56 protein-coding genes and 1 tRNA gene are annotated in these 41,622 nt (G+C 42.7%); 35 read left to right on the top strand and 22 right to left on the bottom strand.

The window, feature by feature from the left end:
• The first annotated feature begins 177 nt into the window (after positions 1 to 177).
• From EV681_RS21915 to EV681_RS21925, 3 genes are read left to right on the top strand one after another with little or no spacing between them, the layout of a single operon-like run.
• On the top strand, positions 178 to 1,101 hold the full coding sequence (locus EV681_RS21915; protein WP_242612362.1) for a DUF3560 domain-containing protein: 924 nt from the start codon (positions 178 to 180) through the stop codon (positions 1,099 to 1,101).
• Positions 1,102 to 1,145: 44 nt separating this feature from the next.
• Positions 1,146 to 1,412, top strand: a complete 267-nt coding sequence (locus EV681_RS21920) for a hypothetical protein (protein ID WP_130305257.1) — start codon at positions 1,146 to 1,148, stop codon at positions 1,410 to 1,412.
• Between the two features lie 49 nt (positions 1,413 to 1,461).
• Positions 1,462 to 1,941 carry a hypothetical protein gene (locus EV681_RS21925; RefSeq protein WP_130305258.1) on the top strand — a complete coding sequence of 160 codons (480 nt, stop codon included), beginning with the start codon at positions 1,462 to 1,464 and terminating at the stop codon, positions 1,939 to 1,941.
• A gap of 13 nt (positions 1,942 to 1,954) precedes the next feature.
• Here the strand turns inward: EV681_RS21925 and EV681_RS21930 are convergent, their stop codons facing one another.
• The 3 genes from EV681_RS21930 to EV681_RS21940 all read right to left on the bottom strand — a co-directional run bounded on the left by EV681_RS21930 (position 1,955) and on the right by EV681_RS21940 (position 4,399).
• Entirely contained in the window at positions 1,955 to 3,232 is a 1,278-nt protein-coding gene (locus tag EV681_RS21930; RefSeq protein WP_130305259.1) for a Y-family DNA polymerase, read from the bottom strand.
• The gene (locus EV681_RS21935) at positions 3,229 to 3,651 is read right to left on the bottom strand and encodes a LexA family protein (RefSeq protein ID WP_130305260.1); all 423 of its coding nucleotides are present in this window, start codon (positions 3,649 to 3,651) and stop codon (positions 3,229 to 3,231) included. Before EV681_RS21935 ends, EV681_RS21930 begins: the two co-directional genes overlap by 4 nt.
• A 265-nt stretch (positions 3,652 to 3,916) precedes the next feature.
• The gene (locus EV681_RS21940) at positions 3,917 to 4,399 is read right to left on the bottom strand and encodes a hypothetical protein (protein ID WP_165393179.1); all 483 of its coding nucleotides are present in this window, start codon (positions 4,397 to 4,399) and stop codon (positions 3,917 to 3,919) included.
• Between the two features lie 303 nt (positions 4,400 to 4,702).
• Here EV681_RS21940 and EV681_RS21945 point away from each other — a divergent pair, with 303 nt between their 5' ends.
• The 12 genes from EV681_RS21945 to EV681_RS22620 all read left to right on the top strand — a co-directional run bounded on the left by EV681_RS21945 (position 4,703) and on the right by EV681_RS22620 (position 11,187).
• A complete protein-coding gene (locus EV681_RS21945; protein ID WP_130305262.1) occupies positions 4,703 to 5,011 on the top strand; it encodes a CppA family protein in 309 nt (102 codons plus the stop codon).
• Entirely contained in the window at positions 5,008 to 5,565 is a 558-nt protein-coding gene (locus EV681_RS21950; RefSeq protein WP_130305263.1) for a recombinase family protein, read from the top strand. Before EV681_RS21945 ends, EV681_RS21950 begins: the two co-directional genes overlap by 4 nt.
• A complete protein-coding gene (locus EV681_RS21955; protein WP_130305264.1) occupies positions 5,562 to 5,999 on the top strand; it encodes a DUF192 domain-containing protein in 438 nt (145 codons plus the stop codon). The genes EV681_RS21950 and EV681_RS21955 overlap by 4 nt, the downstream gene beginning before the upstream one ends.
• A gap of 67 nt (positions 6,000 to 6,066) precedes the next feature.
• Positions 6,067 to 6,345 carry a type II toxin-antitoxin system RelE/ParE family toxin gene (locus tag EV681_RS21960; RefSeq protein ID WP_130305265.1) on the top strand — a complete coding sequence of 93 codons (279 nt, stop codon included), beginning with the start codon at positions 6,067 to 6,069 and terminating at the stop codon, positions 6,343 to 6,345.
• 13 nt (positions 6,346 to 6,358) lie between these two features.
• Positions 6,359 to 6,637, top strand: coding sequence for a HigA family addiction module antitoxin (locus EV681_RS21965; RefSeq protein ID WP_130305266.1), 279 nt, complete (start codon positions 6,359 to 6,361; stop codon positions 6,635 to 6,637).
• Positions 6,638 to 6,670: 33 nt separating this feature from the next.
• Positions 6,671 to 7,558, top strand: a complete 888-nt coding sequence (gene trfA, locus EV681_RS21970) for a plasmid replication initiator TrfA (protein ID WP_130305267.1) — start codon at positions 6,671 to 6,673, stop codon at positions 7,556 to 7,558.
• A 1,070-nt stretch (positions 7,559 to 8,628) separates the two neighbouring features.
• On the top strand, positions 8,629 to 9,162 hold the full coding sequence (locus tag EV681_RS21975) for a hypothetical protein (protein ID WP_130305268.1): 534 nt from the start codon (positions 8,629 to 8,631) through the stop codon (positions 9,160 to 9,162).
• A 10-nt stretch (positions 9,163 to 9,172) separates the two neighbouring features.
• A complete protein-coding gene (locus EV681_RS21980; RefSeq protein WP_130305269.1) occupies positions 9,173 to 9,724 on the top strand; it encodes a hypothetical protein in 552 nt (183 codons plus the stop codon).
• A 56-nt stretch (positions 9,725 to 9,780) separates the two neighbouring features.
• A complete protein-coding gene (locus tag EV681_RS21985; RefSeq protein WP_130305270.1) occupies positions 9,781 to 10,104 on the top strand; it encodes a hypothetical protein in 324 nt (107 codons plus the stop codon).
• Between the two features lie 27 nt (positions 10,105 to 10,131).
• Entirely contained in the window at positions 10,132 to 10,413 is a 282-nt protein-coding gene (locus EV681_RS21990) for a hypothetical protein (protein ID WP_130305271.1), read from the top strand.
• On the top strand, positions 10,397 to 10,738 hold the full coding sequence (locus EV681_RS21995) for a helix-turn-helix domain-containing protein (RefSeq protein WP_130305272.1): 342 nt from the start codon (positions 10,397 to 10,399) through the stop codon (positions 10,736 to 10,738). The genes EV681_RS21990 and EV681_RS21995 overlap by 17 nt, the downstream gene beginning before the upstream one ends.
• A gap of 191 nt (positions 10,739 to 10,929) precedes the next feature.
• Entirely contained in the window at positions 10,930 to 11,187 is a 258-nt protein-coding gene (locus tag EV681_RS22620) for a hypothetical protein (protein WP_165393180.1), read from the top strand.
• Position 11,188: 1 nt separating this feature from the next.
• On the opposite strand, the gene EV681_RS22000 is transcribed toward EV681_RS22620, so the two are convergent.
• From EV681_RS22000 to EV681_RS22085, 18 genes are all read right to left on the bottom strand, one after another.
• The gene (locus tag EV681_RS22000) at positions 11,189 to 11,431 is read right to left on the bottom strand and encodes a hypothetical protein (protein ID WP_130305273.1); all 243 of its coding nucleotides are present in this window, start codon (positions 11,429 to 11,431) and stop codon (positions 11,189 to 11,191) included.
• A 66-nt stretch (positions 11,432 to 11,497) separates the two neighbouring features.
• Positions 11,498 to 12,013, bottom strand: coding sequence for a KfrB domain-containing protein (locus tag EV681_RS22005; protein WP_130305274.1), 516 nt, complete (start codon positions 12,011 to 12,013; stop codon positions 11,498 to 11,500).
• A 69-nt stretch (positions 12,014 to 12,082) separates the two neighbouring features.
• Positions 12,083 to 14,047, bottom strand: a complete 1,965-nt coding sequence (locus EV681_RS22010; RefSeq protein WP_130305275.1) for a type IV secretory system conjugative DNA transfer family protein — start codon at positions 14,045 to 14,047, stop codon at positions 12,083 to 12,085.
• The gene (gene virB11 / locus EV681_RS22015; RefSeq protein ID WP_130305276.1) at positions 14,044 to 15,054 is read right to left on the bottom strand and encodes a P-type DNA transfer ATPase VirB11; all 1,011 of its coding nucleotides are present in this window, start codon (positions 15,052 to 15,054) and stop codon (positions 14,044 to 14,046) included. The genes EV681_RS22010 and virB11 overlap by 4 nt, the downstream gene beginning before the upstream one ends.
• The gene (virB10, locus tag EV681_RS22020; protein ID WP_165393181.1) at positions 15,051 to 16,166 is read right to left on the bottom strand and encodes a type IV secretion system protein VirB10; all 1,116 of its coding nucleotides are present in this window, start codon (positions 16,164 to 16,166) and stop codon (positions 15,051 to 15,053) included. Before virB10 ends, virB11 begins: the two co-directional genes overlap by 4 nt.
• Complete coding sequence (locus EV681_RS22025) at positions 16,156 to 16,938, bottom strand: TrbG/VirB9 family P-type conjugative transfer protein (RefSeq protein WP_165393182.1); 783 nt, start codon at positions 16,936 to 16,938, stop codon at positions 16,156 to 16,158. Before EV681_RS22025 ends, virB10 begins: the two co-directional genes overlap by 11 nt.
• Positions 16,939 to 16,940: 2 nt before the next feature.
• On the bottom strand, positions 16,941 to 17,636 hold the full coding sequence (locus EV681_RS22030; protein WP_130305279.1) for a VirB8 family type IV secretion system protein: 696 nt from the start codon (positions 17,634 to 17,636) through the stop codon (positions 16,941 to 16,943).
• 220 nt (positions 17,637 to 17,856) lie between these two features.
• Entirely contained in the window at positions 17,857 to 18,978 is a 1,122-nt protein-coding gene (locus tag EV681_RS22035) for a TrbL/VirB6 family protein (RefSeq protein ID WP_165393183.1), read from the bottom strand.
• A 95-nt stretch (positions 18,979 to 19,073) separates the two neighbouring features.
• Positions 19,074 to 19,334 (bottom strand): EexN family lipoprotein, encoded by a 261-nt coding sequence (locus EV681_RS22040; protein WP_130305281.1) that lies wholly within the window; start codon positions 19,332 to 19,334, stop codon positions 19,074 to 19,076.
• Positions 19,335 to 19,343: 9 nt separating this feature from the next.
• Positions 19,344 to 20,066: a P-type DNA transfer protein VirB5 gene (virB5, locus tag EV681_RS22045; RefSeq protein WP_165393184.1), complete on the bottom strand. Its 723-nt coding sequence runs from the start codon at positions 20,064 to 20,066 to the stop codon at positions 19,344 to 19,346.
• Positions 20,067 to 20,095: 29 nt separating this feature from the next.
• Entirely contained in the window at positions 20,096 to 22,489 is a 2,394-nt protein-coding gene (locus EV681_RS22050; protein ID WP_130305283.1) for a VirB4 family type IV secretion/conjugal transfer ATPase, read from the bottom strand.
• Positions 22,470 to 22,802: a VirB3 family type IV secretion system protein gene (locus EV681_RS22055; RefSeq protein ID WP_130305284.1), complete on the bottom strand. Its 333-nt coding sequence runs from the start codon at positions 22,800 to 22,802 to the stop codon at positions 22,470 to 22,472. Before EV681_RS22055 ends, EV681_RS22050 begins: the two co-directional genes overlap by 20 nt.
• 4 nt (positions 22,803 to 22,806) lie before the next feature.
• On the bottom strand, positions 22,807 to 23,094 hold the full coding sequence (locus EV681_RS22060; RefSeq protein WP_130305285.1) for a TrbC/VirB2 family protein: 288 nt from the start codon (positions 23,092 to 23,094) through the stop codon (positions 22,807 to 22,809).
• A gap of 12 nt (positions 23,095 to 23,106) precedes the next feature.
• Complete coding sequence (locus tag EV681_RS22065) at positions 23,107 to 23,751, bottom strand: lytic transglycosylase domain-containing protein (protein ID WP_130305286.1); 645 nt, start codon at positions 23,749 to 23,751, stop codon at positions 23,107 to 23,109.
• 146 nt (positions 23,752 to 23,897) lie between these two features.
• Entirely contained in the window at positions 23,898 to 24,251 is a 354-nt protein-coding gene (locus EV681_RS22070; RefSeq protein WP_130305287.1) for a hypothetical protein, read from the bottom strand.
• Complete coding sequence (gene stbB / locus EV681_RS22075; RefSeq protein WP_130305288.1) at positions 24,244 to 24,927, bottom strand: StbB family protein; 684 nt, start codon at positions 24,925 to 24,927, stop codon at positions 24,244 to 24,246. The genes EV681_RS22070 and stbB overlap by 8 nt, the downstream gene beginning before the upstream one ends.
• 133 nt (positions 24,928 to 25,060) lie before the next feature.
• Positions 25,061 to 25,675, bottom strand: coding sequence for an SOS response-associated peptidase (locus EV681_RS22080; protein WP_130305289.1), 615 nt, complete (start codon positions 25,673 to 25,675; stop codon positions 25,061 to 25,063).
• A 31-nt stretch (positions 25,676 to 25,706) separates the two neighbouring features.
• Positions 25,707 to 26,234, bottom strand: coding sequence for a hypothetical protein (locus EV681_RS22085; protein WP_130305290.1), 528 nt, complete (start codon positions 26,232 to 26,234; stop codon positions 25,707 to 25,709).
• A gap of 383 nt (positions 26,235 to 26,617) precedes the next feature.
• On the opposite strand from EV681_RS22085, the gene EV681_RS22090 reads away from it, so the two are divergent.
• From EV681_RS22090 to EV681_RS22105, 4 genes are all read left to right on the top strand, one after another.
• On the top strand, positions 26,618 to 26,989 hold the full coding sequence (locus EV681_RS22090; protein WP_130305291.1) for a plasmid mobilization protein: 372 nt from the start codon (positions 26,618 to 26,620) through the stop codon (positions 26,987 to 26,989).
• Positions 26,973 to 29,708, top strand: a complete 2,736-nt coding sequence (locus tag EV681_RS22095; RefSeq protein ID WP_130305292.1) for an LPD7 domain-containing protein — start codon at positions 26,973 to 26,975, stop codon at positions 29,706 to 29,708. The genes EV681_RS22090 and EV681_RS22095 overlap by 17 nt, the downstream gene beginning before the upstream one ends.
• 9 nt (positions 29,709 to 29,717) lie before the next feature.
• Positions 29,718 to 31,553, top strand: a complete 1,836-nt coding sequence (locus EV681_RS22100) for a DNA topoisomerase 3 (protein ID WP_130305293.1) — start codon at positions 29,718 to 29,720, stop codon at positions 31,551 to 31,553.
• Positions 31,554 to 31,677: 124 nt separating this feature from the next.
• On the top strand, positions 31,678 to 31,914 hold the full coding sequence (locus EV681_RS22105; protein ID WP_130305294.1) for a hypothetical protein: 237 nt from the start codon (positions 31,678 to 31,680) through the stop codon (positions 31,912 to 31,914).
• 84 nt (positions 31,915 to 31,998) lie between these two features.
• On the opposite strand, the gene EV681_RS22110 is transcribed toward EV681_RS22105, so the two are convergent.
• Positions 31,999 to 32,712, bottom strand: a complete 714-nt coding sequence (locus tag EV681_RS22110) for a TrbM/KikA/MpfK family conjugal transfer protein (protein ID WP_207227131.1) — start codon at positions 32,710 to 32,712, stop codon at positions 31,999 to 32,001.
• 214 nt (positions 32,713 to 32,926) lie between these two features.
• Between EV681_RS22110 and EV681_RS22115 the strand changes: the two genes are divergently transcribed.
• From EV681_RS22115 to EV681_RS22175, 16 genes are all read left to right on the top strand, one after another.
• On the top strand, positions 32,927 to 33,730 hold the full coding sequence (locus tag EV681_RS22115) for a ParA family protein (protein WP_130305295.1): 804 nt from the start codon (positions 32,927 to 32,929) through the stop codon (positions 33,728 to 33,730).
• A 20-nt stretch (positions 33,731 to 33,750) separates the two neighbouring features.
• Positions 33,751 to 34,878 carry a ParB/RepB/Spo0J family partition protein gene (locus tag EV681_RS22120; RefSeq protein ID WP_130305296.1) on the top strand — a complete coding sequence of 376 codons (1,128 nt, stop codon included), beginning with the start codon at positions 33,751 to 33,753 and terminating at the stop codon, positions 34,876 to 34,878.
• Positions 34,879 to 34,903: 25 nt separating this feature from the next.
• The gene (locus EV681_RS22125) at positions 34,904 to 35,545 is read left to right on the top strand and encodes a hypothetical protein (RefSeq protein WP_130305297.1); all 642 of its coding nucleotides are present in this window, start codon (positions 34,904 to 34,906) and stop codon (positions 35,543 to 35,545) included.
• Positions 35,546 to 35,716: 171 nt separating this feature from the next.
• Positions 35,717 to 35,801, top strand: a tRNA-Leu gene (locus tag EV681_RS22130).
• A 474-nt stretch (positions 35,802 to 36,275) separates the two neighbouring features.
• Positions 36,276 to 36,407, top strand: a complete 132-nt coding sequence (locus tag EV681_RS22790) for a hypothetical protein (RefSeq protein WP_278044102.1) — start codon at positions 36,276 to 36,278, stop codon at positions 36,405 to 36,407.
• Positions 36,408 to 36,442: 35 nt separating this feature from the next.
• Entirely contained in the window at positions 36,443 to 36,850 is a 408-nt protein-coding gene (locus EV681_RS22135; RefSeq protein ID WP_130305298.1) for a single-stranded DNA-binding protein, read from the top strand.
• Positions 36,850 to 37,041: a hypothetical protein gene (locus EV681_RS22625; RefSeq protein WP_165393185.1), complete on the top strand. Its 192-nt coding sequence runs from the start codon at positions 36,850 to 36,852 to the stop codon at positions 37,039 to 37,041. Before EV681_RS22135 ends, EV681_RS22625 begins: the two co-directional genes overlap by 1 nt.
• Before the next feature lie 25 nt (positions 37,042 to 37,066).
• Entirely contained in the window at positions 37,067 to 37,480 is a 414-nt protein-coding gene (locus tag EV681_RS22140) for a hypothetical protein (protein WP_130305299.1), read from the top strand.
• Complete coding sequence (locus tag EV681_RS22145) at positions 37,480 to 37,827, top strand: hypothetical protein (protein WP_130305300.1); 348 nt, start codon at positions 37,480 to 37,482, stop codon at positions 37,825 to 37,827. The genes EV681_RS22140 and EV681_RS22145 overlap by 1 nt, the downstream gene beginning before the upstream one ends.
• A gap of 12 nt (positions 37,828 to 37,839) precedes the next feature.
• Positions 37,840 to 38,076 (top strand): hypothetical protein, encoded by a 237-nt coding sequence (locus EV681_RS22150; protein ID WP_130305301.1) that lies wholly within the window; start codon positions 37,840 to 37,842, stop codon positions 38,074 to 38,076.
• 10 nt (positions 38,077 to 38,086) lie between these two features.
• Entirely contained in the window at positions 38,087 to 38,512 is a 426-nt protein-coding gene (kleA, locus tag EV681_RS22155; protein WP_130305302.1) for a stable inheritance protein KleA, read from the top strand.
• A 44-nt stretch (positions 38,513 to 38,556) separates the two neighbouring features.
• Positions 38,557 to 39,021, top strand: coding sequence for a hypothetical protein (locus EV681_RS22160; protein WP_130305303.1), 465 nt, complete (start codon positions 38,557 to 38,559; stop codon positions 39,019 to 39,021).
• A 19-nt stretch (positions 39,022 to 39,040) separates the two neighbouring features.
• Positions 39,041 to 39,688 (top strand): DUF6012 family protein, encoded by a 648-nt coding sequence (locus tag EV681_RS22165; protein ID WP_242612363.1) that lies wholly within the window; start codon positions 39,041 to 39,043, stop codon positions 39,686 to 39,688.
• A 2-nt stretch (positions 39,689 to 39,690) separates the two neighbouring features.
• A complete protein-coding gene (locus EV681_RS22795; protein WP_278044103.1) occupies positions 39,691 to 39,825 on the top strand; it encodes a hypothetical protein in 135 nt (44 codons plus the stop codon).
• 3 nt (positions 39,826 to 39,828) lie between these two features.
• Positions 39,829 to 40,785, top strand: coding sequence for a zeta toxin family protein (locus tag EV681_RS22170; protein WP_130305304.1), 957 nt, complete (start codon positions 39,829 to 39,831; stop codon positions 40,783 to 40,785).
• A gap of 39 nt (positions 40,786 to 40,824) precedes the next feature.
• On the top strand, positions 40,825 to 41,373 hold the full coding sequence (locus EV681_RS22175) for a hypothetical protein (RefSeq protein WP_130305305.1): 549 nt from the start codon (positions 40,825 to 40,827) through the stop codon (positions 41,371 to 41,373).
• Positions 41,374 to 41,622: the final 249 nt, after the last annotated feature.

A 41,622-nucleotide genomic window follows, 5' to 3' on the forward strand; every position in this document is an offset into this window, starting at 1 on the left:
TACACAGCACAAGGGTACGCACCGATTAACCCGTGTTCTCGCTTCGCTGCGAGCCGCGCCAGTTAATCGGTGCCGCTGCGCGCCCTTGCCCTGCTTCGCGTTCTGTCTTTTCTATGCGTCAAGGCGGCTCCGAAAAGCATAACGATAGAACAGTAAATCAACGAAAAGGACGAAATCATGAATACAGCAGAAACACACGACCTGATTACCTCAAATGAAAACTTGGGTGTTCCCCCCAAACCCTCCAAGGCCCACCAAACAGCATGTGATTTAAACCCTCTTTCTCAACCACAGGAGATCCACAGCATGAACACTTATGAACAGAAACAAGCCGAGCGTAAAGAACGGTACGAGCAACTTGCCCAAAAAGCAGAATCAGATTCACTAGCCACACTAGACCGCGCGCGCGAAATGTCTAGCTGGATTCCACCGGGACAGCCTATTTTGATCGGACACCACAGTGAAAATCGTGATCGTCGTTTCCGGGAAAAAATTCATAACACCTATGGAAAGGCTTTTAAAGAATCTGAAAAAGCCGAATATTTCGCACGTAAGGCCGCATCGGTCGGAACTGGTGGTATTTCAAGTGATGATCCGCAAGCCATTGAAAAAATCAAAGCAGAGATTGAACATCTGCGTAACGCCCAGGATCAAATGAAAAAAATCAATGCCGTGATTCGTAGTCGTCGCGGTGATGAAGATGCACAACTTGACGGATTACTTGCATTAGGTTTTCTGACAAATGAGCAAGCCAAAGAGATTCTAACCCCTGATTGCATGGGCACCATCGGCTTTGCCCGGTTCTCCCTGAGCAATAACAACGCCAACATAAACCGCCTTGAGAAACGTATTAAACATATCGAAGCGGTACGCCAGCGGGCACCAGTGGAGATTAAGACAGATAACTACGAATATCGGGAGGACGGCGACGAAAATCGAGTGATGTTTATCTTTGGTGGGAAACCTGATGATGCTACACGCACCGTTTTAAAAAAGAACGCTTTTAAATGGTCGCCCCGGCGCAATGCCTGGGTGCGGCATTTAAACAATGCAGGTATTTGGGCTGCTGGACAAGTTCGTAAAGCACTAGACGCCCAGTAAACCATCCTGGCCGGGAAATTCCCGGCCTACTCTGGAGAAACCCAATGAACACCAATGAAACAGATAAAATCGATGTACTTAAAAAGCGGATCGATAATTTTGTAGCTGATGCCGCGAAGATTCAAGCCGAGCTGGTCAAGGCCAGGGATGAAATGAGGGTGAATTTAGAACTGGTGAACTCAGAGAAATGCAATAGCCAGGAAGACGAAAAGCTGCGGACTCATATCTTTGAACTGGACGATATTATTATTGATTTTGATAGTCTCATAGATAATCATTTTGACCAGAAAATTGCCGCTATTAAATATTAATGGCTGCCTATTTTTATATTTTGAATTTGAACATTAACAGGTAATGTATATGCATTCTTTTTTTTCCAGAGTAGATCAAATTAGTATAGGCATTGCGCTTTCCGTTGGTGTAATTATGGGGGTTTACTATAAAGGCTGGACTCTATTTTTGGTTTTGTTAGCTGCGTTGATAGTGGTAAATGTAGTTGGAAAACTTCTAAATTCCAAGGCTGGCAAATTTAATTGGCGCTATTATATTATCCCGGTCGTCATGATGATTGTGGTTGCGATTGGTAGCTTTATCATGTCCATTCAGGAGGCAACGGCCACTGACTATATGACAATAAAGGACAATTTGCAGTGGTCTGATGCTGAAGTAAAGAATTCAGTAAAAGCAGCTCTATCAGACGGGAAACTCACCCACAGCGAGTATTTAGATTTATTTGGACTTATGTTTAAAAACAATAAGATGGTTTTAAAAATGGCGCAGTCAGAAAATCTTAGTGAGGAACGCGAAAAATTGATACAAGCTGTAGACGCACTCAATTAGATGCCTTGATTGACTATGCTCTAACGGTTAAAACTTCATCCCAGGACGTTGTATAACTTTGAGTTTTGCGCTCTTGTCTCATAAACCATTGTTCTTTGTTATGGATACCCGCGCTGGCAGCTTTGACTGTCCCTCGTCCGAATCGCTTGTTAAGTACGTCTACCGTTTCCATTAATGCCCTGCTTTCTTCTACTGATTCAGCCTCGCTAAAAAGATCGCCTTGGATCTTTAGCGCTGGCTCAATGTCAAATAGCATTACCCCCGCTTTTGAATAATTAAAGCCAGGACGAAATATTTTATTCAGGCAGGACAATGCAGTATGAATCATCGCCGCAGTGTCTGAAGTTGCACCCGAAGGGAAATAAGCAATCAGACTATTGGAATATTGTTTGTCTTTTCTAAATGGGCTTGTCCTGATAAATACTTGTATACCGCCAGCAATTGATTCTTGCGCTCGTAATTTTTTCGCTGCAATGGCGGTAAATTCTGATATTGCCTCGGCTAATTGGGATTGTGTAGTGACAAGTGAGCCAAAGGAACGGGAAGTAATTATTTGCTTTTTGGGCGTCGTGTCCGGCTCTAGCTCGATGCGCGAAATACCGCGTAGCTCCTGAATGGTTTTCCCCAGGACAATAGAAAATTCATGCCGTGCTACTTCCGGATCTAGTTTAGCGAGATCCAGCACAGTATGAATACCCATTTGGTACAGTCGTTTTGATATCTGGCGCCCTACCCCCCAAACCTCCTTTACATCAATATGGCGCATCTCATGGGCTAGTTCTTGGCGTGTTAACGAGGTTAAGTCACAGACGCCGTTCCACCGATTTTGTTTTTTGGCTAAGTGGTTAGCGAATTTCGCCAAAGTACGAGTTGGCCCACTTCCCACGCATGTGGGAATCCCAACGTTTCGCATGACATCAGCGCGAATCTGTTGACCATATTTTGTTAAATCATCACCAAAATTTGAGAGCGTCAAAAAACATTCATCCACGGAATACACCAGTTGATCAGCCGAAAATCGACCTATGATTTCCATCATTCTGTCTGAGAGGTCTTGATATAACGGGAAATTTGCGGAAAGCCCTATAAGCCCTGCTGAGTCAACTAAATGTTTTATTTTGAACCATGGATCACCCATTGCAATGCCTAACGCTTTTGCTTCATCGCTGCGAGCGATGGCGCAGCCGTCGTTGGATGACAAAACAATAACGGGCTTGCCTTTAAGGGATGGTCGAAATACACGTTCACAGCTCACGTAAAACGCATTGCCGTCAATCAGCAGAAATATCATAGTGTGGACTTGATAATATAGGTGACGACTCCCCATATCGCCCACTCCTGGCCCTGGACAGGAACGATATCTGGATAGGTGACATTTTCTGCTCGTAGTTTGATAATGCCATTTTTTTTAAAGAGCCGCTTCACCGTAACATCGCCATTAATTTCAGCGATCACAATATGGTTATGCCTGGGCTCGATCGAGCGATCGACAATGACATGATCCCCATCGTCAATGCCTGCATCTTTCATGCTGAATCCTTTGATGCACATGAAATAGGTGCTGACCGGATTCTTAACAAGAATATCCCCTATGTTTATTCTGTTTACGGCCAAATCCGCAGCTGGCGAGGGGAAGCCTGCCGGCGTCTTACTCAAAACCTGTTGTATGGCCGGGGCTTCAGCCTCAATAAGTTGGCAGTCGATTATCATAATAAATACCACTGTATAAACATACAGTATTTTATACCTCAAAATTTAGTTTGGCACGGTAAAGAATTGCGGCCGTAACAAATGAGGCGATACCCGGGCATGTTGCGTTTTTTGCAACTTTTTGGTATGATGATTACATCAGCGTATGAACGGAAGCCGAAAGGCGCGTTGACCCACCGGAAACGGTCTCAGCCCATGTGCGGAGATATTCAAGAGGTTCCGATTAGTTTCAAAAAAGCCCCATACTTTGTATGGGGCTTTTCCTTTATGGGGCCGGTCTTGTTGCTTTACCCTGTAGAACGTTGTTTAAAATCACAAAAAAATTAATTTTTTTATTCCGCCTTCCTGCTGGCTTATTTGTGTATTCCCTGTCGCGAGGATAGGCAGTAATTACAAATATCTGAAGTTTGCTATCCCTGCCTGCTGGCTTAGAAACCGAAAAATATATCTCATAATCTTCGACAACCCCTTGTTCATTTATATGTTTAATTGAGAAGTAGGTGCTGTGATTTGTATGAAAACACGCTGACATAGGCAATTGTTCAACAATCGTTTTTAGACTCTTGGACAATTCATAGCGTCTAGTATCAAATATTCTTGTTTCTTTAGCGTCACTATAAGCATATGGGGTCTTTGTAGACTCTCCTGATTCCGGTCCCCGAGTGAAGCAATGCAAGCTGAAAGAAATTTCAACGACATATTTTCTTTCAGGGTTATCCCCCTTAGCTGGCTGAACATAGGTATGCACATATTTATCTAAGTGGGTTAGCTCATATGTTTGCTCTGCGAGGCAGAACGGTCGCCAGCTATTCATTCTAGAAATTGATGGTTAAGGGAAAACAGGATTCTACAATTTTTATCACATAAGACATGCAGGAACTGCAGGCTATAGCGTAAACCAGATGTCTAAAAAACCACCGTTTTAAAGACCTGTTGGCCAACCTGCCCTAGCCCGTCAATATTTACGCCTTTTTGTCTTTTTTCTTATCTATAAATCTATGTATATTAATGGTATAGTTTTATATGTTTATAGACGTTGGGTTATTTCTTTATGGATGATGCTAACAAAAACTTTGGGGCTGGCAGCAGCCAGGCGCAAAACAGCGGCACTCAGCAGAGTGACGAACTTCTTTTATTGAATGAACGCGATGAAAAGATTCACGCCTGGTTGACCAGCGCAACTACACCAGGCCAGATACAGGCAGCGATTGCGAAACTCAATGGCAAGAAGCCCTATATTTCTAATATCTGCAAAATTTTAAAAATTGATCCGCCTGCAGATATTTTCGTGACACCCAAAACAGAGGTACATAAGAAAGTGGCAGAGATACGGGCCATTCTGAATAAGGGCAATAAATGAAAATTGGATATGCGCGTGTTTCAACGCAGGAACAAAACCTTGATATGCAGATTAGGGCTTTAGAAGAGGTAGGTTGTTCCAAGATATACACCGAGCAACAAAGTGCCAGGAAAGACAGGCCAGAGCTTGCAAAGGCCATCGAGCATTTGCGCGAAGGCGATATTTTTGTTGTGTGGAAAATTGACCGCCTGGGAAGATCAGTTAAGGAGCTGGTGACGCTTCTACAAGAATTTGAAAGCCGGAAAATTGATATTGTTTTTATCAAAGATGGCATTGATACCAGTACATCGACCGGCAGATTTTTATTCACCATTATTTCTGCATTTGCAGAACTGGAATTAAACATCATCCGCGAACGCACCATGGAGGGCTTAAAAGCGGCCCGAGCGCGGGGGAAAAACGGTGGGCGACCCAAAGCATTAACTAAATCTCAAATCCAGCAGTTACGCGCTATGCACGCTGATAAAAGCATTCCAGTAAAGGACATTCAGAATGCATTAGGCATTAGTCGCGCCACAGTGTATAAATATTTAAAAATGGATTCAACACAATGAAAAGTCTCTTAGCAAGCGCAAGTTTAGCCATTTTGGTTATGTCTTACCTGCCTGCGGCCAGCGCCGATATGTTGGTATGTGATCTACATTTTTCTAATGGTCAATCACTCAAATCTGTGCCTGTTGCTACAACCTTGCCTCAAATGGAAAAAGGACTGTCACAACGTAAAGATATTGGGCCTGGGATGCTGTTTGCATGGCCGCAAGCAGAACTCCGCACATTTTGGATGCGTGATACCTGGGTTCCCCTTTCTATTGGTTTTTTTGACGAAGCCGGGAAATTATTTAAGATCGAGGACATGCAGCCCAATTCTGATACACATCATGAGTCAGGCTTGCCTGCCCGTTATGCGTTGGAACTCGCAGCCGGACAATACCCAATCGTTGGGCTAAGACCGGGCGATTTTTTATCGGTTGGAGAGTGTAAAAAATAACTTGTAGCGCGTAAAGCATCATGCTACAATTAATTTAATCCTGTATTGCTTAGGAATCCGGTTTTCAATGATCATTTCTTTCAAACACAAAGGTTTAGAAGTCCTTTATAAAACCGGTTCAGCAAAGGGAGTTTTACCGACTCATGCGCCCAGGCTCAAGCTACTACTAGCTGCCCTGGACGCGGCAAGAACGCCGGAAAGCCTAAATTTGCCAAGTATGCGTTTGCATATGCTCAAAGGCAATTACAAAGGTTTTTATTCAATCACAGTAAGCGGCAATTGGCGGCTTATTTTTAGATTTGTCGATGCAAATGTTGAATTAGTGAATTATTTGGACTATCACTAAAAAGGTACACATTATGATGAAAGATCACCCACACCCTGGCGAACTGATTAGAGCTGACGTTATTGATCATTCCGGCCTGGACGTCACTGAGGCTGCAGCACGTCTTGGCGTCTCCAGAACTACCCTATCGCGCCTGTTAAACGGTCATATTGGGATCAGCCCTGAAATGGCGCTGCGTCTCGAAAGAGCGGGTCTAAGCAATGCTCGCTTTTGGATGGACTTGCAAACTAATTATGAACTTTCCAGAATCATGAGCAAGGATATCGGGAAAGTATCTTCGCTGGTGAATTGAGTTTAGACGCTTTCAATATTTAGGGTAAATGCAATGAGACGACAGCAAACAAAACGATCCGATTCTGAGCTTCATGAGAAATCACTAGCTATCCAGCGGAAAAATTATTTGCAAGCCAAAGGCATTGACCCGGATGGCAACACGCAGTTAGCCATTCAATTTCCGGAAATTATCGGAAACCGCACCGACCTGCGCCATATTCCGAATGACTATTGCAGAAGTTCTTTATTTACTGCAAGGAACAATAATCAGCCAAGAAAGAACCTGCTGCGCAATCGGCTGTTTCATCTTCATGATGTTGAAATCCTTTATACAGGCTCAGAACTACGGGCTGTAGACGATGAATTAGTATGGATGCAACTGGTTCATTATGCCAAGGATACCGACTTTGGCAGCACCTTTGAATTTGATTTGACGGATCTATTACGCGATTTAAATTGGCCTCGCAGCGGGGACGGTTATTCGCGCTTGCGCGAATGCATTAGCCGTCTTCGCGCTACTGAAATCCTGATTACTAATAAAAAAGCCTATGGTGTCAGTGGATCGTTCAGTTTGATCGAGTACGATAGTTTGAACGATAACAACGGCGATCAAATGACCTATTTCGTTCGCATGAATCAGAAAATAATGCTGCTATTCGCAGGCAATCTTTTTACTTCCCACAATTGGGAAATCTATAAAAAGTTGAGCCCGGCAACCCGCCGCCTGGCCGACTACGTTAACTCGCATAGAACGCCCTTGCCGTTAAGCGTAAGCAATTTTGCTAACCTGTGCGGCATCGAGATTAAATCGCCTACACGCACCCGCCAGTGGGCAAAACAGAAGTGTGAGGAACTTAAAAAAATAGGCATTGTTGAGGATATTTTTGTTGAAAATGACTCTATTCATTTTCGCAGGCGTACCTCAAAAATCGATAGTTGAGGAAGTAAACGATTCTGTAAACGGCCATTCTTACCACATCGAAGATTGCTTTTACTGAGCTGGATATAATTGCGATTTTTGGGGTATATCCGCTGATTCTGCGACTTCTGAGGTACGGTTATCCACAGAGGCGCGACTTTTGAGGTACGTTTTTATATTCTGTGCGACTTTTGAGGTACGGTAAAACGGCAATGTGTACCCCAAAAATCGCATTTTTGGGCTTTTGTGGTTTCTTAGCGTGAATGTTTTCCACAATTTCTATATTTTTGATTGTGATATTGGCCCGAAATTCATGAATTTGCGACTTCTGAGGTACGATTTGCGATCTTTGAGGTACGAGTTATCCACACTGCTGCGACTTTTGAGGTATAAAACCGCGACTTTTGAGGTACGTTTTTGCGACTTTTGAGGTATCAAGTTTGGGGTATTTAATAATTAAATCAACAGATTACGCAGCCCCTAACCTTATATAACCTATATAACCATAGACCGCGAAAATTTGCGACGTTTGAGGTATGGCAGAAACCCTTTCGCCTAACCCTCCGGTCGCCAAGGCTCCCTTCGCCCTTTGCTTCGCAAAGCCTTTTAATTCAAGTCCCGCTAAAGCGGGAAATATGAACCCTCACCCCAACACTGAGCTGCGCTGGTAGCAACAAATAAACATGAAAGGCTATGGCCGCGGGAACCGTGCCGGTTCCCCTGTCCTCCTTTCGCTTCGCTACAGTCGCGGCCTCGACCCCTTATGTGAAAACCTGCGGTTTTCCCCGCAAGCGGCACCCCTTTCCCTTCGGTTCTGCAATAAGAGGGGCATACGACAGGTTTAAAAGTGTCGTCTCGTTTGTGTAGCGGGCTTGTGTGGGCTTTTTTTTGAAGTCTGAAGGGTAAGGTATGTAAAGCAAATTATCTTCAAACGTCATGATTAAGTTTGAAGTACGATTTTATCAAGAGATCACAGCGGTTTAAATATTCAATAAATGAGTATATTAATTTACAAAACAGTTTACTTTTAAGTTTACTTTTGCTATAATTTAAACAAGTTCTAAGGGAAACTTTTTAAGCAGGAGTCAAACATGAGCAAAGACAACTACTCTTTCAGTTCGAATAAATTTGTTGGGCCACCGGCTCCTTTTAGCTATGTCGCTGTTTCATGTGCACAGACTATTGCTAAAGTCGGAATTTTCATTTTCATTGCTACAGTTGTGATCTTATCAATAGTTGAGTTTGGGCCTGGTATAGCTAATTTTTTAGCAAATACATATTCAGAATTTTTAAATTTTGTTGGTTCTGGCGGGTATGTTTGGATTTGCTTCTGTCTGGGCTTATTTGCTGCTTCTGTATTTTTCTGGGGTATATGCGTTGGCAATAAATTAAGTTGGGAGTTACCAATTTTACCGTCTATTTGTATTGGTCTGGTTTGTATATTCTGCTGGCTTTTGTGCGCACTAGCCGTCTCTGAAGTATTGGGAGCATTTAAAGTCTTATCCGAGCCCACACCTTTTACCACTGCTGTTTTTATATTAATTTGGTTGCCTGGAGTCTGCGGTTTTACTATGTTATTGGCCCAGTTTATTGATATTTTCACCCAACCAATATTCAAGGTTTAGGAGCAATACAATGAACTGGAATCAACGATATTTGAAAATTTTTCTAGCACTGGCGATGATCATTGGTGCTTATCAACTAATGATGTTTATAGCTGCAGAACCTGATGAAAATGAAGTATCAGCGGGGGGTACAGAAGTTAACCTAACTTTTGTTTATATTGTCTTAAGCATACTTATTGCGGCATTGTATTTTGCGGCTAATTATTTATCTAAGTGTTATGACGGTGAAGTGCCGAAGGTTGTAGATAACTTAATATTTGGGATTGTGGTCATTTTTGGTTTTCCGGCAATAGCTGTGGCCTTTATTTATAATTCAACGACCGTTACGGAAATTAAAAGCGTGGGTCAGATTCGGAAATTGACATTTCAAGCAGAAACGTTCTTTGAATCGCGTACTACTATGGTTGAAACTACAAAGGGTTTCTATATAGTTGCGGGATATCCACCCGGGCGCCCAGGTCAGGAAGTTGAGATAAGAAGCAATAAAAAGAAGGACGAATTCATGTGTTCAGCGGGAGAAAAGGATTTGTTGAGCTGCTCCAAGGTAATTAAAAGTTATTGATATTGTTTAAAATCAATCAATCAATCAATCGCATTTTTGTAGAAAACTGAATTTCAATGAATCAAAAACCTAATGGTGAGCCTCCTAAGTCGCTCAAACAACAGGAAAAAGAACATCAAGAGAAGCTAGATTCCATGACCCCTGAAGAACGCGAGGGATTTGACAAGGTTTTAGCAACTTTAGATGATATATATAAATCAGAACATCCAATTTTTCATTGGCTGCATAAACATATTAATCAAATTTGTCTAACCTCAATGATTGCTGGGGCGATTGTTGGCATTATCGGAATTCTGAATGACAGTAAGGTATTGACGTTTTCTGGTCTTGGCTTTGCAATATTTGTAATAGCATTTTGGTTTATGGTTAGAGAAGATTAACCTTCTGCAAATACGAGGGATTTGGACATGAGTACACAGAGGGCATTAGAAAAATCGCACTGGCATTCGGCAGTATCCAGTTCTATATGTGTTATTGCTTCAATCGCAACTTTTATAATGTCTTTTTGGGCCGAATCTTTGGAACAAGAAATAGGGTTTGGTAGATCTATTCTTGGATATAACAGGGATTGGCTTGTACATGGACGTTGGTATTTTTTTGCTGCGATTGTAGTATTCACCTTATTTGCAATTCTTTCTTTCATGAAGTATAAAAAATACCAGCCTATAAGCCATGCAAAATTTAAGTGAAAGACTCCGCTATGCAATGCAACACGCCGATATTTCTCAGTCTGATTTAGCTAGAAAAACTGGCGCTAAAAGGTCATCAGTTAGCAATTGGGCCAGCGGCAAAACAAAAAATTTGAAAGGGAAAAATTTAGTTTTAGCGGCTGAGCTGCTTTGCGTGAAAAGTGAATGGCTGGCGACTGGTCAAGGCCCAATGAAAGACAGCTGGCCGTTCGTTGATTTTTCTATTGCAGAACTAAAACAGCTACCTGAAACCGCTATAGAGGAAATTTCTGAATATATCGTAATGAAAATTGAGAAGCAAAAGAAATTGGCAGTTTTATCCTAACGGGGCTCTTTGTAAAATGAATGTATTTAAAACGAAATTAGCTCGAAAACTAGTACCATCGGCACTATTAACCTTCCTTGGCATAGCAATAATGGCATATGGACTTCTTTATTTTGAACCAGCTATTGGTTTTGTTGGGAATATTGTGTTCGTGCTGAGCGTTTTCTCTGGTATTTTCATCTGGGCATTTAATGATAGTGCTAAACAAAATTCTTGATCGACTACATGCCGTCTGTCCTGGCTCGTATCGACTCGATGAAGCCGAGGTAATTCACCTTCATGGGCAATACGTGCTTGACATTGACGAAGATAGCGCGCTGCCAACAGTATCACTTGATGAACGAATGGAAGTTGGTGGCAATGTAACGATTGCCGATTGGATAGTTGACAACGAAGCCGTTCTTGATGAAATCGTAGCGGCTGTAGTGGATTTGAAAAACGATAGTTAATTTAGTGCCTGGTTAACGGAACCACGTTGATGATGATTTCAACTGCAATCAGATCCCTTGTTCCATTGCTTTTGCCAAGCTCAACAAAGGGCACTGGCCCTATTGCCTCCGTCTCGATGTAAACAATACGTATAAATTTTCTTATTTTACGAGCGGCAGGTATTGTTTCTGCAAAAGGGGATAGCCATGTTTTGGTATGAAATTCATACATTGTGCCTGGCACAAGGTCATCCAGTTCTGTCATATACATTTGAATCCAAAATCTAAAGCGAAATAAAGGCCCTAGGGGCCTTTATTTGTATTCCAAGGGTTACCGCTGTTTCTCTGCTTCTCTGGCCGCTGGTGGCCGTTCTTGGGCTTTCTCATGGCCTTTTTCCCTGCTGACATCTTTTTTAAACTTCTCGATGTTTTCTAAGAATAATTTTCGAGATTGTTCATTTGTAATGTTCTTTTCAGCCCATTTTTCAGCGTCTTTGCTATAACGCTCTACTCTGGCCTGCTCAGGGTTCATGAGTCGGGTAGAGCCGCGCTCATTGTCATATTTAATGGAAATAGTCGTTTTAGGCTTAATTTCGTTACGATCAAACCTATCTCCTATTTCTTTGCCTTTATCCAGTTTTGACAGATCATGAGCAATAGCAGTCCGATAGCCGACCTGTTGAATCAAGTGGCTATCGGTCATCAACAGAATCCGTCCAGTGTAGTCGCTATTACGTTTCGGTAAATGTACATAGCCCTGCCCTTCTCGCATAACTGCTTCACGTGCTGTTTCAAAATCAGGCTTAGGAAGTAGATCGCCGATGGTTTTGCGTTCTTCATTAGACATAATTTAAATTCCTATCGAGGTAATTAATCAACACCCGTATCGTGGGCAGAGTCCGGACTGTTTCGGCATTTAAGCATTTGGGTCTAACGTTGTATCAGAAGTTCCCATATAAGGCGTATCCAATTTTTCAAGATATTCCTTTTTATATGCTTCAGCTAGTTTCTCAACTGCTTCGATCCGTGCCTGTTCACTTTCAGGCGAGTCGTTGCCAGTATCTTCTTCGTTGACGATATCCAACAATTTCTGCATATCTGGGCTTTGCTCCGGTTTTTTTAAGTCCATAAATTCACCTTCCTGGTAATAATCACTGCGATAAACTGATGATTTGTAAATACGCCAATTGGGCTTAGGGACAACTTCTTTAATCGGGATTGTGCGTGTTGTTCCGTCTATCTGAACATCTTCACAATCGACGGCTGCCAAACGTTCTTTAAAATAATCCTCCTTAAAATAACGAATTTTTTCGGACAAAATAATGGGTATTCCTGGCCGACTGATAAGCTCTTTTTCGATGCTTAAAGAAAGCAATTCTTGAGGCAGCATTAAGGCTCGTTGCTGCTGTGATTCGGTTTCTGAGCGGCCAGACTGCGAAAATGACCGTTGCACAGATTTTGACTTTATCGTGTTGTAGCCAATCATCTTGCTGTATTCTTCTGCCTCTTTGACCTTTCGAGGCGTGTAGTAAATGACAGCGCCCATATTGCTGATCAAGTTTTCTGCGTCTTTTCCATAGGTAGATTCAAGCTGCGTCTTGTCTTGAATAATGAGAGCCAGGCGCATGTTATATCCGGCCATGAATCCAACGCCTTTTGCGATAATTGAGATTTTTCCAGCTGCTGTGAATTCGTCTAGCATCAACAAACATTGATATTTCAGAGCCGGGTTCTGTTCTGGCAATTCCTTTACGTTTTCATTGATTAATTGAGTAAAAAATAAATTAATCAGAAAATCAGCCTGGACAATATTTGCGGGATCAATATGTATATAAATGCTCATTTTCTTTTTGCGAACTTCACGCAAATCAAAATCGTCGCCACTTGTGGCTTTATCGACAACGGCATTTTCCCAACGGCTAAGTTTGGCATTGAAGGTTTGTAAGATATTGCCAATGGAGTTTTCAGAACCCGTTAGAACACGATTTAAGGCGTTCACACAGCGGTTAGACAGCGGTAGTTCTGATTCTTTACGAAGCGCAATGACAGAGTTTAGATAATCAACGGTTTTTTGCCCTTTTCCTGATGCTTGTCTAACCACTTCCCCGAGTGTGTTTGGCAGTGATGGGGTTTCAAACACCAATAGAACGACACCCAGGAAAAAGTCCCGAGCCATATCATTCCAAAAAGCATCATTGTCATTGCCGGAATTGGATGGAAAAATCATATTCGCCAAATTCATAATATCGTTGACGCGAAACTTTTCATCATCCGATATATAAGAAAGTGGGTTCCACCTATGGCTATTTTCAGAAAAAGGGTTGAAATAATATATTTTGTTTTTCAGATGCCTTTTCCGGAATTGTGATGTTATTTGATAGTTTTCACCTTTGATATCCAGAACGACAGTACTGTCAGGGAAGGTTAATAAATTTGGAATAACGAACCCTACACCCTTACCTGTCCTTGTTGCAGCGGCCAACATGACGAACTCATAGCCTGGGAGTTTTAAAAAATCTTTTTTCAAACGGCCAAGAATGATCCCCTTGTTATTCAAAAAACCCTCTTTATTAAGATCAGAGCGATTGGCAAAGCGAGTTTTACCGTAAAGTTCAGGGCCTTTTTTGCCAGTCAACAACATGGCTACAAATGCGGCTGCTGGAGCGATATATCCAACTGCAAGGGCAATGTATACCTTTTTTATGTGAGGTTCTTGAAAGGTTTGAAACGCATCATATATTGTGAAGAACGATATGTTGACAGGGATTTGTTTGAACACAATAAAGAGGACATACCCAGCTATGAAACTGGCTATCAGGACATAAAGAACCAAAGAAACAAGAGCGAATAAAATGGCGAAGATTATCTTTGGTTTACTCATTTCATCAACTCGTATTTTTTATCCGGATTGTAGTAAATCTCGGTGATTCGCCGCTTTCCGTTAAATTCTTCAAAATGAATGATTATGTCGATGGTCATAAACAGGAGCCGACGAATCATTTCATTATCAAGTCTGCTGCCAGCCTGTGATTCTTTAATCATGATCACAAGTTGTTCCCAAGCAAGCATTGGACTATCAGCATGTAATGACGTGATAGAGCCTGGATGGCCTGAAGCGGCGGTACGGATGAAATACAAACATTCTTCGCTGCGTACTTCTGCTAGCAGGATACGGTCAGGTTTCATACGTAGACAGCTTTTTACTAGGTCTTGTGTATCAATGTCTGCTTTACCGGATTTAGTAGCTGAATACAGCAAATTGACCTGATTTTGATGTGGTAGAAATAATTCTCTAACGTCTTCAATCGTGATTAGACGTTCATGTAAGGGAATTTCTTTGACGATTCCCTTCATGAACGTTGTTTTTCCTGATCCAGTCGCACCACAACAAATGATGTTTTTTCTATAGATAACTGCCTTTCTAATGAACTCTTTAAACTTTTTATCGGATAACAGTTTTTTGAGCTCATTCTCTTTTTCATTCGTTTCAAATCGTGATACTGCTATGTCGTTGAATAAACCCTGTTTGTCAAAGTCATCAAGATCAAGATCAACTTGTGAAGGTCTACGGATAGTTAACGAAATCCTATTTTTCTCAACTGCTGGCGGCATAACTAGCTGGATACGTGAACCATCCGGCATCGAGCTCGATAAAAGTGGGTTTGACTCATCCCACTTTTGATTAGAGAATTTTGCAACGGCAACACCTAACTTTGTCAGATGACTTGTTGTCACCTGCTCTACCCTGCTTGATTGCCATGTTGAATTCTTGAGTGACATAACAATGTTGGGTTCGTTAACTACAATTTCAGTAACTTGTTCATCCTCGAAAAATGGCTGAAATGGTTTAAGAAAGTGCACCACTGAGGTTGGTTGTTCAGTAATCATGATTCAAACCATAGATCTTTGTTAACAAAAATCATTAGACGTGCGCCGCGATTAGCTTCTAGCGTTGGACGTATATTGATTGTCGAATCCAGGACTTTAGAAGCCATTTCTTTAGATTGGCGGCCTGTTCTTTCACCATAGACTTGCTGCCCTGCTGACCCTTGAGTTTCCTTGGCAATGGCATAACTTACGCTGTCGTCAATCAATGAGAGCAGTAATGCGGCGCCTAAACGCTCACCCCAATGATTTTCAACATAGCCACCCACGCCCATTGTGCCTACACCATCTGTTGCAGGGCTATCTACATCTATAACGAAACCATCGGTAGTTTCAATCCGCTGCCACATAACACCGATTCGCTTATCCCCATTTTGTAATGTTTGACCATACTCACCTATAGCTTTGGAGCCTTTGGCAATAAGCAATCTTTTGCCATTGTTGCTATATACGTTTTCAGGAATAACGCAGGAAGTTTGGCCTGGTACATTTGAATTCAATTGCGATAACAAAATGCAAGGAATATTGCTGCCCCGAGTGATGACTTTCGACCGATCCCCAATCTTTGCGGATTTGCGTTGTTCTGTCTTTGTCAATGGTGCTTTTTCGAGCTTTGCATAACCTTCAATCGTTGTCGGTAAGAGTTCCGTTTCTTCTTTTCCAAGCATCATTGGTTTAGGTGCTGGCGGAGGGTTTTGTCCCGTAGCGCCTGTATTTGCTTGCGTAGACCCATTGTTATGCAAGGGTATTGGCTTTGGTTCATCGGTCTGTGGAAGTACAGGCAAGGGCGCCGGTTCTGCAACCTGGGGCACTGGCTCAGGAAATGAAAATTCACGGCCACGTCTTGAATTTTCAACGTTTGCTGCATTTTCGTTCTCACGTTGTCTTGCTTCACGCTCAGCTGCATTTTTGTCAAGCATGTACTTAATTAATAATCCAGCCCCGATAACAACGAGACACAAAATAACCAGAAAAATTATCGCTTTTACCAATACATTATTTTTTCGTTTCTCTTTCTCAGAATCGAAAGTGTATTTTTCATTTTCTACACCTTCAGGCTCGTCGTAGTACACTTTTTCAGACTCTTGGGGATTTTGGTTTTTATCAGTTTCCATAGATATTCTCCTTGCTATCGTTTTGAGTTTCTCCACGCGAAACTTTGGCTTTATATGAGTCATTAAAGACCCCGATCAATGAATCCCCTATTCTTAAATTCCAAAGCGGACTTACACCGTGCAGGACGATATAACCATTTTCTTTATGGGAATTTATCAACCATTCATTTTCAGAGCCGGGAGTGCTCTTATATATGGCTGGAACGTCAACGTTTTTATCAAATTTCATATACGTAAACGTACCGTTATCGAACACCTCCAACGGTCGGAAATTTTCATCTTCTTTGACAATTTCCATTGAATAGTTGAAATTCTGGATTCCGCTATTCATTGGCGGTGAATCTTGTTCAGTTCCGGCGCTGTCTGAATCACCCTTTTTCTCAGGGTATTTCATGATTATTTTGGAGACACGATTTTTTACGTTGCCACCGGAAGGATAAAGATCGATCACATAATCATGTTTGTCAGTTGAGACAATGACAGTGGCTGCCTTAGCGCCATCAAGTGGCCTGAAAAACAAATTTCGACCTTCTTTAAACAATTCCCAATTAACAATAATTCCACCGGCAACATTGTTAATGGTTTCATCTTCTCCAAAGACAATAACGGAGGGATGATTTTTATAACCAGCAACCTTAATAACTAGGTTATCGCTATAGGTGACAGTCTGAATCCGCTTAGAATTGTCGTAAACAACATTAAAGTTGCTATTTGCCATTGCTGGCGCTGACATAGCAATAGCAGCCGCAAGTAGTAATGTTTTGAGTTTCATTGTCATTCCCCTACGAATTCTGAATCAGTTTGATAGGCAGATATAGTGAACCCATGAGGGTTATCTATGGCATCCGATTCCGTCTGGAATAACTTCTTCTCGTAGCTGAAACGCATCGTAGCTACCTTGCGCTGCACCTTTGGAGCATAGTTTGCTTGCCGGCGATCAGTTGTTGCCAGTTCATAACGAACAGTAGCAATGCCGCCATTCTGAATTGTTATTGAAAGGATCTTCGGGGTAATTTCGATGTTGTCGGCATAGACCTTATCCAGGGCTTTTTCACCGTTAAATTTTGACGAATAATCACGCCAAACAGTATCACCGGCTAGAATTTTGATTTTGTCATAATCATATTGAAGCAACTTATAGTTGTATCGCTCGTGACTGATCAAAAACTCTTTTACCCAATGCTTATCATTCAAAACATTGTTAGTTGTGTAATTTTCTGATGTCGGGACAACTGAAGTTTCCCCTGTTATTTTGTCAACTGCTATCACATAAGGCACAACAGTTTTCAAAGGCAACAGAAAAAAAATCGCTATGCCGAGAGTTATCGACAATACGGTTTGTGCATAAAACGCACGCCATGCTGTTCTTTTCGATTTTCTTTCGTTGGACACTAAAGAATGTTCCCAACTTAAATTACGCATTTCTGGTTCTGGCCGTTGGCCGCCACGGTTCTTTGTCTTGTTGAACATAATCAATCCTCAATTATTTGGGCAGGACTTTTCTGAATCTGATTCACTGGAATACGAGCTGAATCGCCGGTTGGAAAGCCTACTTTTGGCGGTGATGAGCAGCCAACTATGAAAAAAAGGCAAAAAAGGGCTACTGACAAAATTTTCATAATGAAAATTCCTTAAAAAAATTAGATTGAATTTATATTTTTTCGGAGTCTTAGAAATTTATATGCATGACCTAGCCCCTCGTTACCGTACCGATGCCAGATCTATTTGAGTCGTTATATCCGGAGCTATATGCTCCTCTGACATTACCAGCGCGCCTATTCATTGCGGCGCGTCTTTCTGGTGTGCTGTAGGCAGCACCCGTTTTGCCTTGCATAACTCGAATTACTGTACCGACCGAGGACGCTGTTTGACGAGCACCAGACGTTGCGTCTGCGAATCTCTGCCCTACTTGAGTATTAGCCAGGGCACCAGATGCACGGCCAACACCATAAGCGCCAGCACGTGCCGCTCCTTGTGTGGTATTGCTAACAGTTGAACTAACTGTGTTTGATATTTTTTTTGCGAGCGGTGTAGCTGATACTAAATTCATTGCTGCACCACCTACCATATCGGCGGCAAGGGATGCTGCTCTCATGGAAAGAAAAATAAGGATACCGGTAGCACCAAATGCTCCTACAGCGAGCGAAATATAATCAGTGGTGTCATTTACACCTTTAAGTTGAGCGGCATAATTACCAAGAATGTCAGTTCCCAGGCCAATGATTGCGACAATAACTATCGCTGTGAATATATATTTAAGAACTGCGACTACCCATGTGTTGAAAAATCCAGATGTTGCTTGGAATGCATAGCAAGCTACAAAAAGAGGCCCAACTGCAAAAATAAAATGAAGTGAAAAATCAATAATCAGAAGATTGACAGCAGCGACAATCGCGTAGCAACCAAAGCAAAACAGTAAAACTATGCCACTAGCAATATAAGAAAGACCGATTAAATTGATGTTAGAAATGGATATATCAATTTTTTCTTCACCAAGTATCCATATTTTTTTAAATGCGGTTATTGCTTCATTAACAGAGCTATCGAGTTTTGCATAAGCAGATTTGCCTGCACCACCTGATGGTGCAAACAAATTCAATAACCCGTCTTTTAAGTCGTTCGCTAAACCCATTATGTTGTCAAAATACGCAGCGCCTGTCAGGCATAAAGTAACAACTAAGAATGCACGTAACGATTTAAAAAACACATCCAACAGATGATCTTGTCCTCCTTGGCCACGCATAATGCCATAACCTTGCATTATGATCTGTATAGTAAGCCCCGCAAGAATTGGAGGAGCAACCCAGGTCATAAGTACGCCAGGTATAAATACCCAACTTAGAAAGGCAGACAGTAGCTTTGTAGAGATTGATTCAAATACATGAAACATAAGATCATCTTTCCAGTTTAATTGTTATGCTGCTTTTGATATTCACTTAGTGGATTAGGATTGCCTAAAAACTGTTGCTTATCAAATTCGATTTTCGCTGCTTTCGCATTAATACAATTTCCGTCTGTAGTGGCTTTAGCTGGATCGTTTTTACACTCAGAAAGTTTTTTACTTAGCTCAGGAATATTTTCTTTCCAGTAAGCAACGTCTTTGGTATCCTCGCCACAACCAGCCAGACCGACGACCAAGAGTAAACAAAGTAATGATGCTTTTTTCATTCAAAAAACCTATTTAATTTGGTTGAAAGGGTTTTCAGTATTAGTTAAAAATGCTTTCCTGTCAGCCTCGGCCTGTCCTTGACTCAATAATTTGGCTTGGTATTCTTGCTGTTTCAATGCCAAGGTCATCATTGTCTGTTCGTTCTGCAATAAAGTCTGTTCTGCTTGGATTCGATTTTGCAAATCACTAGCTGCCTTTAAATCTGGTGCTTGATCCACTTTAGTAATGAGTTTTTTCAACTCATTAACTCGTTTCTGTGAAGATTCCAACGCCTGATTTACAAAATCTGTACTTGACGGTGTTAGCAACGCTTTCGCTTCACAATCTCTGATCGAGGTTGAATCTCTAAATTGCTGATCACAACCAAATTTTTTAATTTCAGAATAGATTGACCTGGCACCGGCAGAAGCACCGCCGCTGCCCAAGTTGGCAAGATTGTTGTATGTATCGGTGAACCCATCTGGAAGCTGTTGACGAACTAAATCGTTGTTTAGCAAATCACCCATCCCACGAATACCGGTGATCGAGTCATATTGTGCTTTTGCTTGCGCAATTTGCTGTTGCATCTGGTTCGCTTGTTCAACCCATTTTGCAATTTGTGCTGCAGCTTCTTGTGCCCGAGAAGCGATACTGGCCGCATCTGTCACCGGGATTTGTGCAACCGCTGTGCCATAGGCCAGAAGGCCGGAAACTGATACCGCTAAAGTTAGAAATGATTTTTTGATATTCATAATTTCACCTGTATAAATGGCCATTACAATTAAGATTCACCGCTAACAAAAGGTTGATGCCAAACTTCCGGATCATCACCAAGACGCTCACGCAATTTATCCAGCCGATTTACATTGGCTGTAGTACCTGAAATAATTTTTAGGTCTTCTGGAAAACCGTTCAGATCCAGCTTTGCAAGACTGCAAGTGTGTTCTTGCTTAATCAGAAAAACACGGTCTTTTTCATTCAAACTTTTGACAATTTCATATTCAGTCTCGGTCAGTTTGAAACCGTTAACATAATCGTCATAATCTGCTCTGGGATTAGGTAGTAAAATCAATGTTGCACTTTGTTCGATCAACGCCCGAGCGATATCACTCTTTAATGTATCTTCAGGGCTTTGAGTCATATAGACACCAAAACCGTTTTGCTTACGGATTGTTTTTTGTTTGTTTTTCGCAAAATCTTTGAAATAAGAAACGCTTAAGGCTTTCCAATATTCATCCATGAAAAATGCGAATTTCCGCCCATCAATAAGTTTCTCCACGCGAAACATGAGGTACATCATGATTGCGCCGCATATTTCTGGATTATCGAGAACTTCGGTATAGTCAAAGCCGTATGGCCGACCAGGCTCAAAATGAACAATATCTTCGTCGCTATTTAAGCACCAACTCAACGACCCTCCAGAAGCCCACTTTCTAAGCCTTTGAGCTATGGAGTTATCGTTGTCGTCTGGAAGATTTTCAAGCAGCGTATCAAAACTTCGCACTTCTACAGGCAATTCAGCAACGGCATTAACCGCATGATGGATTTGCATTAACTCGGCTGGAGTATGTGGCAACGCTACACTTTTTGAGCAGTAAATTACGAGTTCTTCCCAAAATAGAATGTTCTCAGTCGTAGGTTCCAGTTTGAATGGACTAAATCCTGTCTTTTGCCCTCTTACTAATGACAAATACTGCCCGCCGAATCTTCTGATTGCTATTTCGGCACCTCTATCTTTATCAAAGTAAACAATTTGGGTTTTGTACTTCAGTAAATTGGCGAGTAGAAAAATGGCGAGCGCGGTTTTACCTGAACCTGACTTACCAATAACTTGTGTATTGCCCAGGTAATCATCCTTACCAAACGAATTTTCATTTGCCGGTGTATGGTGAAAGTTGAAATATACTGGTTGTTCTGATGGTGAACGTAAAATTGCTACGGCCTCACCAAATGGATTGTTATCGCGTTTACCAGAAGCAAAATTATGGAAAGAACACAGCCCAGTGAAATTTCGACTACTTAGCTTTGCGACCCGGTGACGGTAGCGAAAATTTGAAGGTAATTGCGCGGCATACGCATCTGCTACAACAAGGTCAATAGGAATCCCTAAGAAGCCAGAACCAGAGCTTGATAGCAGTTCAATAGCTTGGCTTCTCGCTGCTGTAACCTGTTCAACCGAATTGCCTTTTAACTGCAATGAGTAATGATAAAGACCAAATGAAATATGATCGGCTACAAGTTGATCTAAAGCCACATTCAAATCTTCGATTTGTGACAGTGAATCATCTTCACTACTAATCAATTGGTTTTTTTGACGCTTAATTGCCGCTTGCGAATCCAATTTTGTCATTGGCGAAAAGGAATGCGTTTCTACGTATTCACAGTTCAGACCCAATAGAGTGTTGAGTATGCCTGGACTTGAAAAATCGCAATAATCTTTAATGTCTACGAAAGTTGAATACGTAGAGCCATATGTATCGCGTGACTCGACAATTTTGTCACCGAACAGGTGCCGCGTAGTTGGTAAATAGTTATATAAGGGCAAATCCTTCGCTGGAATTTGCCACCAGAAACCATTAATCAAGTATGAATAGAATTCTAATTGTTCACTGAAGACTTGCTTACCCTGGGTGTACACGCCAAGTAACCTTGTATTGTATTCATCAAGGGTTGCTGCGATCTTACGATCAATCTCTGATAGTTCTTCAATTGCATTAATATTTTCCGCGCGAATGTCTTCAATCCCACGTTTTACTTTGGAGAAAATGCCACTGCCCTTGCCTTGTGGATATGGCCGATATACAACTGTTAAATAAATCTCAGTTGCCATCATTCCCGATTCGCTCAGGTCATCGTAATATCGGTTCAGAAAATCCTTGGCATAGCCATTTTCCGGCACTGAGAGCCGATCAGATACGTACCGGCGTACACGGTGTACCCAAAAGGCGAATTTGCCGTTAGAAATGCTTCTGACAAACATATTGAGTGATTGCATTTTTGCGTAGGCATCTGCATCACTTAAACCTTCAAATGAAAGGCCGTGGATTTTCCAAGTTGCCAAATAATCGCCCTGGCGGGTAGTGACGATTGAGTCAGTCAGAGAACTCGAGAACGGGATCACCCTTGAAAGGTGATCTTCTAGATTCGCGTTACGCTTAGTATTCGTCATCTTCATCTACCCTCTTTTTATAATTGATTGGAGACATTGAGTGAGTTCCCCAATTTGCTGCGTTTCTACGAAATGTCGAGTTACGCACCCATGCCAGAAAGATATTCAATCGGTAAGCATCATTTTCTGATAGCTTGCGCAAGGCCAGAATTTCAAAGGCTAAAATCAGCAATACAACGAGCGTTGCAAGAATATTGATGAACACCATTAGCCACATTGCGATGATGATATGTAGACCGGAAAGCAGAATGAACGGGACGATTGGAATTCCCACTATCATTGCCGGTCGACTTGCCCCTTTGAAAATTCTGTCTTGCATCGCTTTACCCTACCAACATGGCTGCAATACCGCCAGCACCACCGACTAGTACACCACCCCAGAATACTGGGGCAACATCTTTCCATTGTGCTTCTCGGAAGGCCATACGAAAACCGACAAACATTACCGCGAAAGTGACTATGAGTGCCGAAATGGAAACCAGCCACGTTTGAAGAGTGTTCAACATGGTTGTGCCCTTTTCGAGCTGCGCATATGCTGGTGATGCAAACACCGTGACCAGTGCCGCAGCATAGATATGCTTTAGTGTTTTTGACACAGGCTGTTTCTTCATTGAATATCCTCTTTAGTTAAGAAAAAAATTAAGCATCATTGATACTGATTGCTTGGTTTTGGTAAGTCGTGACGAAGTTTCTCCACGCGAAACTGAAACCTTTTTGACTTTCACAACTGCCGATTTATTTGCATTTGCTAGAGGGATCACTTTGCCCTTCTCGTTTTTGGGTGCTTCTGTGTTGGATGCTGTTTTTACGCTTAATACATCATTTACATACCTTGCGACGTCTGGAACGGAAGTTCCCCAGGCATGCTTGCCACTGTAATAACAAGACAACGCAGCGTGGGTTGCTGTATAGCCAGTGGAATTTTCTTGATAACCAGCGGATAAGGCTGATGCATAGCAGTCTTTGAAAATCTGATGCGCAGCAATTACGTTATTGCAGACATCAAATCCTTTAGTTAGGTCGTCCCACCCTAATCTGGCGAAATGCGTTTTGTTGACCTGGCCTTTTCCAATTGAGAAGTTATAGCCACTTTGTTGTAAGTAATTTGCTGTAGCTACAGCGTCATCGAGGTTTTGCGGCTGACGTACCAACCTATTACGAACAACTCCAATAGCAAATGGATTGTTCGATGATTCAACATGGAATATCTGTTGCATCACTGGTGCATTTAATGCGTTCTGGCAGTCAGGTGGTAGATCAACACTCATTTCTTTAATCCTAATGTTGTTAAATAAATTATCTCTTGTTTTTGGCTAAAAGTAAACGAAAAAGTAAACTGATATGTAAATTGATAAATTCCTACAACAGGCCGTGGTCTTTTGTAAAAAAGGCCACGGTAACAAGCGATAGCGCGTTAGTACTTCAGAAGAAGAACCACAATTGCGCTGAGTGCAATCAGGTTTGTGAATACCGATAAAGCGATCAGCAACCAAAAATATTTTGTAAAAGGAGCCAAGGCACGATTCATTGACGATGCATGTGCCTCTTTTTCTTTTCCTATTTTTTCTTTCAATGCACCAGCTAAACCAGTGAACTTTGCGAACAGATCATCAAAATGTTTTGTTGAACTCTCGATTTGCTTATCCAAATTTATCCGATGTTCATTGACAGCTTCGGTAGTCTTTTCAAGTGACTTTGAAATCTGAAGTATTTCAGTCAGCATTTCGGCATGAACAGCGTCCAACAACTTTGTTGGTTGCTTATTCATGGAACACCTTTTGGAAAACTGAATTCAGATTGTCTTCAACACCAACGGCCAGCCGAGATGCAGCAAGCAGCGACGCTAATCTACGTTTTTCATCGGTGTCAGTTTCTGCTTTTAGTTTAGTTTTGATGGTTTCATTCATTTCTGCCGCTTCGCGGATACTCAAGTCTTTGAGCATTGGGAACAGGTCAGATTGATAGATAACAGACTCAGTTTGCAGGCCGAGTTCTTTGCAGTAGGTAGCCAATTTTGGGAATAGGCTTTCTACGGTTTCGTCCTGGTCAACCATGTTGAAAATGATGCGGATTTTATTAGCAGGGATGCCGATATCGAGCAGTTGCGCGATAGTCTGCATTGTGTCGATTTGCTGCTTTTGACTTGGCACGGTAGGAACAACATAAAAATCAAAATCTTCATGTGAGCCTTTGAGCTTTCGCATTTCACTGATTGTTGTCTCGATATTTGAACTACCAATATCTACGACTACATTGTCATGAATAGCGAGTTCAACCAGAACATCTTTAAAATTTTTACCCTTGAAATGCGGCGATTCAATGTCTGAATCATTGATTGTCTCGATAGGGATAATGATGCTGTCGGTCAATCTTGGCATCAACAAATGCTTCGCAATGGTTGATTTGCCTACATTTCCTGAATTATTTAGGACTGCGATTTTCATTTACTTGCACCTTTGACGTGAATCATTAGTGCTTATTCTAATTTTAGTAAATGAAAAAGTAAACTGTTTTGTAAATTAATAAATGTAATTTGTCGTTTCTCGTCGCGAAACTGCCCTACTCTTTATCTTTGGCTTAAACCGGCTTAAAAATGAATGTGTCCTGATCTTCGATTGGCTGTATGAGGCTTTGTCTATCCCCATCTGAACCAGTTAGCCACATCATATAATCTTCTTTTTCAAGAAGCAGTGGCGCTCTGTCGTGGGCCTGTTTAAGTGGGGTATTCATTCCTGGCGCTACAGTCAGCATTGAAAAAACCTCTATTTTTTCCCCGGTATCTCTATCAGTCTCTGTCTCGTAGATCCCTGCTGCACCAAATAATGGCCGGTCTTTAATTCCGATCCAAGTTTTGATTTTGGCTCCTTCATCATTTACCGGCCATTCGTACCAACCATTCATTGGAATTATGCATCTTGCAGTTTCATATGCTTTTTTAAAACTACGTTTGGAAGTTATTTCTTCGGATTTGGCATTGATCAGATTATGTGCAATTATCCGTCCGCTTTTACCGGGCCAATATTTAATAAAACCCCATTGTTTTGTGTGCATTTGAAATCCGCTGTTCTCGTCAAATAAAAGCACGGGCACTGGATTTGTCGGTCTAATTTCTTTTTGCCCTTCAAAGCCATTCCAATCTACACCTTGGAATTCTTTCTGATTCGGTTTTGAAAAATCATATCGACCACACATTTCTCGCCCCTAAAAGTTTCTCCACGCGAAACTAATTATCTCGCATTTCCTTTAATTGTTCTTCTTGCGATTTTCCGAGAAACGCTGCCAACCTTTCTTTGTGTGTCCTGTTATCGCTGCTTGCTGGCAATTCTGAGCTAGAAGGGTTGTTTTTACTTGAATCAGATGAAATTGATTTCGGTAGGGGAGAATTAGCAGAACCTGGCAGATTTACGCTCTGGAAATCTGCTTTCGCCTCATTTTTAATATCACCAGTAATTAACGGTTCAACTTCAAGTGTGTATGGCGAAGTTTGGGGCGCACCAGTTTTTGGTACATGAGGATCGTTTTCCGTGGCTTTTGATTCTAATGTGTTGGTATTGATATTTTCTTTTAGCCATTGATAGATGACTGTTCTACCAACCTTAATTTCCAGAAAATGCACAAACTCAACAATCTGTTGCTTGGTGTAGCCACTCTTAAGCAGATCGATGATTTGTGTTTGGATGGCGAATAGCGCAGTGCTCGATTTGGGTAAATGGCTTGATTTGAACTCTTGGAGCTTTTGGTCGTAATCCATTTTTTTCCAATAAATCCGTAAATATACATATACGTTCGATTTTATCCATATTTGTGCGAATAAATCCAGATGTTCATTAATTTTAAGAAAAATGGATATTTTTTAATCCTATGTCGTCCGTAAAATTGTTGTTTATTCCGCAGATTGTACAAATTTATCCATAATACATACATATTCGTACAGATTAATCCGGAATAATCCGGTTTCGTACAGTTTCAGTAGAGAAAAGCTGCTTTTTATGTCTTTGCATAAAAAGGCACTATTGGTATGTTTACACTTCGGCTACGCCTTGGTAAAATACCAGTGCCAAAGGGGAGTCCCTTTGAAACCCTAAAGGCTACGCCTTTACCCTTGAAACTATAGTTTCGCGTGGAGAAACTACATTGACGCCCGTTAAACAGAAGCGCAATTCCAGTAAAACTGCAGTCGTATCATTTCGTATTAGCAACGAAACATACGAGCGTTTAACGTCCAATGCAGCCAAAGCGGGCATATCAACAAAGCTATGGCTTGAAAAGGCCATTCTCGAAAACCAAACAAAAATTGTCGAAAGAGCAAAACCCAATCGTGATTTATCCGATTTGGTTGTTCAGGTGAACAGGGCAGGGAACAACATTAATCAAATAGCGCACAACTTGAATACTGCCGCCTTGACAAGCAAACTCACCAAAGCCGAATGTGAGGATGCCCTTAAGCGACTCGATCACCTTAGAGCCCTTCTAAATGAGCTGATAAGCCATGCTAGCGAAAATTAGTTCCGGTGTTTCTGGCATCCGCGAGTATTTAGAAAGCGGACGCAAACAAGGTCGAGAATATGACAGAGACTTAATTGACCGGAGAGTGGTGCTTGATGGTGATATCGAAGTTATGGACCATGCAATTTCCCTGATTGACACTAAACAAGAAGGCGATAGCCGATATTTACACATTACCCTCAGTTTTGCCGAACACTTTACCGAACAAGCTAATTTAGAGCCAGGGCAAATTAACTTAGAAACCATCAGGCAAGTCACACAGCAATATAAGCAGGATTTGATGGCTGCGTTTGAGGCAGAGGAATATGTTTTTTACGCTGAAGCTCATATTCCTATCGTGACGCATGACATACATTCTAAGACTGGCGAATCAATAGAACGCCTGCCACATGTACATATCGTCATTCCTACTAAAAATCTAATTAATGATCGATATCTAAACCCCCTTGGCTATGGGAATGTGCATTTTCATGATGCAATTCAGGAAAAGATCAACAATGATTTTTCTCTAAAAAGCCCCGATGATGCTCCACGTGAAACAATTCGAGAGACAAACCTTGTTCGCCATGTACCGAACTTTGTTGATAACGTTAAATCGTTACGACAGGGCATCATTGAGCGTGCAGAACTGTCAGAGGCGAAAACCCTGGACGACATAGCGGCTATCGCTGCTGACTATGGTGAAGTAAAGATTCGTAAAGGCAGGGATGGCGACTACATAAATGTAAAACCCGCCTGGGCCAGCAAGGGTGTCAATCTCAAGGAATTGACCGCAAAAACTCTACCTTTACAGCGCGAGAAAGAATCCACGCCACAAAGACCACCCGCAGAACATATGCAATCCATGGTGAAACAGTGGACTGAGCGACGCGCTTTAGAAGCACGGTATGTATCGAGTGCCGGCAGACGAAGCGCGTATGCAGCTATGACCGAGCCAGATAGGCAAACATGGCTTGAGGAACGTAGAGAAAATACCCGAGATACGGTAGTCCGAAAACTTAATGAGGGACTTTATGAATCAAGAAAAATTAATGGAAAAACTGATCGACAGAATGAACGAGCAGAGCCAGGCATTAGCCATGATGGCCGATCTGAATCAAGTATTGGTGGAAAAAGTCACCAAGATATCGGAACTCCTGGCGCACCGAGACAAGCAACTGACCGAGGATCAGATTTTGCAGAGTCTTCAAAAGCTGATGCATCCAATATCAACAGACCTAGCCGAAATCAAAGAAAGGCTGGAATAATCAGAGGAAATCACTATGAAACAGCGAAATATCGAGGATATAAGCCCAGTGTTGCAGCAGTTGGACAGTTCCCGCCTCCCCAAAGAATTCACCGTTTGCGAAACCTGTCCGAACTCGGTATGGTTCAGCTCGAAAGAGAGTCTGAGTTGCTACTGCCGCGTGATGTTTCTAGTAACGTGGACGAACGCCAAGCCGCAGACTTTGACGGATTGCGACGGGTTGAATCTGGGCGGGGATCAGCCGAGCGAGGAATAAATAATGAGCATCCCCTTTCAGAGAGCATTCAACGCATTGGAAAACGCCAGATTACATGCATCGAGATGCTTACACAGTCAACGCAAGCTGCAGGCCGCATTGACACAACTGGAATCGACCCTGAATCCACCCAGCTTGTCTTCGGCCGAGTTCAATCGATTCTTGAAGGAGAGATACACAGAGCTGGCCAAAATCAAAAAAACCTTGAAAGACAGGCAAGCGTAATTTCTCACCTGATGGCCGACAGAGCGCCATCAATAAGTGATAAACGACTGAAAACAGAAACCAGCCCCGCATTAGTGTTGGATGCAGCAGCCAAACACTATGGAATCAACCTGCAGGAATACAGTATCGGCGCAGGCAAGGATGGGACGCCACGAATTTTCCATGCCAGCCGTCAATACAATTTAGGCGATTTTTTTACTAAACACCTGAATAAGCCCTGGGACGAAGCAAAACCGATCCTAAAGGATTGTTATTACGCGACCTTATCTGAAGCACTTCCTACACCGGACAAGGCGCTATGGCACAGTTTCAATGAATGGCGTAGCCACTCAATGAAACACCGTCAGAATGAGAAACAGACCCTTCAAGCGTCCTTACGTAAAGAAGTGCTGGCAACCCGAGAACACTACAAAAAACAAAAGGCGCATGCCTATCAACAGAAAGGCCCTGAACGACATACCTTGTTAGCAGAGGCCCGAGCAAACCGCATCGATGCGTTAGAACGCATTACACAAGCAAGACAACAAGGCTATGAAGATTTGAAATTTCCAGGCAGAAATGCAGAGTATCGGATTTTTCTAACCAGTCTTGCGCAAAATGGTGATTTGGCAGCATTGGCCGAACTTCGCCGTACCAAGCGGGTGTACCCGCAGCCGGAGCCTGACTTTATCAATGGCGCAAAAAGTAAGACAGTGTTGCCATTGCCAAACTACACGATAGATAGCGCAGGTAATGTCGTTTACTCAGACAGAGGGCATGCCGTGGTTAAAGATTCTGTACGTGGTATTGAGGTGCTTAACGCCGAAACACGTGCTTATGACCTGGCGCTAAAACTAGCAGTGAGTCGATATGGATCTTCGTTAACCTTAAACGGTGATCAGGCTTTTAAAACCGCAATGCTGGAAGCAGCAAAGCGCAGCGGCTTAGAGTTGAATTTACGCGATAGCGATAATCCCAATAAATCTATTAAAACTCAACCCCGCGAACGATAAGAGGCATTTATGAAACTATTCATCGCTGAAAAACCATCTGTTGCCAAAGCCATTGCAGAACAACTTGGAACCCCAATGAGAAAGGAGGGATATTGGATCAGTGGAGACAACTACATTACCAATTGTGCCGGGCACCTTTTTGAAATGGCCCCACCTGATGCCTATTCAGAAGAATATAAACGCTGGGTCATGGACTCATTGCCTATTATTCCCGATGCCTGGAAGTTGCAGCCAAAAGAGCAAACAAAGAAACAGCTCAAAATTATTGGAGAATTGCTCAAACGATCTGATGTCGATATGGTCATTCATGCGGGTGATCCAGATAACGAGGGGCAATTGCTGGTTGACGACGTTTTAGAGCATTTCAAAAACCGCAAACCCACGTACCGATTTTGGGTTTCCGCACAAGACCCTGTATCGATCCGCAACGGCCTGCAGGCGCTGAAATTGAATAAGGAGTACCAAGGCTACGGGCTGGCAGCAAAAGCGCGTCAGCGCGCCGATTGGCTCATTGGAATGAACTTTACCAGGGCATATACCTTGCTATCCCAGGCCAAAGGCCATAAGGGTACGACGACAATTGGCCGAGTCCAAACCCCGACACTGGCCTTAGTTGTCAAAAGAGATCGAGAAATCGAAAATTTCGTACCGATTCCCTATTACGTCATTACCGCGACGGTGAATGTTGGAACGGGCCAACTGCTTATGCGTTGGAACCCCAAAGAGGGGCAACCAGGGCTTGATGAAGAAAACCGTCTTATCAATCCCCAGGTAGCGAAGGAACTGGTGAATAAGGTCTTCCAGCAGACCGGCAAAATCACTCAGATTAAGCGCGAGAAGAAGCAAAACAATCAGCCTAAAGGCTTTTCCCTGACGGGCATCACTTTGAAGGCATCCAGCCTATATGGCTACGGCGCCGAAACAGTCTTAAAAATCTGCCAATCGCTCTATGAGAGGCACAAAATACTCACCTATCCAAGGACGGATTGCGATTATTTACCCGAATCGCAGCATGAACTAGCGCCAACTATATTAGCGACTATTGCGGCCAATGTGCCTGCCTTACAAAGTTTTGTTGATGCAGCGAACCCGCATATCAAAAGCCCGATCTGGAACGACAAAAAAATCACGGCTCACCATGCCATCATCCCGACTGTTCTAAAGTGCGATCTTAATAACCTGACAGTTCAGGAACGTAATGTTTATATGCTGGTCGTGCAAAATTACCTGGCTCAATTTTTCCCTGCATATCAATACTGGCTAACAACCATTGATGCCGTTATTGAAGAAGAGCTATTTTGTGCGCGTGGTGCTGATGAAATTGAAAAGGGCTGGAAAGCCTTATTCCGGAACGAAGCACAAAACGAAGAAGAAGATATTCAACCTATACCGGCCATCGAGGAAGGCCAGGACGCGGCTTGCGACAATATCGAAGCCAAGCCAACAAAAACCAAACCGCCAAAGCGTTTTACTGAAGCAACACTTCAACTGGCAATGGAGAACATATATAAGTATGTTGATGATGCCGATGAAAAAGCACTTCTCAAAGAAGGGGATGGTATAGGCACTTCGGCCACTCGCGCAACGATCATTTCTGAATTGCTGCGCAGAGAGTTTTTAGAAGCCGATAAAAAGTTTATCATTAGCACTGAGTCAGGCCGCCGACACATTGACCAGCTGCCGATTACACTGAAAAGCCCTGCAGTAACGGCTGCTTTTCAAACACTGTTATCTGAAATAAAAGACAACGCTATGACAGTTGACGATTTTCTTTTGATACAAAAAGAATTCGTGATTGATCAAATCATGGTTACAAAAAAATTGCTGACCAACCTTAAATCATAGTTAAGATTGACAGCAGCAGACGTTTTTTTGAAATTTCTCATTTTTTGGGATGAAGAAATAGTATATTCTTTTACACATCTACATCGAAAAGTAGTTCTGTATTAGAAACGTAAAGAGAGACACAATGTTTTTTTCATTATCGCAAGTTGAAATCGTCAGTGCTGGTATGTTCAATAATCACGAAGAACTTAAAATTTCTGATGATCTGCTGGAAAGCGTTGCTGACCTTCAATTTACTATGATGATTAATGAAACTGAGTCAGTGCCCAAAGAAGTGATTGATCCTGGCCTGCTTGTTTGGTTTGATCACTTCTTAGAAACCAATATGACGAGCACCACACAAATGACAGCAGCTGGATAAGCAGCTCAGTTGCTCCTATGGGGCAAATAGAAAAAGCCAATCAAAAGATTGGCTTTTTTAATGGATCAGTTTCGCGTGGAGAAACTACCGGTCGCCAGTTATATTTTTGATCCCCGCAAACGGGCTTTTGCTGTCGCCAGTGGCTTTTTCATAGCTATATGTCACCGATTTAAACGGGCTATTTGAGGCTTGGTCGTTCAGGCGCTTTTGCTCATACTCTGCCAGTTTGGCATTGTAATCAGCCCCTTCGGCCCACAAACCGCCTTTTTCCGGATCACCAATGTATTTAACATTGATATCCGTATATTGATTGTTTTCGTAGACAGCGCAAAATTGGGGCTTGTCTTTGCTGACCACCTGAATTTCTTCAATTTCGCATTCACCAGCTTTAAATCCAGCTTTGTGGCAGGTCTTTTTATACATCGTGACCAGATTGTGTTCATTCAAAAATTCTGCATCACAACGACCGGCACCCATCGCTATAGCGCGAATCAAGGCAGGCATCCCGGCCTGGTTAGAAGCGGGGCACATATCAAGGAAGTTAATGCGATCTTCCATCCATGTAATCGGGTCATCAAAGCCGAAATAACGACTGATAGAGGGCGCACATTCACTTGGCCGTGAGCCGCTAGACAGACACAATAGCGCCTCACACGCGAGCTTTGTGTCACCTGTAAACTGTTCAGTCTCTATTTTTGGAGGCTCAGTCTGGGCCTGCGCGTGTAGAACGGAAATCGGCAACATTGCGCCCATTGTGCCAATTGTCAGCCCAACCTTTTTAATCTGTTTAAAATTCATGTCAGCCCCTTAGATATGGAATAATGAATGAAACCTGTTTGAGTTTATCAACGCGCTTGTTAATTTACAAATTAATTTACTATTGGATTTACTATATCATTTACTTTTGTTGCTTAAAAGTAATTGTTTGCGTAAATCAATTTACAGAATCGTTTACTTTATGGTTTACTGTAGGTATTGCATTTAACCTAGAAAACCATCAAAAGGATTGTCCATGAAGATTTTTTCCGTTGCGAATCAAAAGGGCGGCGTTGGTAAAACTACACTTTCAACTCAACTGGCTTTTGCGGCTATAGAGCAGGGAATAAAAACACTTTTTATCGACCTAGACACGCAAGGCAATGCGACTCTAACATTTGCAGGGCAAAGCCAAATCGCAAATGATGACGGTTATGAAGGCGCAAAGGCCAGCAGGCTATTTACAGCAGCTGGTGAAGACAGCCAGCCAATTGAAGTGAATGAAACCCTGTCAATCATTCCATGTGATAACGATCTTTTTGACGTGATCCGTGGTCGGATTGGAACGGAAATAATTGACGATGAAGTACTGATGGCTCATTTCATCAAAAGCGTTAAACAATTTGATAGCCAATTTGAGCTATGCATTATTGACACGCCACCGGCCCTGGGGGTCGTCCTGCAGTGCGCTTTGGCAGTGTCCGATATTGTGATCAGCCCGCTTTCCATTTCTGTTTACGATATGGAAGGGACAGAACAGCTATTGGATACCGTGAATTACATCCGGGAAAATATAAACAAGAATCTTAGGCATGGCGGCATCCTGCTTATGAAAACCAATACCCGCTCCAATATCGAAAAAGAAGCCATTGAATCGCTTAAAGGCCAATATGGCTCACTTGTGCTGCCAATGCAGCTGCCCGAGCGGATTGCCGTCAAAATGGCCGTAGCAATGGGTCAAGCCGTTTGGCATAAGCCCCGAGGCTCGTCACATAACAAAGCCGCCATCGAATGGAAGAATGTTTGCGATGCCATCATCAATAACATCGTCAGTCACTAAAGAATTTAAGGTACGTATCTATGAACGCAAAAAACCCACTGTTGGCCAAAACTCAAAATCTTGGATCGAAGATTAAGAATTTTTCATCAGAACAGTCTAAAACGCCTGATGGCCTGGTTGAGCTCGAAAAAATTATTGTTCAGGAACAAGTACGTAAAGAATTTGAAGACGGTGATAACTCTTTACAAGAAATGGCCGAGGACATTGCGATCAGAGGCGTTCTGCAGCCAATTTTGATCCGGCCGTCTGCCGGCGGGAAATTTATTCTTGTGGCTGGTGAACGTCGGTTTCGCGCCGCGAAACTTGCTGGCCTAAAAACCATCCCGGCTCTGATTAAGGAAATGACCGAGGAAGAAGCGGACGAAGCCCAATTCATCGAAAATATCCACCGGAAGAACCTGACTCTGCAGGAACAGGCAACACGGATTCAGCGCGACCTTGATAAATTCGGCGGTGACGTTGACGCGGTTCTGAAAAAATATAACAAAGAAAAAACCGGCAAAGCCTGGGTTTCCAAAATGCTTAGCCTTTTGGATCTACCCGAGCAAACGCAGCGCCTGATTGACGAGAATATTACCGCTGACAAAGAGGTCATCAATTCCGTCAAACAAATCGAAAAGCATGACCCCGATAAAGCAAAAGAGGTAGTGGATACCCTTAAAAACTCACGAAAAGACGGTGCTGGAAAAGCAAGGGAAATCGCGTCAAGTGCTAAAGTGGCAACAAAACGTAAAAAAACTCAGAACGGCACGGAAAAAATATCAGATAATAAGCAAGATGACTCATTAAGTATTGCAGCGCCCCGGAATCGGGATGCAGAGCAACCGTCCGAGGTCGTATCCATTTTTCCTGATGCTATCAAGCCAACAGTTGATAATGTTGGCGCGCAGGAGAATACCCACAATGTGGAAGATATGACTTTGGAAGATTTACAGAAGATGGAACCGGCTTTAAAAGAACATTTTGAATCAGGTTCGACGGCTACAGATTGGACAAGCGATGTTCTTAAGGGTTTAAAATCGGGGACTTTTGGGCATACCGGCCAGCCAGCCGCCAATTTGGCGGCATATGCACAGGGTTTTTCAAAGAATACTGACAAACTTGATCTTGCTTTAACACTCCAAGCTATTCAGGAGGTTAAAGAATAGGGGAGAGTATTAGCGAGGTAGTAGAGTGCCAAAACAGGGAAGTGCAAAAAAATTGACACACGACGAGTTTCAAAGTGCTTTGATCTATACCAGCATCCGTGAAAATAGCCGGGTAATCGCCTATGATTACCTGGTTAATGGCATTCCCATTTCCAACGTAGCCGAAAAATACAGCACATCAAAACAGAACGTTTTCAACATGACCAAAAGGGTGTTGGAGGGGTTCCAAAAATACAAAGACGCCCTGACCGCCGTTCATGCGCTGACAAAACAGGAGTTTGATGACGCTTTGCCCTATTCAACTCAGCTGATAGAAATTTCTATTAAGTATGCTTATTTGCATCTGGTGGAAGGTCAGCCGTTGATTAAAATTGCTCAGGAATTTGATACCACACGACAGAACGTTTATGGCGCTGCCAAACGTGTTATTGAGGCCCACGGACGGTATCTGGATAGTCGGAAATTGAACGAACAGATCGATAAATATAAGATGACTCAAGAGCAATTCGAGGCATTGGACATGAATCTTAAAGATAACCAGTCTCAGATTGCACAGCGTTATTTCGTACAGGGAAAGCCAATCGAGCAAGTAGCAACAGAAAGCCGGGTGACAAATTATTGGGCTTATAGCGTTATTGCAAAAATCATAGAGGAAAAGAAATTATAACGGCCGACCCTGGCGGATTTGGCTGTGCCAAACCAACGCTTTCATGAACCGAACCTAAAGTTTCGGCCATCCGGTTTCAATCGTTTTCCGGGGCTTAAAACTTAAAAAATGACGCGTGACATGGTTTATAGGTATAATCTCGCTCTTATCTTTACGATACCTTCCATACCTGCCCGGGTGGTGAAATTGGTAGACGCAGGGGATTCAAAATCCCCCGCCGCAAGGCGTGCCGGTTCGATTCCGGCCCCGGGCACCAGCGAAACTTCTAATCTACGAGCTAATTACAGTTTCTCTACGCGAAACTAATCTAAGGACTATTTGCATAGTCCTTTTGTTTTGCCCGAGCTACGGCAAAAACTCCAATCACTTGCCCGCTCGTTGTGCCCTTCGCAAACACTAAACCTTAATCCGATGCGTCTGACCGTCAAGGGTAAACCTGCCGGCATGTTCCATGCCCTGGACGGCCAGCCTTAATGCATCCGGCTTTCAGGACGTGTTCCCAAGGCGAAGAACTCAACGAGTCGATACAGAGCAAGTGCAAAGCGAATTTTTTGGAGGCCGGTATGGGCAAAACCAATAAAGCAAACCGCTTAAAGCAGGCTCAGAATCTAACAACTCGATGTTTCTTTAACAGCATAAACTGCGAATATTAATTTACAAAACAGTTTACTTTTGAGTTTATTATATTTATAATTTAGTTGTAGTCCATTGAATTACGGGAGTTTTTACCATGCGTCAAGATGATCTGAAAGAAGCCAAAGACATGAGTGATGGCAACATTGACCAAGCTGCAGAAGGTTCTGTGATGGGTTTGGTTTTTTGGTGCGTGGTGATCTATGCCCTGTACCAATACTTTTTCTAAGCGTTTTACCCTCAACAACATTAAGGAAATACAGCATGAAAAATAAGGTCAATCTAACGGGTCGTTTTGGCCGTGATATGGAATTGAAGACACTACCCAACGGCACACCTGTTCTGTCAAATTCACTGGCTACCAGCCGTTATTGGACGGATAAAGAATCCGGTGAAAAGAAAGAGGAAACCACATGGCATGCCGTGGTTTTCTATCGCCGTGATGCTGAGAACGTCGCCAAATTCATGAAGAAAGGTTCTCTGGTGGACATTGAAGGCAGGCTGCGAAATCGGAACTATGAAAAAGATGGCCAGACCATTTATGTTACTGAAGTGGTTGCCGAAGAAGTACGATTTATTCCGACCGGCAATAACGATAGTTCAGTACCTGCAGCGCCGGAACACGACGCGCCGCCAGTTGCTGATGATATCCCGGAGGAAATACCTCAATAATGTGGCGCAGTGTTGAACAACTTTTACCAAAGGAGCCAGGTCTTTATTCTGTCCGGTTGTTTTCAGGCGCGATCCGTCGCGCCTTCTGGACAGGTAAGACTTGGTATGAGTCTGAATGTCATGCCAACAAAAAGCGGAAACCTCAAACGGGTTTTATTCGCTATATCCGCTACTGGCAAGATGAAAAATAATGTCAGCACGTCATAGAGGCCATCAATGAATATCTTATCGAAAATCTTAGCGAAATTTAAAGCAAAACCAGCGGACAAATTCACATATGCCTTAGCTGTTATTGCCATACTGGCGTTATCCATAAATCTCATATTTCCAGGGCAAGCAGCGATTGCAATTTTTTGTGTGGAACTGCCAGCTATGTTCGCTTTTGTACTGTATGTATTGATCGACAACATTTCTGAAGAAATGGAGCGGCATTTATATTGGGCCAATTGTGCATTTCTGGCGACTTTACTGCTATGCCTGGGAATGTTGTCATTTGATTTTAGGATTTTGATGTATGTGATTGTCCCGGTTGTAATGTTCGGGCTTTTTCAATGGGCCTTGTTTGTCTATAAAATCGTTACCAGTGCATTGCTATTGAAAAAACAAAGCCATTTCTATAAGGATGAATAATGCTATCTGAAGCAACCGTATTACCCAATGCTGTGATTTATTTTATTCTGATTGCTGTCCTAATTTATGTCTTAATTCCAATCCTGAAACCGGCCTGGGGTCAGGCTAAGCTCTATAAATCCATATTCTATATTTTGGGCCTGGGATTGGCCGTCTATCTTGTGGTGCTCATGGTTTTGCAAGCGAAAATTCAGCCGGTGAAATTGCCGCCAGCTCATGTTTTGGAAATGCTTCAGGGCGCGTCAGATTGTGTTGTAAAGAAATTGGGTGACCGTGTCTTTTATAAAGATTTTTCGAGTTTTGAAATCGTAGAAGCGCGTCAGTTTTGCAGTGGTTCTAAACAATAAAGGGATAGAGAAATGAATGTACCAAAAAAAATGGATCTACCTAGGAAGCTGTTTTATTCGTTTGGAGTTGTATGCGCATTTTTGGGTGCTCTTATCTGTTTGGGAATGATACTGGCTATGCTTTCATCAAAGTCAGGCGGTGCTGCACAATTCTTACAAGACTATCTTGCTTACGTGTTAGGTTTTGCTGCAATCATGTACGGCAACGCTGCAGGCGGCATCATTGCTCACCACTTTTCTAATAAATAGGAAGATCGGAATGACAGAGCCACAAAATCAAAATGATGATTACCGCAATTCGCAAGAAACTGAAATTCTTAAGGAATGGCAATGGGTTAAAAATTTGCCGGGATATGATGGTGCATACTCAAGCAAGATCATCGAAATGGCGCGAGAGTATCAACAGGCTGTTGATCTTGAAGTCCAGGCCCGTCGCTTACTGAGTGGTGTAGAGGAAGGTAGAGATAAAACCCTCGAAGTAACCCCGGAGGATCATAAACAGGCAAACGAACTTCGGCACCAAGCATTAGAGTTACGTCACGAAACCGTAGAAGATTCAAAAACACTTTTGACTAAGATCATGGATCGATGGACACCGCAGCAAATTGCTATGGCGCGTCAAGTACGAGAACAGTCAATAGACAGAATGCCGGTACAAGCCTTGCACCGTGACCGTGACCGATAGGAACAGAAAGAAACGATTATGAAAAATATTTTAGTGAGGAACACATGCACCCTGCATTGATGGCTTTCTTAGGTCTAATCGCCGTATCTGCTATATATATTGGGTTAAAGGACGTTGTTGCGGGAAATACAAAATTTAAATTCTCATTGGCGCTAAGCCCAACTGCAGCGATCTGCCTATTTGTAGCTGCAGCCGCAACTGCAGGGTTGATCTTGAGCATTCCGACAAATGCATCATATTTATCGCCAAAACAAATCAATGAACAAGTTGATCAGTGCTGGTCAGTCAATGGCTCACCAATTCCCATCTACCAAACAGATGAACCGCAGAATGTTTCACGCATTGAATGTGTGCAGAAAAAACCCACGCAGGAATCTTTTTTGACGATTCAAGAATTCACAGATCAGGTTGAAAAGTGCAAGTTAGTAGGTGGATCACCAAAACCTATCTACAAAGATGATGACCCGATGAAAGTTTATCGTATCCAGTGTGTGCGGCAGAAATACTAATTAGAGAGAGGGAATACGCATGAATCAATCTAAAACAATGCTTTATCACTTTGTGCCTCGCCTTCTGGTGTATCCCGGTGAACCAGAATGCAGCTTGATTGATTTTTCCTGCCCTACGCTTGGGTTAGAGCTGCGTGGCGGCATTGAGCTGACCACCCGACGCCCATATCCGAACAAACGCTATTTAGTAGCATGTAGGAAGATAGGACAGAAGGCGATGAAGGGTTTTCTGGTTGAATCGCGGAATCGGGTAGACGTGTTTACAACCGTCACCCGGTGGGCTATAGGAGCGGATCGAATCATTCACCATTATGTGCAATATAACGTGAACGATGCAGAGCAAAACGCGGTGACAGAAGATATGCCTCTTTGGAGCGCCATGTGGTACGGTTTGGGAGGTCTTTCCGACCGCAGGCCAGCTATCGCCCAGGACTGGACACCAGCCGCCGCACAGCCCCGCATGGAATTGATCCCGCGCAGCCGTCAGGGAGTCTATACCGACAGCCTTGATGCTGATGGCAGGATTACAAAGCGGACTGAGGTTTTAAACCTGCACACCGTGGAGTGGAAGCCGGTTTTTAATTCATCATATTCATTTTTTGAACGCATCCCAAATGTTGAAATGGCTTTTCAAGCCGACCCGAATAACCGAAATTTAAGGAGATAGCTATGCGACAAGATGATTTGAAAGAAGCAAATGATCGAGCGCGAGAAAATATTGACGAGAAGGCCGAAGGTTCAATTCTGGTATGGGTCTTTTGGGCTTTCGTCGCCTATGGGGTCTACGTCTATTTTATTAAATAATTCATGATGAACAAAATATATAAAAAAGACTATTCCGATGATCCGATCCGGGCTGCCGTCCAAGATGCGGTTGTTTCTGATGTAGAAAGAAACCCCGAAAAATACATTGCCCGGTACAACGCTCACCCTGAGTCTAAAGACGGTACTTATATTTGTGCGGATCTATTCAAAGAGACAATCCCTCAATATAGCCAGAATAAAGACACCAAAGGCTTATTCAATAATGTCGTCCATAACTCCGCTGCTGTACTTGCCAGTGAGCAATTTAGCCGAGTCGTTGACGAAATAGCGCAAGACCCAAGTAATCGCGGTAAAACCGCCCTGTTTCTAACTGGTTCACCTGGCGCCGGTAAAACCTCTGCAGTGTTAAATAAAACGCTGGATGGAGAAGATATTGCTTTGATTTACGAAGGACAACTGGCTCAGCCGGATACTGCCATTCCCAAAATCAAAGCCGCGCTCGATGCTGGCTTATCTGTAGAAATACTGGCTGTGCGCAACAGTCCTGAAACTGCACTTAATAACACCCTGCACCGTTTCGAGCATGAAGGCCGGGGGGCTAGTTTGAACGTAATGGCAACCATTATTGGTAAAACGCCTGATGGCCTGGAATCGATACACAAAGAATTTGGCAATCGTGTACATTTAATGATCTACGATGTCAGTAATCCCCGCGAAAAAACCACCTATACCGGCTGGCAGCACCTCGATATACTTCGCAAGGACGGAAATCATGACCAAATTAAAGAAAGACTCACCAACCACCTTAACGACCTTAACAGAAACGGAAAAATCAGTGAACAAGCCTTCTTACAAGCAAGTGGGCAACCCCTCGCCCTTACAAAAACGAATATTCGACAAGTTAGCCCAACACTCAGAGCGTATGGAGAACGACCCGGAATACAAAAAGAAGAACGACAAGCGCCTGTTTTGAAAAATCAAACAGCCAGGGACAGATAAGCCAATTTCATGTACATCTTCGCAACAATATTCATCATAATGATGACCGTGGTTTTAATCATCAAAAAGCCAGCATATGGCTATTTAATGATAGTGCCAACCATTTTTACTTGCGCTCCTTTTTTCACCACTATTTACGATCATATTCAAGTTAGCGCCGGGAACCCAGTTGCCTTCTCAAACGGCGGCAGAAGTCTGCGATTTGCCATTGTAGGAATAACGTTTCTTATCGTTGGTTCTCTAATCTGTCTGGCGAAGACATTTAAAGATAATGCAAACATAGTAAATAATATTTATCTTGGCTTTGTTATTGCTGGTGTAATGAGTTTTTTTGCAATTTTCTATCAAGCTGGTGATCGCTCAACACGCCCGATGGTCGTCAATTTTGATGCAATCCGCAATGATGTTGAAGACATTGAATGCGATTCAGACTTTATCATCGCTTATGGTAACTACGAGGGTTCGACAATTCGCTACCGATGCCCAACTGGAATTGTCCTCAATCCCTACGCCCTTTTACCGTTTATTCCATGGCCCGATTACCATGACGGTTCAAGCGTTGATCTGAAAAAAAAGCTCATTCAGTAAAAATAAAATTATTAGAGAATAGAGAACAACGCGGCCCAACGGCCGCATTTTTTTTCCTGTTTTGATAAGCAGTTCGCGCAAGTCCAACATTCCTCAGTTGATCCCCCGTTGTCTGCCCTCTGAACCCGCCTTAAACGACGCATAAGCCAATCCTCTACACAGCACAAGGGTACGCACCGATTAACCCGTGTTCTCGCTTCGCTGCGAGCCGCGCCAGTTAATCGGTGCCGCTGCGCGCCCTTGCCCTGC

Origin of the sequence: Advenella incenata (assembly GCF_004217095.1) — a bacterium.
GTDB lineage: Bacteria > Pseudomonadota > Gammaproteobacteria > Burkholderiales > Burkholderiaceae_B > Advenella > Advenella incenata.

Excerpts from the sequence above, each read along its gene's own strand:
- EV681_RS21950 (WP_130305263.1), top strand. The coding sequence starts at position 5,008 with ATGAAAATTGGATATGCGCGTGTTTCAACGCAGGAACAAAACCTTGAT.
- EV681_RS22145 (WP_130305300.1), top strand. The coding sequence starts at position 37,480 with ATGCTATCTGAAGCAACCGTATTACCCAATGCTGTGATTTATTTTATT.
- EV681_RS22120 (WP_130305296.1), top strand. The coding sequence starts at position 33,751 with ATGAACGCAAAAAACCCACTGTTGGCCAAAACTCAAAATCTTGGATCG.
- EV681_RS21985 (WP_130305270.1), top strand. The coding sequence starts at position 9,781 with ATGAATCAAAAACCTAATGGTGAGCCTCCTAAGTCGCTCAAACAACAG.
- EV681_RS22060 (WP_130305285.1), bottom strand. The coding sequence starts at position 23,094 with ATGAAGAAACAGCCTGTGTCAAAAACACTAAAGCATATCTATGCTGCG.
- EV681_RS22055 (WP_130305284.1), bottom strand. The coding sequence starts at position 22,802 with ATGCAAGACAGAATTTTCAAAGGGGCAAGTCGACCGGCAATGATAGTG.
- EV681_RS22135 (WP_130305298.1), top strand. The coding sequence starts at position 36,443 with ATGAAAAATAAGGTCAATCTAACGGGTCGTTTTGGCCGTGATATGGAA.
- EV681_RS22025 (WP_165393182.1), bottom strand. The coding sequence starts at position 16,938 with ATGAAACTCAAAACATTACTACTTGCGGCTGCTATTGCTATGTCAGCG.
- EV681_RS22795 (WP_278044103.1), top strand. The coding sequence starts at position 39,691 with ATGCGACAAGATGATTTGAAAGAAGCAAATGATCGAGCGCGAGAAAAT.
- EV681_RS22040 (WP_130305281.1), bottom strand. The coding sequence starts at position 19,334 with ATGAAAAAAGCATCATTACTTTGTTTACTCTTGGTCGTCGGTCTGGCT.
- EV681_RS22620 (WP_165393180.1), top strand. The coding sequence starts at position 10,930 with ATGATAGTGCTAAACAAAATTCTTGATCGACTACATGCCGTCTGTCCT.
- EV681_RS21925 (WP_130305258.1), top strand. The coding sequence starts at position 1,462 with ATGCATTCTTTTTTTTCCAGAGTAGATCAAATTAGTATAGGCATTGCG.
- EV681_RS22070 (WP_130305287.1), bottom strand. The coding sequence starts at position 24,251 with ATGAATAAGCAACCAACAAAGTTGTTGGACGCTGTTCATGCCGAAATG.
- EV681_RS21995 (WP_130305272.1), top strand. The coding sequence starts at position 10,397 with ATGCAAAATTTAAGTGAAAGACTCCGCTATGCAATGCAACACGCCGAT.
- EV681_RS21955 (WP_130305264.1), top strand. The coding sequence starts at position 5,562 with ATGAAAAGTCTCTTAGCAAGCGCAAGTTTAGCCATTTTGGTTATGTCT.
- EV681_RS22010 (WP_130305275.1), bottom strand. The coding sequence starts at position 14,047 with ATGAGTAAACCAAAGATAATCTTCGCCATTTTATTCGCTCTTGTTTCT.
- EV681_RS22030 (WP_130305279.1), bottom strand. The coding sequence starts at position 17,636 with ATGTTCAACAAGACAAAGAACCGTGGCGGCCAACGGCCAGAACCAGAA.
- EV681_RS22160 (WP_130305303.1), top strand. The coding sequence starts at position 38,557 with ATGCACCCTGCATTGATGGCTTTCTTAGGTCTAATCGCCGTATCTGCT.
- EV681_RS22100 (WP_130305293.1), top strand. The coding sequence starts at position 29,718 with ATGAAACTATTCATCGCTGAAAAACCATCTGTTGCCAAAGCCATTGCA.
- EV681_RS22050 (WP_130305283.1), bottom strand. The coding sequence starts at position 22,489 with ATGAAGATGACGAATACTAAGCGTAACGCGAATCTAGAAGATCACCTT.
- EV681_RS22140 (WP_130305299.1), top strand. The coding sequence starts at position 37,067 with ATGAATATCTTATCGAAAATCTTAGCGAAATTTAAAGCAAAACCAGCG.
- EV681_RS22035 (WP_165393183.1), bottom strand. The coding sequence starts at position 18,978 with ATGACCTGGGTTGCTCCTCCAATTCTTGCGGGGCTTACTATACAGATC.
- EV681_RS21980 (WP_130305269.1), top strand. The coding sequence starts at position 9,173 with ATGAACTGGAATCAACGATATTTGAAAATTTTTCTAGCACTGGCGATG.
- EV681_RS22625 (WP_165393185.1), top strand. The coding sequence starts at position 36,850 with ATGTGGCGCAGTGTTGAACAACTTTTACCAAAGGAGCCAGGTCTTTAT.
- EV681_RS21965 (WP_130305266.1), top strand. The coding sequence starts at position 6,359 with ATGATGAAAGATCACCCACACCCTGGCGAACTGATTAGAGCTGACGTT.
- EV681_RS22000 (WP_130305273.1), bottom strand. The coding sequence starts at position 11,431 with ATGACAGAACTGGATGACCTTGTGCCAGGCACAATGTATGAATTTCAT.
- EV681_RS21920 (WP_130305257.1), top strand. The coding sequence starts at position 1,146 with ATGAACACCAATGAAACAGATAAAATCGATGTACTTAAAAAGCGGATC.
- EV681_RS22095 (WP_130305292.1), top strand. The coding sequence starts at position 26,973 with ATGCTAGCGAAAATTAGTTCCGGTGTTTCTGGCATCCGCGAGTATTTA.
- EV681_RS21990 (WP_130305271.1), top strand. The coding sequence starts at position 10,132 with ATGAGTACACAGAGGGCATTAGAAAAATCGCACTGGCATTCGGCAGTA.
- EV681_RS22005 (WP_130305274.1), bottom strand. The coding sequence starts at position 12,013 with ATGTCTAATGAAGAACGCAAAACCATCGGCGATCTACTTCCTAAGCCT.
- EV681_RS22080 (WP_130305289.1), bottom strand. The coding sequence starts at position 25,675 with ATGTGTGGTCGATATGATTTTTCAAAACCGAATCAGAAAGAATTCCAA.
- EV681_RS22790 (WP_278044102.1), top strand. The coding sequence starts at position 36,276 with ATGCGTCAAGATGATCTGAAAGAAGCCAAAGACATGAGTGATGGCAAC.
- trfA (WP_130305267.1), top strand. The coding sequence starts at position 6,671 with ATGAGACGACAGCAAACAAAACGATCCGATTCTGAGCTTCATGAGAAA.
- EV681_RS22170 (WP_130305304.1), top strand. The coding sequence starts at position 39,829 with ATGATGAACAAAATATATAAAAAAGACTATTCCGATGATCCGATCCGG.
- EV681_RS22110 (WP_207227131.1), bottom strand. The coding sequence starts at position 32,712 with ATGAATTTTAAACAGATTAAAAAGGTTGGGCTGACAATTGGCACAATG.
- EV681_RS21975 (WP_130305268.1), top strand. The coding sequence starts at position 8,629 with ATGAGCAAAGACAACTACTCTTTCAGTTCGAATAAATTTGTTGGGCCA.
- EV681_RS22150 (WP_130305301.1), top strand. The coding sequence starts at position 37,840 with ATGAATGTACCAAAAAAAATGGATCTACCTAGGAAGCTGTTTTATTCG.
- EV681_RS22065 (WP_130305286.1), bottom strand. The coding sequence starts at position 23,751 with ATGAGTGTTGATCTACCACCTGACTGCCAGAACGCATTAAATGCACCA.
- EV681_RS21915 (WP_242612362.1), top strand. The coding sequence starts at position 178 with ATGAATACAGCAGAAACACACGACCTGATTACCTCAAATGAAAACTTG.
- EV681_RS22115 (WP_130305295.1), top strand. The coding sequence starts at position 32,927 with ATGAAGATTTTTTCCGTTGCGAATCAAAAGGGCGGCGTTGGTAAAACT.
- EV681_RS22085 (WP_130305290.1), bottom strand. The coding sequence starts at position 26,234 with ATGGATTACGACCAAAAGCTCCAAGAGTTCAAATCAAGCCATTTACCC.
- EV681_RS21935 (WP_130305260.1), bottom strand. The coding sequence starts at position 3,651 with ATGATAATCGACTGCCAACTTATTGAGGCTGAAGCCCCGGCCATACAA.
- virB10 (WP_165393181.1), bottom strand. The coding sequence starts at position 16,166 with ATGGAAACTGATAAAAACCAAAATCCCCAAGAGTCTGAAAAAGTGTAC.
- EV681_RS22175 (WP_130305305.1), top strand. The coding sequence starts at position 40,825 with ATGATGACCGTGGTTTTAATCATCAAAAAGCCAGCATATGGCTATTTA.
- EV681_RS22105 (WP_130305294.1), top strand. The coding sequence starts at position 31,678 with ATGTTTTTTTCATTATCGCAAGTTGAAATCGTCAGTGCTGGTATGTTC.
- EV681_RS21930 (WP_130305259.1), bottom strand. The coding sequence starts at position 3,232 with ATGATATTTCTGCTGATTGACGGCAATGCGTTTTACGTGAGCTGTGAA.
- EV681_RS21945 (WP_130305262.1), top strand. The coding sequence starts at position 4,703 with ATGGATGATGCTAACAAAAACTTTGGGGCTGGCAGCAGCCAGGCGCAA.
- EV681_RS21960 (WP_130305265.1), top strand. The coding sequence starts at position 6,067 with ATGATCATTTCTTTCAAACACAAAGGTTTAGAAGTCCTTTATAAAACC.
- EV681_RS22165 (WP_242612363.1), top strand. The coding sequence starts at position 39,041 with ATGAATCAATCTAAAACAATGCTTTATCACTTTGTGCCTCGCCTTCTG.
- virB5 (WP_165393184.1), bottom strand. The coding sequence starts at position 20,066 with ATGAATATCAAAAAATCATTTCTAACTTTAGCGGTATCAGTTTCCGGC.
- kleA (WP_130305302.1), top strand. The coding sequence starts at position 38,087 with ATGACAGAGCCACAAAATCAAAATGATGATTACCGCAATTCGCAAGAA.
- stbB (WP_130305288.1), bottom strand. The coding sequence starts at position 24,927 with ATGAAAATCGCAGTCCTAAATAATTCAGGAAATGTAGGCAAATCAACC.
- virB11 (WP_130305276.1), bottom strand. The coding sequence starts at position 15,054 with ATGATTACTGAACAACCAACCTCAGTGGTGCACTTTCTTAAACCATTT.